52 protein-coding genes (1 of these 52 only partly in view) are annotated in these 56,361 nt (G+C 64.0%); 20 read left to right on the top strand and 32 right to left on the bottom strand.

The genetic code is table 11. The features are described from left to right. Positions 1–121: 121 nt before the first annotated feature. On the bottom strand, positions 122–778 hold the full coding sequence (locus tag ACQ4WQ_RS21125; RefSeq protein WP_326456502.1) for a hypothetical protein: 657 nt from the start codon (positions 776–778) through the stop codon (positions 122–124). Between the two features lie 673 nt (positions 779–1,451). Here ACQ4WQ_RS21125 and ACQ4WQ_RS21130 point away from each other — a divergent pair. From ACQ4WQ_RS21130 to ACQ4WQ_RS21185, 12 genes are all read left to right on the top strand, one after another. After that, positions 1,452–3,983, top strand: coding sequence for a M4 family metallopeptidase (locus ACQ4WQ_RS21130; RefSeq protein WP_326456503.1), 2,532 nt, complete (start codon positions 1,452–1,454; stop codon positions 3,981–3,983). Between the two features lie 242 nt (positions 3,984–4,225). Continuing rightward, the gene (locus ACQ4WQ_RS21135) at positions 4,226–5,419 is read left to right on the top strand and encodes a type II secretion system F family protein (protein ID WP_436499762.1); all 1,194 of its coding nucleotides are present in this window, start codon (positions 4,226–4,228) and stop codon (positions 5,417–5,419) included. A 10-nt stretch (positions 5,420–5,429) separates the two neighbouring features. Continuing rightward, entirely contained in the window at positions 5,430–7,136 is a 1,707-nt protein-coding gene (locus ACQ4WQ_RS21140) for a GspE/PulE family protein (protein WP_436499764.1), read from the top strand. After that, positions 7,123–7,911 (top strand): hypothetical protein, encoded by a 789-nt coding sequence (locus ACQ4WQ_RS21145; protein ID WP_436499766.1) that lies wholly within the window; start codon positions 7,123–7,125, stop codon positions 7,909–7,911. Before ACQ4WQ_RS21140 ends, ACQ4WQ_RS21145 begins: the two co-directional genes overlap by 14 nt. Continuing rightward, on the top strand, positions 7,902–8,444 hold the full coding sequence (locus ACQ4WQ_RS21150) for a hypothetical protein (protein ID WP_436499768.1): 543 nt from the start codon (positions 7,902–7,904) through the stop codon (positions 8,442–8,444). The genes ACQ4WQ_RS21145 and ACQ4WQ_RS21150 overlap by 10 nt, the downstream gene beginning before the upstream one ends. Further along, positions 8,432–9,052: a type 4a pilus biogenesis protein PilO gene (locus ACQ4WQ_RS21155; RefSeq protein ID WP_436499770.1), complete on the top strand. Its 621-nt coding sequence runs from the start codon at positions 8,432–8,434 to the stop codon at positions 9,050–9,052. The genes ACQ4WQ_RS21150 and ACQ4WQ_RS21155 overlap by 13 nt, the downstream gene beginning before the upstream one ends. Next, positions 9,049–9,588, top strand: a complete 540-nt coding sequence (locus tag ACQ4WQ_RS21160; protein ID WP_436499772.1) for a hypothetical protein — start codon at positions 9,049–9,051, stop codon at positions 9,586–9,588. Before ACQ4WQ_RS21155 ends, ACQ4WQ_RS21160 begins: the two co-directional genes overlap by 4 nt. After that, positions 9,585–11,474: a secretin GspD/PilQ domain-containing protein gene (locus ACQ4WQ_RS21165; RefSeq protein ID WP_436499774.1), complete on the top strand. Its 1,890-nt coding sequence runs from the start codon at positions 9,585–9,587 to the stop codon at positions 11,472–11,474. The genes ACQ4WQ_RS21160 and ACQ4WQ_RS21165 overlap by 4 nt, the downstream gene beginning before the upstream one ends. Beyond that, positions 11,471–11,941 carry a type II secretion system protein gene (locus ACQ4WQ_RS21170; protein ID WP_326456511.1) on the top strand — a complete coding sequence of 157 codons (471 nt, stop codon included), beginning with the start codon at positions 11,471–11,473 and terminating at the stop codon, positions 11,939–11,941. Before ACQ4WQ_RS21165 ends, ACQ4WQ_RS21170 begins: the two co-directional genes overlap by 4 nt. A 5-nt stretch (positions 11,942–11,946) precedes the next feature. Continuing rightward, positions 11,947–12,330, top strand: coding sequence for a type IV pilin protein (locus ACQ4WQ_RS21175; protein WP_230502007.1), 384 nt, complete (start codon positions 11,947–11,949; stop codon positions 12,328–12,330). After that, positions 12,317–12,853: a type II secretion system protein gene (locus ACQ4WQ_RS21180; RefSeq protein ID WP_436499776.1), complete on the top strand. Its 537-nt coding sequence runs from the start codon at positions 12,317–12,319 to the stop codon at positions 12,851–12,853. Before ACQ4WQ_RS21175 ends, ACQ4WQ_RS21180 begins: the two co-directional genes overlap by 14 nt. 45 nt (positions 12,854–12,898) lie before the next feature. After that, complete coding sequence (locus tag ACQ4WQ_RS21185; RefSeq protein WP_436499778.1) at positions 12,899–14,122, top strand: M24 family metallopeptidase; 1,224 nt, start codon at positions 12,899–12,901, stop codon at positions 14,120–14,122. A gap of 110 nt (positions 14,123–14,232) precedes the next feature. On the opposite strand, the gene ACQ4WQ_RS21190 is transcribed toward ACQ4WQ_RS21185, so the two are convergent. The 21 genes from ACQ4WQ_RS21190 to paaA all read right to left on the bottom strand — a co-directional run bounded on the left by ACQ4WQ_RS21190 (position 14,233) and on the right by paaA (position 36,037). Continuing rightward, on the bottom strand, positions 14,233–15,804 hold the full coding sequence (locus tag ACQ4WQ_RS21190; RefSeq protein ID WP_436499780.1) for a methyl-accepting chemotaxis protein: 1,572 nt from the start codon (positions 15,802–15,804) through the stop codon (positions 14,233–14,235). 59 nt (positions 15,805–15,863) lie between these two features. Continuing rightward, positions 15,864–16,271 (bottom strand): type 2 periplasmic-binding domain-containing protein, encoded by a 408-nt coding sequence (locus ACQ4WQ_RS21195; RefSeq protein WP_436499782.1) that lies wholly within the window; start codon positions 16,269–16,271, stop codon positions 15,864–15,866. Positions 16,272–16,281: 10 nt separating this feature from the next. Continuing rightward, positions 16,282–17,544 carry a hypothetical protein gene (locus ACQ4WQ_RS21200; protein ID WP_436499784.1) on the bottom strand — a complete coding sequence of 421 codons (1,263 nt, stop codon included), beginning with the start codon at positions 17,542–17,544 and terminating at the stop codon, positions 16,282–16,284. Positions 17,545–17,901: 357 nt separating this feature from the next. Beyond that, positions 17,902–19,377: an indoleacetamide hydrolase gene (gene iaaH, locus ACQ4WQ_RS21205; RefSeq protein WP_436499786.1), complete on the bottom strand. Its 1,476-nt coding sequence runs from the start codon at positions 19,375–19,377 to the stop codon at positions 17,902–17,904. A gap of 78 nt (positions 19,378–19,455) precedes the next feature. After that, on the bottom strand, positions 19,456–21,507 hold the full coding sequence (gene paaZ, locus ACQ4WQ_RS21210; RefSeq protein ID WP_436499788.1) for a phenylacetic acid degradation bifunctional protein PaaZ: 2,052 nt from the start codon (positions 21,505–21,507) through the stop codon (positions 19,456–19,458). Between the two features lie 62 nt (positions 21,508–21,569). Beyond that, complete coding sequence (gene paaY, locus ACQ4WQ_RS21215) at positions 21,570–22,184, bottom strand: phenylacetic acid degradation protein PaaY (RefSeq protein WP_046684302.1); 615 nt, start codon at positions 22,182–22,184, stop codon at positions 21,570–21,572. 9 nt (positions 22,185–22,193) lie between these two features. Next, the gene (locus ACQ4WQ_RS21220) at positions 22,194–22,925 is read right to left on the bottom strand and encodes an ABC transporter ATP-binding protein (RefSeq protein WP_092796538.1); all 732 of its coding nucleotides are present in this window, start codon (positions 22,923–22,925) and stop codon (positions 22,194–22,196) included. Then, positions 22,925–23,680 carry an ABC transporter ATP-binding protein gene (locus ACQ4WQ_RS21225; protein ID WP_070311613.1) on the bottom strand — a complete coding sequence of 252 codons (756 nt, stop codon included), beginning with the start codon at positions 23,678–23,680 and terminating at the stop codon, positions 22,925–22,927. Before ACQ4WQ_RS21225 ends, ACQ4WQ_RS21220 begins: the two co-directional genes overlap by 1 nt. 1 nt (position 23,681) lies before the next feature. After that, on the bottom strand, positions 23,682–24,665 hold the full coding sequence (locus ACQ4WQ_RS21230) for a branched-chain amino acid ABC transporter permease (RefSeq protein ID WP_436499790.1): 984 nt from the start codon (positions 24,663–24,665) through the stop codon (positions 23,682–23,684). Next, entirely contained in the window at positions 24,662–25,540 is an 879-nt protein-coding gene (locus tag ACQ4WQ_RS21235) for a branched-chain amino acid ABC transporter permease (protein ID WP_034780386.1), read from the bottom strand. Before ACQ4WQ_RS21235 ends, ACQ4WQ_RS21230 begins: the two co-directional genes overlap by 4 nt. Positions 25,541–25,612: 72 nt before the next feature. Then, positions 25,613–26,764, bottom strand: a complete 1,152-nt coding sequence (locus ACQ4WQ_RS21240; protein WP_070224248.1) for an ABC transporter substrate-binding protein — start codon at positions 26,762–26,764, stop codon at positions 25,613–25,615. Between the two features lie 84 nt (positions 26,765–26,848). Next, positions 26,849–28,054: a 3-oxoadipyl-CoA thiolase gene (gene pcaF / locus ACQ4WQ_RS21245; RefSeq protein WP_436499792.1), complete on the bottom strand. Its 1,206-nt coding sequence runs from the start codon at positions 28,052–28,054 to the stop codon at positions 26,849–26,851. Between the two features lie 22 nt (positions 28,055–28,076). Continuing rightward, positions 28,077–29,405 carry a phenylacetate--CoA ligase PaaK gene (gene paaK / locus ACQ4WQ_RS21250; RefSeq protein WP_436499794.1) on the bottom strand — a complete coding sequence of 443 codons (1,329 nt, stop codon included), beginning with the start codon at positions 29,403–29,405 and terminating at the stop codon, positions 28,077–28,079. Positions 29,406–29,472: 67 nt separating this feature from the next. After that, positions 29,473–29,919 carry a hydroxyphenylacetyl-CoA thioesterase PaaI gene (gene paaI, locus ACQ4WQ_RS21255; protein ID WP_326459268.1) on the bottom strand — a complete coding sequence of 149 codons (447 nt, stop codon included), beginning with the start codon at positions 29,917–29,919 and terminating at the stop codon, positions 29,473–29,475. Further along, positions 29,912–31,477: a 3-hydroxyacyl-CoA dehydrogenase PaaH gene (gene paaH / locus ACQ4WQ_RS21260; protein ID WP_436499796.1), complete on the bottom strand. Its 1,566-nt coding sequence runs from the start codon at positions 31,475–31,477 to the stop codon at positions 29,912–29,914. The genes paaI and paaH overlap by 8 nt, the downstream gene beginning before the upstream one ends. 1 nt (position 31,478) lies before the next feature. Next, complete coding sequence (gene paaG / locus ACQ4WQ_RS21265) at positions 31,479–32,270, bottom strand: 2-(1,2-epoxy-1,2-dihydrophenyl)acetyl-CoA isomerase PaaG (protein ID WP_070224243.1); 792 nt, start codon at positions 32,268–32,270, stop codon at positions 31,479–31,481. 50 nt (positions 32,271–32,320) lie between these two features. Then, positions 32,321–33,400 carry a 1,2-phenylacetyl-CoA epoxidase subunit PaaE gene (gene paaE, locus ACQ4WQ_RS21270; protein ID WP_436499798.1) on the bottom strand — a complete coding sequence of 360 codons (1,080 nt, stop codon included), beginning with the start codon at positions 33,398–33,400 and terminating at the stop codon, positions 32,321–32,323. 40 nt (positions 33,401–33,440) lie between these two features. After that, positions 33,441–33,968, bottom strand: a complete 528-nt coding sequence (paaD, locus tag ACQ4WQ_RS21275) for a 1,2-phenylacetyl-CoA epoxidase subunit PaaD (RefSeq protein ID WP_436499800.1) — start codon at positions 33,966–33,968, stop codon at positions 33,441–33,443. Beyond that, complete coding sequence (gene paaC / locus ACQ4WQ_RS21280; RefSeq protein WP_436500260.1) at positions 33,968–34,720, bottom strand: 1,2-phenylacetyl-CoA epoxidase subunit PaaC; 753 nt, start codon at positions 34,718–34,720, stop codon at positions 33,968–33,970. The genes paaD and paaC overlap by 1 nt, the downstream gene beginning before the upstream one ends. A 14-nt stretch (positions 34,721–34,734) precedes the next feature. Next, the gene (paaB, locus tag ACQ4WQ_RS21285; RefSeq protein ID WP_034746356.1) at positions 34,735–35,019 is read right to left on the bottom strand and encodes a 1,2-phenylacetyl-CoA epoxidase subunit PaaB; all 285 of its coding nucleotides are present in this window, start codon (positions 35,017–35,019) and stop codon (positions 34,735–34,737) included. Positions 35,020–35,047: 28 nt separating this feature from the next. Next, positions 35,048–36,037, bottom strand: a complete 990-nt coding sequence (gene paaA / locus ACQ4WQ_RS21290; RefSeq protein ID WP_070224238.1) for a 1,2-phenylacetyl-CoA epoxidase subunit PaaA — start codon at positions 36,035–36,037, stop codon at positions 35,048–35,050. A 266-nt stretch (positions 36,038–36,303) separates the two neighbouring features. Between paaA and paaX the strand changes: the two genes are divergently transcribed. After that, complete coding sequence (paaX, locus tag ACQ4WQ_RS21295) at positions 36,304–37,233, top strand: phenylacetic acid degradation operon negative regulatory protein PaaX (RefSeq protein WP_436499802.1); 930 nt, start codon at positions 36,304–36,306, stop codon at positions 37,231–37,233. Positions 37,234–37,319: 86 nt separating this feature from the next. Here paaX and ACQ4WQ_RS21300 read toward each other — a convergent pair whose 3' ends face one another. Further along, complete coding sequence (locus ACQ4WQ_RS21300) at positions 37,320–37,574, bottom strand: hypothetical protein (RefSeq protein ID WP_326459260.1); 255 nt, start codon at positions 37,572–37,574, stop codon at positions 37,320–37,322. Positions 37,575–37,715: 141 nt separating this feature from the next. Between ACQ4WQ_RS21300 and ACQ4WQ_RS21305 the strand changes: the two genes are divergently transcribed. Beyond that, on the top strand, positions 37,716–38,840 hold the full coding sequence (locus ACQ4WQ_RS21305) for a M14 family metallopeptidase (protein WP_436499804.1): 1,125 nt from the start codon (positions 37,716–37,718) through the stop codon (positions 38,838–38,840). Between the two features lie 353 nt (positions 38,841–39,193). After that, positions 39,194–40,324, top strand: coding sequence for a cytochrome-c peroxidase (locus ACQ4WQ_RS21310; protein ID WP_436499806.1), 1,131 nt, complete (start codon positions 39,194–39,196; stop codon positions 40,322–40,324). A gap of 37 nt (positions 40,325–40,361) precedes the next feature. On the opposite strand, the gene ACQ4WQ_RS21315 is transcribed toward ACQ4WQ_RS21310, so the two are convergent. The 3 genes from ACQ4WQ_RS21315 to pmbA form a co-directional block, all read right to left on the bottom strand. Further along, the gene (locus ACQ4WQ_RS21315; protein WP_436499808.1) at positions 40,362–41,669 is read right to left on the bottom strand and encodes an aminotransferase class V-fold PLP-dependent enzyme; all 1,308 of its coding nucleotides are present in this window, start codon (positions 41,667–41,669) and stop codon (positions 40,362–40,364) included. A gap of 11 nt (positions 41,670–41,680) precedes the next feature. Further along, positions 41,681–44,092 carry a TonB-dependent receptor plug domain-containing protein gene (locus ACQ4WQ_RS21320; protein WP_436499810.1) on the bottom strand — a complete coding sequence of 804 codons (2,412 nt, stop codon included), beginning with the start codon at positions 44,090–44,092 and terminating at the stop codon, positions 41,681–41,683. 246 nt (positions 44,093–44,338) lie between these two features. Beyond that, positions 44,339–45,691 carry a metalloprotease PmbA gene (gene pmbA, locus ACQ4WQ_RS21325; protein ID WP_326456446.1) on the bottom strand — a complete coding sequence of 451 codons (1,353 nt, stop codon included), beginning with the start codon at positions 45,689–45,691 and terminating at the stop codon, positions 44,339–44,341. Positions 45,692–45,783: 92 nt separating this feature from the next. Here pmbA and yjgA point away from each other — a divergent pair, with 92 nt between their 5' ends. The 3 genes from yjgA to ACQ4WQ_RS21340 all read left to right on the top strand — a co-directional run bounded on the left by yjgA (position 45,784) and on the right by ACQ4WQ_RS21340 (position 47,770). Then, entirely contained in the window at positions 45,784–46,383 is a 600-nt protein-coding gene (gene yjgA / locus ACQ4WQ_RS21330; protein WP_326456447.1) for a ribosome biogenesis factor YjgA, read from the top strand. Positions 46,384–46,472: 89 nt separating this feature from the next. Next, positions 46,473–47,105, top strand: a complete 633-nt coding sequence (gene mog / locus ACQ4WQ_RS21335; RefSeq protein ID WP_326456448.1) for a molybdopterin adenylyltransferase — start codon at positions 46,473–46,475, stop codon at positions 47,103–47,105. Further along, positions 47,102–47,770 (top strand): alpha/beta hydrolase, encoded by a 669-nt coding sequence (locus tag ACQ4WQ_RS21340; protein ID WP_436499813.1) that lies wholly within the window; start codon positions 47,102–47,104, stop codon positions 47,768–47,770. The genes mog and ACQ4WQ_RS21340 overlap by 4 nt, the downstream gene beginning before the upstream one ends. A gap of 56 nt (positions 47,771–47,826) precedes the next feature. On the opposite strand, the gene ACQ4WQ_RS21345 is transcribed toward ACQ4WQ_RS21340, so the two are convergent. The 5 genes from ACQ4WQ_RS21345 to ACQ4WQ_RS21365 all read right to left on the bottom strand — a co-directional run bounded on the left by ACQ4WQ_RS21345 (position 47,827) and on the right by ACQ4WQ_RS21365 (position 53,545). Beyond that, complete coding sequence (locus ACQ4WQ_RS21345) at positions 47,827–49,374, bottom strand: S1C family serine protease (protein ID WP_436499815.1); 1,548 nt, start codon at positions 49,372–49,374, stop codon at positions 47,827–47,829. A gap of 95 nt (positions 49,375–49,469) precedes the next feature. Further along, positions 49,470–50,036 carry a carboxymuconolactone decarboxylase family protein gene (locus tag ACQ4WQ_RS21350; RefSeq protein ID WP_436499817.1) on the bottom strand — a complete coding sequence of 189 codons (567 nt, stop codon included), beginning with the start codon at positions 50,034–50,036 and terminating at the stop codon, positions 49,470–49,472. Beyond that, entirely contained in the window at positions 50,036–50,884 is an 849-nt protein-coding gene (locus ACQ4WQ_RS21355; RefSeq protein ID WP_326456452.1) for a fumarylacetoacetate hydrolase family protein, read from the bottom strand. The genes ACQ4WQ_RS21350 and ACQ4WQ_RS21355 overlap by 1 nt, the downstream gene beginning before the upstream one ends. Then, positions 50,829–52,178 (bottom strand): MFS transporter, encoded by a 1,350-nt coding sequence (locus tag ACQ4WQ_RS21360; protein ID WP_436499819.1) that lies wholly within the window; start codon positions 52,176–52,178, stop codon positions 50,829–50,831. The genes ACQ4WQ_RS21355 and ACQ4WQ_RS21360 overlap by 56 nt, the downstream gene beginning before the upstream one ends. Before the next feature lie 2 nt (positions 52,179–52,180). Beyond that, complete coding sequence (locus ACQ4WQ_RS21365; RefSeq protein WP_436499821.1) at positions 52,181–53,545, bottom strand: KamA family radical SAM protein; 1,365 nt, start codon at positions 53,543–53,545, stop codon at positions 52,181–52,183. A 282-nt stretch (positions 53,546–53,827) separates the two neighbouring features. Here ACQ4WQ_RS21365 and ACQ4WQ_RS21370 point away from each other — a divergent pair, with 282 nt between their 5' ends. Next, positions 53,828–54,286, top strand: a complete 459-nt coding sequence (locus ACQ4WQ_RS21370; RefSeq protein WP_034780434.1) for a cache domain-containing protein — start codon at positions 53,828–53,830, stop codon at positions 54,284–54,286. 68 nt (positions 54,287–54,354) lie between these two features. Further along, complete coding sequence (locus tag ACQ4WQ_RS21375) at positions 54,355–56,052, top strand: methyl-accepting chemotaxis protein (protein WP_436499824.1); 1,698 nt, start codon at positions 54,355–54,357, stop codon at positions 56,050–56,052. A gap of 8 nt (positions 56,053–56,060) precedes the next feature. On the opposite strand, the gene ACQ4WQ_RS21380 is transcribed toward ACQ4WQ_RS21375, so the two are convergent. Further along, positions 56,061–56,361 carry the 3' portion of a DNA-3-methyladenine glycosylase gene (locus tag ACQ4WQ_RS21380; protein WP_436499826.1) on the bottom strand. Its footprint extends 278 nt past the window's final position, so 301 of the gene's 579 nt are visible here — the last part of the coding sequence; the start codon falls outside the window, past its right edge; its stop codon occupies positions 56,061–56,063.

Raw genomic sequence — 56,361 nt, forward strand, 5'->3', positions numbered from 1 at the left:
TGAAGGTGTTCCATTGACCGGTCTGCATGGAAGGCTCCCGTTTGTCTGCGATGCACAGTCAGACAGCAAGGACACAGGAAGATTCCCGGACTTCCCCTACTTAGCGGGGACAGAGCCTTTTTCATTGCGCGACGATTTTCGACAAGACGGAAAACGCGGCGCCCGTCTGCGACGCTTCCAGCAGCAAGGTCAGTTCCGTATACGTGCAAATGATGTTGATCAGGTTGATGCGCTCCCAGGCCAGTCGCTTGAGGATGGCGTGGTATACGCCCGGCGTATAGCAGGTTTCGACTGCCAGGTGCAGGGTCACGGCCGTCACCCTTTCCAGGCGCGCCAGTTCCTGCTCTTCGCCGAACACCTCTTCCACCAGCGCGTGCAGCGAACGGCTGCAGATCACCATCACCTCGTTGACGCCGCGCGTAATGGTGATGAACGTTCCCCGCTGGGGTGCTGCCAGCGCCAGCAACTGGCGCTGGCAGGCATACGTCTGGTCGGAATAGCGGTAGGTAAAAACCATCAATTCGCTGCGCGTGGACAGTTCCCCCGCGCGGTGCGCCAGCACGATCTCGCCGCTTTTCTGCTGCGGCATCCGCTCGGCCAGGCGGCGCAGCGCCATCACCACGGCGGCCTGCCCCACCGGTTTCCATAGGTCGGTCTGCAATTGCGGCTGCAGCTGGCGCGCCAGTTCCGACAGGTTGAGCAAGCCCCGGCCCAATCCCTCGCTGAGAAAGGCCGATTCCATCACGATCTGTTCCACTTTGGTCGCTATCGAAAGCATAGTTCTTCGGGCCGGTGATTCCGGTGCACGCACCAGGAGCCGGCAACCCTTCCTGAAAAAAAGATGCACTGCGCCAGCGGCCGCGCCGGATGGCGCGGTCGGACTCGCTGAAAAGACCCCCCTCGCGGGGGAAGAGCCGGCTAGCGGCGGCTAGGAAGGCGGATGCAGCATGAGTGCCGCTCCAGAGGGGAAATGGCTGAAATTAACAGCAGAAAACAGAACTGACGTCATGTGAAACTCCCGATTTTTTTCCCGATGCGCTGTATCTGGACGCGGTCATTGCCGCGTGCGCTTTTTTTGTCTTCGCGTGCGCCATTGGGGGCAATGCGAAGAGCTAGTGTAGATCGCAACATTTAGAAAAGGCAACAGTGTTTTTCCAACAGAGCGCGCCATTAGGGGAAGTAGTCCAAAACAAAAGTTGCAGCTTGTGGTAGATCAAACTTTCCAGCGATGCGACGCAGATAAATGTTCAATTCTTAACAAAAATTCGCGTAGTGACCCATTTCTTGAATTTTTTGACATGGCGATATCGACAAGTTTAGTGTCGCCCTACCCGGCGTCATGCCACCACAAAACGGCAGGCTATCCGCCCGCCGCCAGGCGCGCCGGGGTGGCCATCAGGCATCGCGGCCAGTTCATTCACCATTTCCTTAACCGATACCATGGAGCAGAAATGAATTTACGTTTGACGATAGTTGCCGCATCCATCGCCGCCCTGCCGCTGATGGCCACCACGGCCGACGCCGCCACGCCGCTGCCACAGACCCTGATGGCAGCCCCGGTCGCCCTGGCGTCTCCACAAGAGACCGCCAGCCTGGTCAACAAGCTGGCCGCGCAGGCACGCAGCCGCGGCCTGAATACCGAGCATGGCTTTGCCGTCGGCGCCCAGCATCCGGGCGTCAGCGGCACCCGCGTGAGCCGCGTACAGCACACCTACAAGGGCTTGCCTGTCTTCGGTTCCGAGACGGTAGTGGTCAGCAACAGCGCCGGCGACATCGTCAGCGAATCCGTGTCGGACCGCGCGTCCGGCCTCGGTAGCGGCGGCGTCAATTCCGTCACCCGCAGCGCCACCACCGATATCGATACCACACCGGCCGTCAGCGCCGCCGCCGCCATCGCCGCCGCCGTGAAAAGCATCGGCGTACCGGCCGTCGACCATGTGCCGCCGCATGCACAACTGCTGATCTACCCCGTCATGAAAACCGTGCGCGTAGCCGGCGCCGAGAACAAATCGGAAGCCGCGCTGAACGCCCTCGACGTGCAAGACGTGGTCGACCACTACGAGCTGGCCTATCTGGTGCAGACGCGCATGATCAGCGGCAGCAAGCCCGTCTACTACGACACCGTCGTCAGCGCCAAGGATGGCCGCATCCTGCGTCAATGGAAAGCCTTGAAAACCGTCGCCGGCATCGGCAACAGCCAGTACAACGGCCAGGTGCCGCTCAATACCACGCTCACCGGCAGCACCTACACCATGAAGGACCCCAGCCGCGGCACGGGCGGCAGCTTCGGCGGCATGGCCATCACGAATGCCAACCACGGCACCACCTCGGGCAGCGTGTACAGCAGCACCAGCAATACCTGGGGCGACGGCCAGCAGTACATCAGCGGCGGCAGCACCACCAACGCCAACGGCCAGACGGCGGCCGTCAACGCGATGTGGGGCCTGATGAACACCTACGACACGCACAAGAATGTGCTGGGCTGGTCCAGCCTGGACGGCAACAACACGGCCACCCACATCGCCGCCCACGTCAACACGGCCTACGACAACGCCTATTACGACAGCAACTGCAAATGCATGTACATCGGCGACGGCGGCAGCTCGTTCAACAACCTCGGTTCCATCGACGTGATCGGCCATGAGATGGGCCACGGCATCACGGACGCCACCTCGGGCCTGATCTACTCGCAGGAGTCGGGCGGCTTGAACGAATCGAGCTCGGACATCGCCGGCGAGATGGTGGAAGCGTATGCGCGCGCCGGCGGCACGGGCACCACGATTCCGAACACGGGCAACGATTGGATGACGGGCAAGGAGATCGCCAAGAATGGCCAGCCGCTGCGCTGGCTGTACAAGCCGAGCAAGGATGGCAGCAGCCCGAATGCGTGGAGCAGCACCATCAAGAACCTCGACGTCCACTACAGCAGCGGTCCGAACAACCGCATGTTCTACTTCCTGTCGCAAGGCTCGAACTCCACGTCCAGCAGCGATTACTACAGCTCCTACCTGAACAAAAGCCCGCTGGCCATGACCGGTATCGGCAGCGACAAGGCTTACCGCATCTGGTTCAAGGCCGCCACCACCAAGTTCACCTCGTCGACCAACTACGCCGACGCGCGCAACAAGGTACTGCAGGCAGCCGAGGAACTGTATGGCGTGGGCAGCGCGGAATCGATCGCCGTCAAGCGCGCGTATGCGGCCATCAACGTGGGCACCGACGTCGATGAATCGACGACGGGCGGCGCGGTGACCATCACCAGCCAGCCGGCCAGCATCACCGTCGCACCGGGCGCCACCGCCTCGTTCGCCGTGGGCGCGGGCGGCGGCACGGCGCCGTACACCTACAAGTGGTACCGCAATGGTGCCGTGATCAGCGGCGCCACATCGCCGGCCTACAGCTTCACGGCCGCGGCGACCGACAGCGGCGCCGTCTTCAAGGCCACGGTGACGGATTCCTCGTCGCCCGCCGTGACGGCCACGTCGAACAACGCCACGCTGACGGTGGGCACCAGCAGCGCCACCGAACGCGTGACGAACGGCGGCTTCGAAGCCGGCGCCACGGGCTGGAGCGGCACCACGGGCGCCATCGGCACGTTTACGGGGCAAACCGCGTACGAAGGCACGCAGTACGCCTGGCTGGGCGGCAATGGCGTCACGGCCAGCGAATCGCTGACGCAAAGCGTGGCCATTCCGGCCGCCGCCACGTCCGCCAGCCTGAGCTTCGCGCTGCATATCGACACGGCTGAAACGGGCAATACCGTGTACGACAAGCTGGTCGTCACCGTGAAGAACAGCGCCGGCACGGTGCTGGGCACCCTGGCCTCGTACTCGAACGTGAACAAGGCGGCCGGCTACCAGATCCGCACCTTCGACCTGATCGCCTACAAGGGCCAGACCGTGCAGATCTCGTTCGCCGCCACCGAGGATGCGTCGCTGCAAACCTCGTTCGTGATCGACAAGGTCAGCCTGGTTACCCAGTAAGCGGCTGAGATGCGGGCAAGCCACCGATTCACGGCTTGCCCGCACAGCACGATTGATTTCCTGGCAATTCCAGTCTACCCTGAGGCAGTGATTGCCTCTTGCCTGCTGCCGGTACCCGCGACGAATTGAACTTTTTTTGGATGGTTCCTGACCGATGCCTACTTCGACCTTGTCCGCACGCGCTTTCCCCCATTCCAGCCTGTCCATTTTTACGCCTGCCACCATGCTCGCCTGAGCCGGCCATGCAGTTCCACCTCCAGGTGCAGGGCCCGGCGGGCAGCCAGGCGCTGGCCATCGACGCCGCCAGCGAGGCCGAGGCGATCCGCGCGGCCGTGCGCGGCGGCTGGCGCGTGCTGGCCGTCGACGACGGCGCCGCGCAGGACGCGGGTGTCGCGCTGCGCCCCGGCAAACAGGGCCTGCCCCTGCTGCAATTCAGCCAGGAGCTGCTGGCCCTGCTCGAAGCGGGCCTGAACCTGGGCGAGGCCATGGCCACCCTGCACAACAAGGAAACGCGCCCGGGCGCGAGGAGCACCCTGGCCGCCATCGTGCTCACCCTGCAGCAGGGACAAAGCTTCTCCGACACCCTGGCCGATTTCCCCGACATCTTCCCCGACATTTACATCGCCACCGTGCACGCGGCCGAACGCTCGGGCAACCTGCCCGAGGCGCTGGCCCGCTTCGTCGCCTACCAGCTGCAGTTCGACGCCATCCGCAAAAAACTCATTTCCGCCGCCATCTACCCGTGCATGCTGCTCGTCGTCGGCGGCCTGGTGACCCTGTTCCTGCTCGGCTACGTGGTGCCCAAATTCAGCGTCGTCTACGAAAGCTCGGGCCGCGAGATTCCCTGGATGTCGCAGATGCTGCTCGGTTTTGGCCAGACCCTGGCCGCGCATCCGCTGCTGTGCGCCGGCGCGCTGGCCGCGGCCGTCGGTGCCGCGGTCTTCGGCATCGCCAACCGCGCCATGCGCATGGCGCTGGTGCTGCGCCTCTTGCGCCTGCCCGTGCTGGCGGAGAAGGCGGCCGAATTCCGCCTGGCCCGCTTCTACCGTGCCCTGAGCCTGCTGCTGCACGCGGGCATCCCGCTGCACAAGGCGCTGGCCATGGTCGGCCCCATGCTGCTGCCGGCGCAGCAGGAGCAGCTGGCGCAGGCGCGCCGCGCGGTGCAGGAAGGCATGCCGTTTTCCACCGCGCTGGAACAGGCCGGCATGGCCACGCCGGTGGCGCAATCGCTGCTGAAGGTGGGCGAGAACACGGGCCGCCTGGGCGACATGCTGGAACGTTCGGCAAAATTCCACGACGAGGAATTCGCCCGCTGGGTGGACTGGGCTTCGCGCCTGCTCGAGCCGCTCTTGATGACCATCATCGGCGTCGTGATCGGCGGCGTGGTGGTGCTGATGTACATGCCGATCTTTGAACTGGCGGGGAGCTTATCTTGAAGGTCATGCCATGAACGCACGCGACGAAGAACGGGCCGTGCTCGATGCGGCCATGCTGCGCCGCGCCCACGCCAGCGCGCTGGAACAGGGCCGTCCGCAAATGGCCGTGCTACAGGAAACGGCGGCCCTGCCGCCCGAGGTCTTTTTGCGCCAGCTGGCCGCCCTGTTCCGCTATCCGGCCTGGACGATGGCCGAACTGCAGGCCGCCCTGCCCGCCTTTGCCCTGCTGCCCTATACCGATTGCGCCCAGCGCGACTGCGTGCTGCTGCAGCCCGATGCGCCGGGTGCGCCGCCCGTGCTCGTCATCGGCAATCCCTTCAGCGAGGACCTGCTGCAATGGGCCGACTTCGCCCTGTCCACGCCCTTCACGGTGGCGCTGGCGCATCCGGACGACCTGGCCGCCTATCTGCTGCAGCAGGAAAGCGTGCAGCAGGCGATGCAGGAGATGCAGCACCAGGATGACGACAGCGATGTACCGGGACTCGACCAGAGCATCGAGGATATCTCGCTCATCCGCATCAGCGAAGACAGCAGCCCCGTGGTCAAACTGGTGAACTCCACCATCTACGATGCCCTGAAATTCCAGGCCAGCGACATCCACCTCGAATGCGACGTGGCCAGCCTGGTCATCAAATACCGCGTCGACGGCGTGCTGGTGCAGGCGGGCCAGGTGCAGGGGCTGCAGATGGCCGAACAGATCATCTCGCGCATCAAGGTCATGGCCGATCTCGACATCGCCGAGCGCCGCATCCCGCAGGATGGCCGCTTCAAGGTGCGCGTGAAGGGGGCGGAAATCGACTTTCGCGTTTCCATCATGCCCAATATCTTTGGCGAGGATGCCGTGCTGCGCCTGCTCGACCGGCGCGCGCTGACGGAGGCGGCGCAGGCGCTGCGCCTGGAAAGCCTGGGCCTGAACGAGGACGCCATCGAACAGATCCGCCGCCTGGCCGCCAAGCCGCACGGCATGCTGCTGGTGACGGGGCCCACCGGTTCCGGCAAGACGACCACCCTGTACGCGGCCATCACGGAAATCAACACGGGCCGCGACAAGATCGTCACCATCGAAGACCCCGTCGAATACCGCTTGCCACGCGTGCTGCAGATTCCCGTCAACGAAAAAAAGGGACTGACGTTCGCGCGCGGCCTGCGCTCCATCCTGCGCCACGATCCCGACAAGATCATGATCGGCGAAATCCGCGACGACGAAACGGCGCAGATCGCCGTGCAGGCCGCGCTCACGGGCCACCTGGTATTTACCACCGTGCACGCGAACAACGTGTTCGACGTGGTCGGCCGCTTCCTGCACATGGGTGTCGATGCCTACAGCTTTGCGGCGGCCCTGAACGGCATCGTGGCACAGCGCCTGCTGCGCCTCAATTGCGCCCATTGCGCCGTCGACGCCAGCGCCGAGGTGCTGGCCGACGCACAGCAGCTGCGCGACAGCGGCCTGGCCCTGCACCAGGTGCAGGACTGGCAATTCATGACCGGCAAGGGCTGCGGCCACTGCCGCGGCACCGGCTACAAGGGCCGCAAGGCCGTCGCCGAGGTCTTGATGCTCAGCGATACGATGCGCGAAATGATCTGCACGCGCGCGCCCCTGAGCCAGATGAAGGAAGAGGCGGCGCGCAACGGTTTCCGCCTGGCGCGCGAAGCGGGCCTGGACCTGGTGCGGCGCGGCGAAACCACTTTAGCGGAGCTCAATCGTGTCACTTATTGAACGCCTTACCCGCGCCACCGTGTGCCTGCACCTGGCCCCGCACGGGCTGCACGGCGTGCTGCGCCGCGCCGGCCGCCCCCTGCCCGACAGCGCCTTCCACCTGCCCATTGCGAATCCCGACGCCAGCTGGGAAGTGGCGCTGGCCGCCCTGCGCGGCTGGCTCGAACACGATGGCGGCAAAAAACTGCCGCTGGCCGTCAGCCTGGCCAGCCGCTGGTGCGCCATGCTGATGGTGCCGTGGAGCGGCGCCCTGCTCGACCGGAACAGCGCACAGCGCTTCCTGCACAGCCAGTTCGGCGCCGTGTATGGCGAAGGCGCGCGGACCTGGCGCCTGGCCGCCGACGATGCACCTTACGGCATGCCGCGCCTGGCCTGCGGCATCGATGCGGCCCTGCTGCAAGGCGTGCAGGACGCGGCGGCCGCGCATGGCCGGCGCTGCCTGTCCATCGAACCGATCGCCGGACCGGCCTGGCGCAGCATCGCCGGGGAAAAACCCGCCGCCTTCGCCCTGGTGGAAGCGGGACGGCTGCTGCTGGCAACGACGAGCGGCGGGCGCATCACGGCCCTGCACAGCCAGTCCTGCGCCGCAGCCTGGGGCGATGAACTGGACCGGGCATGGCGGCGCTGGAACTTGCGCGCGCCGCAGCTCGACGCCATCGAACACGTGGCCCTGATCGACTTGAGCGGCGTGCCGCAGGCGAACGTGCCAGAACGCTTCGTGCCCATCGCCGTGGCCGGCCCCGCCCACCTGATGCGGGAGGCCGCATGGGCCTGAGCCGCCTGGAATTCCTGCCGCCCGGCGCCGCGCAGACGTTCAAGGGCTGGCGCCTGGCCCTGTGCCTGGCGGGCGCCTTGATGCTGCTGCCGGCCGCCGTGTACTGGCTGGTGCAGGCGCAGGAAACGCGGCGCCTGGAGGCGCAACTGGCGCAGCTGCAGCCCGCGCCTCCCGTGCGTGCTCCGCTCTCGGCAACCCAGCAGCGCGAGAGCGACATCGAACTGAAACAGGTGGCCGCCGCCGTGCGCCAGCTCAACCTGCCCGTCACGCGCCTGGTCAGGACGGTGCAGGCGCCGCGCGACGTGCGCATCGCCCTGCTGGGGCTGGACCTGAATGCGCAGCAGGGACAGGATGGAGCCAGCGTCCTGAAGATCGCCGCCGAAGCGGAAACGCCGCAGGACATGCTCAACTACCTGGCCTTCCTGAACCAGCAGCCCATGTTCGGCTCCGTGTATCTGCTCAAGCACGAGATGAACGCCAACGCACCCGAACACCCGTACCGTTTTCAGCTGGAGGCGCAATGGCGGCAATAAAACCCGCGTTCAAAGCCGGCGCACCCGTGGCCCGTCCACGCCTGCAGCTGCGCATGCCGCCGCGCCTGCAGTGGGAAGCGCAACGGCTATGGCGTACCCTGGGCTGGCCTTGCGCCATCGGCGCGGCCTGTCTGGCGCTGGCCGCTTTCGCCCTGCGGCAGGGCGATGCGCTGGCCGCACGCCAGAAGCAACTGGTGGCGCAACTGGCCGCAGCGGCCAGACAGTCGGCGCTGCCGCCAGCGGTCGTCACGCTCGATGCCGATGCGGACAGCCTGGCCGCCTTTCACGCCTACCTGCCCGCGCACGACAGCATTCCCGACCAGTTGAAGGCATTGCTGGAGGTGGCGCAAAAGAGCGGCGTCACCCTGGCCAAGGCCGACTACAAGCCGCAGGAAGACGGCAACACGGCCTTTTTGCGCTACCAGATCACCTTGCCCGTGAAGGCCGAATACGCGCAGCTGCAAACCTTTATCGTCGACGCCCTGCAGGCGCTGCCCACCCTGACGCTCGACTCCGTGCTCTTCAAGCGCGAACAGATCGAAGCGGGCGAGATCGATGCGCGCATCCAGTTCATCCTGCTGGTGAAAAAGGCGGAGGTGCGCCGATGAAAAAAGCCGTACTGGGAAGCGCCGCCGTGGCGACCTTGCTGGCCGCCCTCTTCGCCCCCGAAGACGAAGGCAGCATCGTGGGGCCGGCCACGGCCACCACGCGCCAGGTGGAGCGGGTGGCGGTCGCGCCTCTCGCTGCAGCCACTGCCGCTGCGCCAGCCAATCGCGCGCTGGCCATCGAACCGCGCCGGGCGCTTGAGGACGACGAAGCGGCCACCCTGTTCGCCAAGCAGAGCTGGCAGCCGGAGACGCCGAAAAAGATCATGCTCGACCAGCAGGCGGCCCAGGCCGCGCTGCCCGCCGCCCGCGTCGATGCGAACGCGCCGCCACCGCTGCCCTTTCAATTCCTCGGCCGTTTCGTCGACGAAGGCAAGGCGGCCTACTTCCTGCAGGCGGGCGAACGCAACGTGGTGGCGCGGCCAGGCGACACGCTCGAAGAGCGCTACCGCTTCGACGGCGTGGTGCAGGGCGCCCTGCAATTTACCTATCTGCCGCTCAACCTGAAACAGACACTCGCCGTAGGGGATCTCAATTGAAACGACGCGCCGCACGTAAGTCACGCACTGTCATCGCCCTGCTGCCGATGCTGTCCCTGCTGGCCGCCTGCGCCGGCAACCAGGCCTACAAAGATGGCCAGGCCATGCTGGGCGCCGGCCGCACGGAACAGGGCCTGGCCCTGCTGGAACAGGCGGCGCAAGCCGAACCGACCAACGCCAAGTACCGCATCGCCGTCACGAATGGCAGGATGCGCGCGCTGAACAAGCTGAATGGCGCAGCGGAAGCGCTGCGCCAGCAGGGCAAGCTGCCCGAAGCGCAAGCGCTGTACCAGCAGGCACTGGCGCTGGACGCCAGCAACGACGTGGCGCAGCGGGGCCTGGCTGGCGTGGCGCAGGAGGAACGGCACCGCAAGCTGGTGCAGGAAGCGCAGGCCAGCTACCAGCGCGGCGGCGAAGCGAATATCGCGCAGGCGCAGGAAGCCTTGCGCCAGGTGCTGCAGGAACGCCCCGCGCAGCGCGAGGCGCTGGCCCTGAAAAGCCGCATCGGCGACGCGCAGGCCAGCGCCCGGCCGGCCGGCGGCAAGCTGGCGGCCGCCTACCGCAAACCCGTGACGCTGGAATTTCGCGACGCGCCGCTGCGCTCCGTGTTTGACTTCATCAGCAAGGTGTCGGGCCTGAACTTCGTCTTCGACAAGGAAGTCGACTCGGCCCTGCGCGCCACCATTTCCGTGCGCGACACCAGCATCGAAGAGGCGATCGCCATGCTGCTGGGCGCCAACCAGCTCGAGCAAAGCGTCACCAGCGACAAGTCGATCACGATCTACCCGAACACGCCGCAAAAGGTGAAGGATTACCAGCAGCTCGTGGTGCGCACCTTCTTCCTCGCCAATGCGGACGTCAAGACGGTGGCGTTTTCCATCAAGACCCTGCTCAAGGCCAAGGACGTCGTCACCGACGAGCGCCTGGGCATCATCATGCTGCGCGATACGCCGGAAATGGTGCGCATGGCCGAACGCATCATCAACGTGCAGGACCTGGCCGATCCGGAAGTGATGCTGGAAGTCGAGGTGCTGGAAGTCAAGCGCACGCGCCTGATGGAACTGGGCGTGCGCTGGCCCGACCAGGCCAGCCTGACCCTGGCCGGCGTCGGCAGCGGCTTGGGCGGCCTGAAGGTGGCCGACCTGCACCGCATCAATGGCGAGAATATCAACCTGGGCATCGGCGGCGTCACTCTCAACGCCAACAAGACGGACAGCGACAGCAATATCCTGGCCAACCCGCGCATCCGCGTGCGCAACAAGGAAAAGGCGAAGATCCTCATCGGCGACCGCGTGCCCGTCATTACCGTCACGACGAATAATGGCGTCAGTTCCGACAGCGTCAATTACATCGACGTGGGCCTGAAACTCGACGTGGAGCCGAACGTCTACCTGGACGATGAAGTGGCCATCAAGATCAACCTGGAAGTATCGAACGTCGTCAAGGAAGTGATCAGCAAGACGGGCACGCAGGCTTACCAGATCGGCACGCGCAGCGCCTCGACCGTGCTGCGTTTGAAAGATGGCGAGACGCAGGTGCTGGCGGGCCTGATCAGCGACGAGGACCGGGGCACGGCCAACAAGGTGCCGGGCGTGGGCGAACTGCCCGTGCTGAACCGCCTGTTCGGTAGCCAGAAGGACGACGCCATGCGCAGCGAGATCGTGCTGTCGATCACGCCGCGCCTGCTGCGCAGCATCCGCCGCCCGGACCTGATGACGGCCGAGTTCAATTCCGGCACCGAGGCGTCCGTGGGCGGGCGCGCGAGCGTGGGCGGCACACAGGAAGCCGTCGCCGCGCCAGAGCAAGCCCCGCCGCGCGCCGGCTCGCCCATGACGGGCGGCGACGAAGCGCCCGCCGCCGACAAGACAAGCAAAGGTGGCCAGTGAAGCATAAAGGCTTTACCTTCATCGAACTGATGATCACCCTGGCCATCATGGCGACCCTGGCCACGGTGGCCGTGCCGATGGCGCAGGTGGCCTTGCAACGGGCGAAGGAGCAGGAACTGCGCAGCGCCCTGATCGAGATGCGCGAAGCGATCGACGCCTACAAGCGCGCTTCGGACAATGGCCGCATCAAGCTGTCGCTGGGCGCATCCGGCTATCCGAAAAAACTCGAGGAACTGGTCGAGGGCGTGCCCGACCAGCGCAGTCCATCAAAACAGAACATCTATTTCCTGCGCCGCCTGCCGCGCGACCCGTTCCAGCCCAGGGAAGCCGGCAGCGCGGCTGACAGCTGGAGCAAGCGCGCCTATGCCTCGCCGCCCGACAATCCCAGCGAAGGCGAAGACGTGTTCGACGTCGCCTCGCGCTCGACCAAGGTGGGCCTGAACGGCGTGCCGCTCAATCAATGGTGACCGCCATGCATACCCCGACCATACGCCGCGGCTTTACCCTGGTCGAACTGCTGGTGGTGCTGGCGATCATCTCGCTGCTGCTGACGATCGCCATCCCCCGCTATTTCGGCTCGGTGGAAAAATCGAAGGAAGTGGCCCTGAAGGAAAATCTGCAGGTGCTCAGGAGCGGCCTCGATAAATACTATGCCGACAAGGGAGAATACCCGGCCGCGCTGGCCGACCTGGTGACCCACCATTACTTCCGCAGCGTGCCGCTGGACCCTGTCACGGAGTCGGCCGCCACCTGGCAGCTGATCCCTTCGCCGAATGGCGAGATCGGCGGCGTGGCCGACGTGCGCAGCGGCGCCAAGGGCAAGACGCGCGAGGGTATTCCTTTTGAACAGCTCTAGTTTCCGGCGCGGCGCACGGGGCTTCGCGTATATCTGGACCCTGATGCTGGTGGCCTTCATGGGCGTGGGCCTGGTGCTGGCCAGCGAACTGCTTGCCACGGCCGCGCGGCGCGAGAAGGAACGCGAGCTGCTGTTCATCGGCCATGAATTCCGCAACGCGCTGGGCCGCTACTACGACAGCACGCCGGCCGACGGGCGGCCCCGCTATCCCTTGACCCTGCAGGAACTGCTGCGCGACCCGCGCTTTGCCAACGCCCGGCGCCATTTGCGCCGACTGTATGCGGATCCCGTCACGGGCAAGGTGGAATGGGGCCTGCTGCGGCAAGAGGGACGCATCGTCGGCATCCATTCGCTGTCGCCGCAGCTGCCCATCAAGCAGGACAACTTCCTTGACGAAGACGCCAGCCTGCGCCGCAAGCAGCGCTACGCGGACTGGCAATTCACCTATCCGCACGACCTGGTGCTGGCCACGCCCGACGCGGCCGGCGGCGCGCCCGGCCTCAAGCCGAAAGGCGCGAACTGATATCATGCCCGCATTCCATATTCAGCATCGAGCAAAGGAGCAGGCATGAACATAGGTGGCACTTCCATCGAACAGGCATTGGCATCGCTGTCGGACATGACGGGCGGCATGGTCGCCATCGGCAAGGACGAGCATGCGCAACGCATCGCCAGGGCGCAAGCGTTCATGCGCGAACAGGGCATCGCCGCCATCTACCTGAACGCGGGCGCCAACCTCACCTATTTCACGGGCACCAAATGGTATGCCAGCGAACGCATGGTGGGCGCCATCCTGCCGGCCAGCGGCGACATCGAATACATCGCCCCCGCCTTCGAGGAAAGCACCCTGCAAGGCTTCATGCTCATCGAGGGCCGTGTCAACTGCTGGGAAGAGCATGAAAGCCCGTACCAGCTGTTCGTCGACGTATTGGCGCGCATGGGAATCGCCCAGGACGCGCATCAGCCGCCGCGCGTGGGCATCTGCGAAAGCGCCGCCTTCTTCATCTACGACGGCATCCGGCCACTGGCCGCCGGCTACGCGCTGGAAAACGCGCGCGCCGTCACGGCGTACTGCCGCAGCCGCAAGTCGGCGGCGGAAATCGCCCTGATGCAGCGTGTGATGGACATGACCCTGGCCGTGCATGTGGCCACGGCCAGCATGCTGTATGAAGGCATCACGACGGTGGAAGTGGAGGAATTCATCCAGCGCGCGCACCGCAAGGTAGGCGCGCCCCGCTCGTACTTCTGCATCGTGCTGTTCGGCGAGGCGACCGCCTATCCGCATGGCGTGAATTACGTGCAGACCCTGAAGGCGGGCGACACGGTGCTGATCGACACGGGCTGCCAGGTGATGAACTACATCTCCGACATCACGCGCACCTATGTTTTCGGACAGATCAGCGAGCGCCAGCGCAGCGTATGGAACAGCGAAAAAGCCGCGCAAGCTGCCGCATTCGCGGCCGCCCGGCTGGGCGTACCGTGCGGCGACGTGGACCGCGCCGCTCGCGTCTCGCTGGAAGCGGACGGCTTCGGCCCCGGCTACAAGCTGCCCGGACTGCCGCACCGCACGGGCCACGGCATCGGCCTCGATATCCACGAATGGCCTTACCTGGTAGGCAACGACACGACGCCGCTCGACGTGGGCATGTGCTTCTCGAACGAGCCGATGATCTGCATCCCCGGAGAATTCGGCATCCGCCACGAAGACCATTTTTACATGACGGAAAACGGTCCGCGCTGGTTCACGCAGCCGGCGCACAGCATCGACGATCCGTTCGGCTTGCGCGCGTAAGCTGGTGCTCCTGTGTTGGATTACGCTGCGCTAATCCAACCTACGCATGCGCCAATGCCCGGCAGGTCGGATTGGCGGGGCCGCCGAGGCGCATGGCGCGTCATCCGACGTCACCGCAACGCCAGGTAGGTCGGATTAGCGCGCAGCGCGTAATCCGACACAGTACCCTGCGCCAGCTTGAACACGGCCAGCGCCGTACCCAGTTGCACGGCCTGTTCCTGCAGCGATTCGGCCGCCGCCGACGCTTCTTCCACCAGCGCGGAATTTTGCTGCGTCATCTGATCCATGCTGCCGATGGCCACACCGATGTCGCCGATGCCGGCGCTCTGCGCCTGGCTCGCGGCGCTGATCTCGGCCATGATGTCGGCCACCTTTTTCACGGAATCGACGATCTGGCCCATGGTCAGACCCGCTTCGTCCACCAGCTTCGAGCCGACATTCACCCTGGCCACCGAATCGCCGATCAATTGCTTGATCTCGCGCGCCGCTGCCGCGCTGCGCTGCGCCAGGTTGCGCACTTCGGACGCCACCACGGCAAAGCCCCGCCCCTGTTCACCGGCGCGCGCCGCTTCCACGGCCGCATTCAAGGCGAGGATATTCGTCTGGAAGGCGATGCCGTCAATGACGCCGATGATGTCGACGATGCGTTTCGATGCATCGTTGATCTCGCCCATGGTGGTCACCACCTGGCTGACCACCTGCCCGCCCTTCACGGCAACCGACGATGCCGACACCACCAGCGCATGCGCCTGCCCCGCGTTGGACGCGTTGTCGCGGACGGTGGAAGTCAGGCTGTCCATGCTGCGCGCCGTCTGATCCAGGCTGCCCGCCTGCGATTCCGTGCGCGCAGCCAGGTCCGCATTGCCCTGGGCGATTTCCGCGCTGGCCACCTGGATGGTTTCGGCCGACGCCTTGATATCGGAAACCATGCCGCCGAGCTTGGCGCGCATGTCCTTCAGCGCCGCCAGCAGGCTGTCCTGGTCGCCCGCCTCGGTCACGATGTGCATCGAGAGGTCGCCATCGGCCACGGCGCGCGCGATCTGGCGCGCATATTCGGGTTCGCCGCCCAGCTGCTGCCAGATGGCGCGCACGACGAAATGCGACACGGCCACCAGGCAGACGATGACGGCCAGCGCCACGGCGATGCTGGTGTTGAGCGCATTGCGCACATTGGCCGCGCTGCGCTCGATGCCCTGCTTGAACTGCACTTGCGCCTGTTCGTTGGTCTTTGCCAGGTCGGCATTGAGCACCGCCAGCGCGCCCTGCATGCGCGCCACGGTCGCCTGCGGGTCGCCCTCTTCCATTTCCAGCATGATGCGCGCCGCGCTCAGGGCCGGCGCATAGTAGGCATCGAATTCCTTGGCCAGCCGCGCACCGTGCTCGCGCTGGCCAGGGATCGCCGCAAAGTCGCCCAGCCTGGCGCGCAGCTTGACTGCCTGGCCGCCGACTTGTCCGATGCGTTCCTTGTCGCCTTCGCTGACGGCATCGCGCAGGGCGTCGCCGACGGCGGCCACGTCCAGGGTCAGCGACTTGGCCAGGTCGAGCACGGGATAGTCCGCGCTTTCCGTGGCGTGGATGGAATTGAGCGTGGCCGTGGACAGATAGGCGCTGACGGCCAGCCCCAGCCCGAAAATCACGGCCGAGACGACAGGCAGCGCCCATATCTTGCGTTTGATGCTCATTGCTGTCTCCTGATGGTATGTGTACCGGGCCGCCGCATGGCGCGCGGCCCGGGCCGGCTTTATGGCGCCGTCAGCACCACTTTGACGGTGCCGTCGACGGCACTCTTTTCGATATAGCCGATGGCTTTCGGATCGGCCGCGACGGCCTTCTTCACGTCGGCGCTATTGGCCACTTCCTTCGGCAAGGTCGCCTTGCCCGTAAAGACCAGCTTGGACCACAGGGCCTTCGCTTGCGATGGCTCCTTGTCCGCCACTTTCTTGTAGAACTCGACACGCACGGGGGCGCTTTCCGGCTGGTCGATCGGCGTCATGGCCGTCGATTTACCGAGAAAAAATTGCGCTACCTGTTCGTTCGTCATGGCGCCGGCGGCGCTCTTCGGATTGACCACCACGACCACTTCGGCCATGGCGGGAACAGCGCTCGACAGCGCCAGCAAGGCTGCCACATTCAAGATCAATGGTTTCATGCGGCGCTCCTTAGAAAACGAAATCGATGGAGGCCGCGGCCACCGTGACGGGGCCATGGAAGCCTGGCTTGGCTTGCACGAACAGGCCCGGGCCATTCTTCGGCTTGATGCGGTCGATCTGCAGTTTCAGCGCGGCCGAACGGTGGAAGTCCCAGCGCACGCCGATGCTGTCCGTCGATTGCTCCAGCTGGTTGCGCATGGTGGCCAGGGTGTCGACGCCGGCCGACAGCGCGCGCAGGGTCGGCGTGCAGGCGGCCGGATAACCGGCCGGGCAGGCAGCCGGCACGGTGTTGTTCACGCGGCCATCGGCCTTCAGGCTGGCGTGGCTGTAATAGGGCAGGAAGGCGCCGATGCGGTAGCCGCCCATCACGTACCACGAGGTGCTGTCGCTGACGTAGCTGTCCGTCTTGCGCTGCGCATATTCGGACTGCAGCAGCACGTTGTTCCAGTCCAGGCCCAGGCCCACGGACGTGAACGACGCCTTCTTGTCCTTGACTTCCAGCGCATCGGCCAGCTCGCCCAGCTGGGCGATCCTGTAGCCGCTGCCGGCCGCGCGCAAGCTGCCCATCAAGGTATTCAGGCTGGGCGAATCGTTGATCGTCAGCCTGGTCTCGGCCCGGCCGAAACGCACGGTGACGGGACCATGTTCGGCCACCACGTTGAGGGCGACGATGGACTTGCCTTCCACCTGCACGGTCGAAGCGGGACCCGTGGCCAGAGTGGCCTTGGTGCGGCCCAGCGCCAGTTGCGTGGTGATGCTGGTGTCGCCCGCGCTGAACTGGTAGGTGCCGTCGATGCCGTCGATGCTGTTCAGGGGAACCTGCGAATACATTTCGCCGGGCGGGCGCAGCATGGTATTGGCATAGCCGACGTTGCGGTAATCGGAAATCATGAAGACGGGCAGGCCCATGCGGCCGATGCGCACGCTGAAGCTGTCCGATACCTTGGCCTTGGCAAAGGCCCACGCCAGTTCGGCGCCAACATCATCCTCGCCATCCTTGCGCGCCAGTCCCTGCACGGTGGCCGACAGCCACGGGTTGACGGTGACATTGGCCTGCAGGCCCAGGTTGGAATCGACACCGGTGCGGGCGGTGCGGCCGGCGCCGGCGGCCTGATTCGGGCGCGCGAACTGCGCGCTGTCGGTATCGGCCATGGTCAGGGCGGCACTGCCGTAGCCGCTGATCTTGACCGCGGGGCCGGTGACCTCTTCGGCATAGGCATGGCTGATGGCCAGGGGCATGGCCAGCAGGAAAATCAGGACGTGTTTATTCATAGTAATTAAATACCCGTAGCGGTGAACGTGGATTGGGCTCGAGGTCGTTGGCTCACCGGCCGTAAAAGGCCGGGTCCGTTTTTTCTGCGCCGCCAGCGCGGCGTGGAGCGTGCTTGGCGGTGTGACCAGTGAGTAAAACCATGCTACAGAGAAAAGGTTTTACGTTGGAAAGTTTTCTTGAGGCAATGCGCGATTTCACCGATTTTGAAGGAAAAAGCACGCATTCTAGAGGGGTTTATCTAAATAGCACGCCGCGCAAAACCACACATTCGCTATATTTTTCATGCACTTGTGGATAGTTCAGCGGGCAGGAAGCGCTGGCGCCCGACCTGGCGCGCCAGTACGTTCGCTATCGCGTCAAGTGCACGCCGACGGCGCCGGCAAGGTGCCGAACAGCCCCTCGAGCGACAGGCCGATGGCCAGCAGCCGGCTGTCGCTGCCCAGCGGCCCATCGATCTCCATCCCCACCGGCAGACCGGCTGCCGTCATCCCCGCCGGCAGCGACAAACCGGGAATGCCCGCATTGCTGGCCGGGTCCGTATTGCGGATCAGGGTGGTGAACGCGTCGCCGGCCGCGCCACCGGCCACCGCGATCGTCGACGAGCCATGCACGCCGTCGATGGGCACGGCGCACACGGGCGTGGTGGGGAAAAAGATCGCGTCCAGCCGGTGCCGCGCGAAATAGTCGCGGTACAGCGCCTGCAGGCGGGGCCGCTGCACCTGCAAGGCATCGGGATACGCGGCGCCAAACGCATCGGCGATGATGGCGCCAAACGCGTGCCCTACGTCCGGGCTGGCCACCTGCGCGGCGATATCGTCCAGCGTGATTTGCGCGCCGCTGGCGGCCAGGTAGGCGGGAATCGCCTGGCGCGGCTCATGCAGCGCCAGCGGGAACGACACCTTGCCGTTCACCGCCATCACGTCTTCCATGCCGATATCGACCAGCACCACGCCCGCCTGCGCCAGCGTCTCCCTGGCTTGCGCCATCACGGCCGCCACGTCGGCGTCCAGCGGCTGCCAGAAGGCGGCCGGCACGCCGAAACGCAAACCAGCCAGCGGCTCCGGCGACGGCACGGGAAGACCGGACAGCACGCTGTCGAGCAGGGCCACGTCGGCCACCGTGCGCGCCATCGGGCCCACCGTGTCGCGCGTGTGGCTGATGGGGACCGTGCCGCCGGAATCGTAGCGGCGCTGTATGCCGCCATCGCCCACGGACGGGCGCAAGCCAACGATGCCGCACAGGGCGGCCGGCACCCGCGTGGAGCCGCCCGTATCCGTGCCCAGGCCTGCCGGCGCGATGCGCGCGGCGATCGCCGCCGCCGTGCCGCCGGAAGAACCACCGGGGATGCGCGCGCTGTCATACGGGTTTTTCACGTGGCCGGCAAAACTGGAAAAATTCGTGCTGGTGGCGCCAAACGCCAGTTCATGCATGTTCGCCTTACCCAGGATAATGGCGCCCGCGTCCAGCAGGCGCTGCACGCTGGGCGCGTTCACGGCCGGATGCCAGTCGCGCAAGGCCGGCGTGCCGGCCGTCGTCGGCATGCCGCGCGCGTCGATATTGTCTTTGACAACGATGGGCAAGCCGGCCAGCGGCGGCAAGGCGTGGCCCGCCGCGCGCGCCGCAGCGACCTGCGCGGCGGCGTCCAGCGCGGCAGCCGCATTGACCGTGATCAGGCTGTTCAAGCCGGCTTGCGCGCGGGCCTGCGCCAGCAGCGTATGCATGTAGTCGACGGCGCCCAGGCTGCCATTGGCGATGGCGGCAACGGCATCGCTGGCGCTCAGGGCCAATTGCGCCTGCACGGCGATGGAAGGTTGATCGTCTGCCTTGCTCATGATATCTCTCCAAAAAAAATGCGCCGCCCACGCGTACATCGCAGGCGGCGCCGGTCAAACCTGTCCTGCCAATGTGGCTTACTCGCGCTTGGAGACCAGGGTCAGGATGTCGTAGCTGGCCACCAGTTCCTCGTTCTGGTTCGTCACCTGCACGTCCCACGCGACCACGCCCTGGCCCACGCCAAACACGTCCTTGCGGTTGCGGTCGACCTTGCGCTTGCACGTCAGGCGCGCGCGGATGGTGTCGCCGATGGCCACCGGCGCGACGAAGCGCAGGTTGTCCAGGCCGTAGTTGGCCAGCACGGGACCGACGCCGGGCGAGACGAACAGGCCGGCAGCGGCCGACAGCACGAAGTAGCCGTGGGCGATGCGCTTGCCGAACTGCGATTCCTTGGCCGCGATTTCATCGAAGTGCATGTAGAAGAAATCGCCCGAGATGCCGCCGAAGGCGACGATGTCCGCTTCGCTGACCGTGCGGCGGTGCGTCAGCAGCGAGTCGCCCGTCTTCAAATCCTCGAAATGCTTGCGGAACGGGTGGATCGGGCTTTCGTTGACGTCCGCGCCGCGCACGTATTCGCCGGTGATCGCCGCCAGCATGGTCGGCGAGCCTTGCACGGCCGCCCGTTGCAGATAGTGGCGCACGGCACGCACGCCGCCCAGCTCCTCGCCGCCTCCCGCGCGGCCAGGACCGCCGTGCTTCAGCTGCGGCAGGGGCGAGCCATGGCCCGTCGAATCGACGGAGGCCACGCGCTCGAGCACATGTACGCGGCCATGCGTGGCCGCCACTTGCGGCACCACGCGCGCGGCGATCTTCGGATCGCGCGTCACCAGGGTGCTCACCAGGCTGCCCTTGCCGCGAGCGGCCAGGGCCAGCGCTTCGTCGATATCGTGGTAGCCCATCATGGTGCTGACGGGGCCGAACGCTTCCACGTCATGCACGGCATCGTTGCCGAAAGCATCGCGGCACATCAGCAAGGTCGGCGAGAAGAAGCTGCCGTCTTGCGCGCCATCGCCGAGCGGATTGAAACCGTCGGCCGCGCCGAACACCACTTCGTTACCCTGCGACAGCGTGGCAACACGTTCAGCCACGTCGTTCTGCTGCTCTTTCGACGCCAGCGCGCCCATGCGCACGCCTTCGATGGACGGGTCGCCCACCACCACCTTCGCCAGGCGCTCGCGCAGGCGCGTGCCGACGGCGTCCATCAGGTGCTCGGGTACGATGATGCGGCGGATCGCCGTGCACTTCTGGCCCGACTTGCCCGTCATCTCGCGCACGACTTCCTTGACGAACAGATCGAATTCCACGTCGTCGGGCGTGACGTCCGGTGCCAGGATGGCGCAATTGAGCGAATCCGCTTCGCCGTTGAACGGCACGGATTGGGCGATCAGATTCGGGTTCGTGCGCAGCTTGGCGGCCGTGACGGCCGATCCCGTGAACGTGACGAAATCCTGGCCATTCAGGCGGTCCAGCAAGTCGCCCGTGGAACCGATCACCAGCTGCAGACTGCCGGCCGGCAGCAAGCCCGATTCATGCATCATGCGTACGACGGCCTGCGTCAGATAGCTGGTCGCCGTGGCCGGCTTGGCGATGCAGGGCATGGCCGCCAGGAAGCTGGGGGCGAATTTTTCCAGCAGACCCCAGATGGGGAAATTGAAGGCGTTGATGTGCACGGCCAGGCCGCCGCGCGGCACCAGGATGTGCGTGCCGGCGAAACCGCCTTTTTTTCCGAGCGCGATGGCCGGGCCTTCATGCAGCACGTTCGACGACGGCAGCTCGTTGCTGCCCATGCTGGCGTAGGCGAACAGGGTGCCCGTGCCGCCTTCGATGTCGACCCAGCTGTCGGCGCGCGTGGCGCCCGAAAGGTGCGAGATCGCATACAGTTCTTCCTTGCGCTCGACCAGGTACAGGGCCAGCGCCTTCAGGCGCGCGGCGCGCTGCTGGAAATCCAGCGCCATCAGGCCCGGCACGCCCGTCTTGCGCGCATACGTGACGGCTTCGTCGAAGTCGATCTTTTCCGCATGCGTGTGATAGATGACGCGGTTGTTCAAGGCGCTGTGCAGGGGCACGGCGGCGCTTTCGCCCAGCCAGCGGCCGGCGATCAGGCTTTGCAGGGTGGATATGTGAGCCATGTGGTTTCTCCGTTAGGGGTCAGAACCGTCGGGTTTGACCCCAGCATTTAAAGGGTTAAAGGTTATTGCGCGGCAGCGTTCTTGTGCAAATGCAGCGGCAAGGCCGATTCGAAATTGAGGCGCTGGCGGTTCGCCTCGACTTGCGTCAGGGCTTCCACCTCGCGCATCGTCTGCATCGAGCGCACGGCCAGTTCGTGGTACTGGCCCGTGCCCGAGCTTTTCCATTTGATTTCATCGTCGGTCAGCGCGCGGATGATCTTGGCGGGCGTGCCCACGACCATGCTGCGCGGCGCGACGATCATGCCCGCCTTGACGAAACTCATGGCGGCGACGATGGATTCCTCGCCGATGACGGCGTTGTCCATCACCACGGCGTTCATGCCAACGAGCGCGTTGCGGCCGATGCGGCAGCCGTGCAGCACGGCGCCATGGCCGATATGGCCGTCGACCTCGACCACCGTGTCGCAGCCGGGAAAGCCGTGCATGACGCAGGTATCCTGCAGGTTCGCCCCCTCTTCCAGGATCAAGCGGCCGAAGTCGCCGCGGATCGAGGCCAGCGGACCGATATAGCAGCGCGGACCGACGATCACGTCGCCGATCAGCACGGCCGACGGGTGCACATAGGCGCTGGGGTGGACGACGGGGGTGACGCCGTTGATTTCGTAGACTTTGACCATACAGACTCCTTACATGCCCAGATAGGCGCTTTGTACCTGCTCGTTATGCAGCAATTCGGGACCGGGACCGGACAGGGTAATCGCGCCCGTCTCGATCACATAGCCCACGTCGGCGATCGACAGGGCAGCGTGCGCGTTCTGCTCGACGAGGAAGATGGTGATGCCCTGGTCGCGCAGCTCGGCCACGATGCGGAAGATTTCCGCGATCAGGAGCGGCGCCAGGCCCATGCTCGGCTCGTCGAGCAGCAGCAGTTGCGGGCGGCCCATCAGCGCGCGCGCCATGGCCAGCATCTGCTGCTGTCCGCCGGAGAGCGTCCCGGCCAGCAGCAGGCGCTTTTCCTTCAGGATCGGGAACAGGCCGTACATGCGCTCCATGTCGCCGGCCACGTCCTGTGCGGGACGTGTAAACGCGCCCAGGCGCAGATTGTCTTCCACCGTCATGGGGCCGAACACTTGCCGCCCTTCCGGCACCTGGCAGATGCCGCTGCGCACGCGCTTGTCGGCGCTCATGCGGCTGACGTCCTGGCCAGCGAAGGCGATGCTGCCGGCGCTGATCGGCTGCACGCCGGAGATCGCCCGCAGCAAGGTCGTCTTGCCGGCGCCATTCGCGCCCACCAGCGCCACCAGCTGGCCCTGGCGCACTTGCAGGTCGATGCCGTGCAGGGCCTGGATGCGGCCGTAATGGCTGGTCAGGCCGGCGATATCGAGCACCAGCGGTGTCTGAGGTTTTTCCATCTTCATCATGCCGCCACTCCCAGGTATGCCGCCACCACGTCGGGGTTCGCGCGCACCTCGGCGGCGGTCCCTTCGGCCAGCTTCTTGCCATAGTCGAGCACCAGGATATGGTCCGACAAATTCATCACCAGTTTCATGTCATGCTCGACCAGCACCACCGTCACGCCCGATTGCGCCACCTTGCGGATCAGGGCTTCGATCTCGCCCGTCTCCGTGTGGTTCAGGCCCGCCGCCGGTTCATCGAGCAGCAGCACTTTCGGCTTGGCCGCCAGCGCGCGGGCGATCTCCAGGCGCTTTAACGCGCCATACGACATCTGCCCCGCCTCGTCATCGATATGCCGGCCCACGCCGACAAACTCCATCAGCCCCGCCGCCTCGTCGCGGCAGGCCGCGTCCGCGCGGCGCACGGACGGCAAACGCAGCATGGAGGCGAACAGGTTCTGGTTCAGGCGCAGGTGTGCACCCACCATCACATTGTCGATGGCAGTCATGTTCATGCACACCTGCAGGTTCTGGAAGGTGCGGCTCATGCCGCGCCGCGCCAGCGCATCGGGCGACATGGCGGCCACGTTCTCGCCATTGAGCAGGATCTCGCCTTTGGTCGGCGTGTAGACACCGGTGATCAGGTTGAATAGCGTCGTCTTGCCGGCGCCGTTCGGCCCGATCACGGAGTGGATATTGCCTTCCTTGACGGTAAAGCTCACATCCTGCACGGCATGCACACCGCCGAAGCTCTTGCTCAGGTTGTTAATCGTCAGCATCTCACACCTCCCGTGCGGATTGAGGCGGTGCTTTCGGCGTAGCCGAACGCTTGCGCGAACGGCTGGCCAGGCTCGGTACCAGGCCCTTGGGCATGAAGATCATGGTCGCCATCAGGATCACGCCGAAGACCACCGTTTCCCAGCCTTCAAAACTGGACAGCAGTTGCGGCAAGACCGTCAGCAGCGCGGCGCCGATGATGGAACCGAAGATCGACGCCATGCCGCCCACCACCACCATCGTCACCAGCTCGATCGAGTGGAAGAAGCCGGCCAGGTTGGGCGTGATGAAACCGATGTAATGGGCGCTGATGCTGCCCGCGATGCTGGCAATCACCGCCGACAGCACGAACACGCGCACCTTGAAGCGCGTCGTGTCGACGCCGACCACGCGGGCCGCCACTTCCGAACCGTGGATGGCCTGCAGCGCGCGGCCGACGGGCGAATCGATGAGGTTCAGGGCCAGCCACGTGACCAGCAACAGCAGCACGGCGCACACCAGGTACCACGATTTTTCGCCGGCGATTTCCAGGCCGGCGACACTGAAGGCGGAGACGCCAATGCCGTCCGGACCGCCCGTCCATTGCGTCTCGTTGTTGATGACGATGGAAATGATGATGCCCAGTCCCAGCGTCGCCATGGCCAGCGTATGGCCCTTGAGTTTCAGTACAGGACGGGCCAGCAGCAGCGCCAGCAGGCCCGTAGCGAAGGCGCCGGCGGCCAAGGCGGCCAGCGGCGGCCAGCCATAGTGCGTGGTCAGCACGGCCGACGCATACGCGCCCAGGCCATAGAAGCCCGCGTGACCGAGGCTGATCTGGCCCGTATAGCCCATCAAGAGGTTCAGGCCGATGACGACAATGGCGTTGAGGGCGATGCGGATCGCCACGTCATAATAGAATGCATTGCTGAGGAACAGGGGCAGGATGGCCAGCACCAGGGCCAGCACCAGCAAGCCGCCATGGCGCGAGCGGGTAAGGAAATTCTTCATACACGCTCCGAATTTTTAGCGCCAAACAAGCCTTGCGGCAGGAAGAACAGGATCAATAGAATCAGCACGAACGGGACCGCGTCCTTGTAGGCCGACGAGATGTAGCCGGCCGTCATGGCTTCGGCGATGCCGAGGATCAGGCCGCCGGCAATGGCGCCCGCGCCGCCACCGAGGCCGCCGAGGACGGCGGCGACAAAGCCTTTCAGGCCCAGCATGATGCCCGCGTCATACGAGGTGTAGGTGATCGGTGCGACCAGGATGCCGCCCGCCGCGCCCAGCAGGGCCGACAGGCCGAACGAGAACAGCAGCACCTTGCGCGTGTTGATGCCCACCAGTTGCGCGGCCAGCTTGTTGTGCGAGGTGGCCAGCATGGCCTTGCCCATCAGCGTGCGGCCGAAGAACCAGCCCAGCACCAGCACGATGACGACGGTCACGCCCAGCACCCACAGGCTTTGCGGCAGCAGGCTGGCGCCCAGAAATTCGATCGGCGCGTCGCCGGAAAAGGCCGGCAGCGAGTGCGTATCCTTGCCCAGCCAGATTTGCACAAGGCCGCGCAGCACCAGCGAGGCGCCGATGGTAATGATCAAGAGGGTGATGACCTGCGCGTTTTGCGCCGGCTCGATCACGGTTTTTTCCATCAACAGGCCAACGATACCGGTGGCGATGACGGCCAGGATGATGGCCAGCGGCAGCGGCACGCCGGCGGCCGACATCACGGCGGCCAGCATCCCGCCCAGCATGATGAATTCGCCCTGGGCGAAATTGATCACGCCGCTGGTGTTGTAGATGATGGTAAAGCCCAGCGCCGCCAGCGCGTAGGCGGAACCGACCGTCATCCCGGAATACAGAAATTGTAGAAATTGAGCGACTTCCATGGTGTCTCCATTATGTTCGGCTATGCGCGGGCCGCCTTCGAGGGCGGCCTCGCGCAGGTACTCTGGCTTACATCACTTCGACAATTGCCATTCGCCGTTCTTCACTTCCACCATGCGGAAAGCCGACAGGTCCAGGCCCATGTGGTCCTTGGCCGACATGTTGAACACGCCGGTCGTGCCCACAAAACCCTTGGTCTGTTCCAGTGCCGTGCGCACTTTTTCGCGGTCCGTGCCGCCGGCGCGCTTGATGGCGTCGACCGACAGGTTCAGGGCGTCGAGCGCATAGCCGCCAAAGGTCGACGGATCGATCTTGTAACGCTCTTTATACGTCTTGTCGTAGCCGACGACGACGGCCTTTTGCGCGTCGCTGTCGGGCAGCATGGCGCCGATCAAGAGGGCCGGCGTTGGCAGGCGCACGCCTTCGGCAGCCTTGCCCGACAGCTTCAGGTATTCGTCCGACGCCACGCCATGCGACTGGTACAGCGGCAGCGCGGCCATGCCCAGCTGGCCGTAGTTCTTGGTCACGACCGCCGGGCCCTGGCCCAGGCCGAAGACGAAGACGGCCTGCACGCCAGCCGTATTCTTGATGCGCGTGAGCTGCGCCGTGATGTCCGTGTCTTTCGGGCCGTAGGTTTCATCGGCCACCAGGGTGATGCCATATTTGGAAGCGACGATCTGCGACTCCTTGCGGCCCGAGGCGCCGAAGCCGCTCGTTTCCGACAGCAGGCCCACCTTGCTGATGCCGCGCTTCTTCATGTCCTCGAACACCTTCTCGGCCGCCATGCGGTCCGTATGCGGCGTCTTGAACACCCATTTCTTGACCGGATCGATGATGACCACGGCACCCGCCAGCGAGATGAACGGCATGCTGGCGCGGTCCACCAGCGGCGCCATCGCCATCGTCGCGCCGGTGGTGGTGCCGCCGATCAGCACGTCGACCTTGTCCGACTCGATCAGGCGCTTGGTAAAACCGTTGGCCTTGGCCGCATCGCTGCCGTCGTCGTAGTGCACCAGTTCCAGCTTGCGTCCCAGGACGCCGCCGGCCGCATTGATCTTCTCGATGTACAGCTGCAAGGTTTTCAGTTCCGGGTCGCCCAGGAAGGCGGCAGGTCCCGTGACGGACAGCACGGAACCGATCTTGATGTTGTCGGCCGCGTACGCACCCGCGGCAGTCATGGCCAGCACGCCGGCGATCAGGGTTTTCTTGAAGATATTGGCAATCATTATGGTCTCCACCAGGTTGGCACTACGGTCAATTATGGTTGGCGCTTTTTTGCAAGCCTGCGCCTTTTTTGTTGTTTTACTTTTTTATACGCGTTCAATGACGACAGCAATACCCTGCCCCACGCCGATGCACATGGTGCACAGCGCATAGCGCCCGCCCGTGCGTTCCAGCTGGTTCAGCGCCGCCATGACCAGGCGCGCGCCCGATGCGCCCAGCGGGTGGCCGATGGCAATCGCCCCGCCATTCGGGTTCACGTGGGCCGCATCGTCGGCCAGGCCCAGGTCGCGCGTGACGGCCAGCGCCTGCGCGGCAAACGCTTCATTGAGTTCGATCACGTCCATCTGCTCGATGGTGAGGCCGGTCTGCGCCAGCACCTTGCGCGACGCCGGCGACGGACCGAAGCCCATGATGCGCGGCGCCAGACCGGCCGTGGCCATGCCCAGCACTTTTGCGCGCGGCGTCAATTTGTATTTATCCACGGCGGCGGCGGACGCCAGCAAGATCGCGCAGGCGCCGTCGTTCAAGCCCGAGGCATTGCCGGCCGTGACCGTGCCATCCGCTTTCACCACGCCTTTCAGTTTCGCCAGCATTTCCAGCGAGGTGTCCGGACGCGGATGTTCATCCATCGTCACCATCTTCGGCTCGCCCTTTTTTTGCGGCACGGCGACGGGCACGATTTCGCGATCGAACACGCCGGCCGCGTTGGCGGCGGCCCAGCGCTGCTGGCTGCGCAAGGCCAGCGCGTCCTGGTCGGCGCGGCTGATGCCAAATTCCACGGCCACGTTTTCCGCCGTTTCAGGCATGGTGTCGATGCCGTACTGCGCCTTCATTTTGCCGTTGACGAAGCGCCAGCCCAGGGTCGTGTCTTCGATTTTCGCCGCGCGCGAGAACGCGCTGTCGGCCTTGCCCATCACGAAAGGCGCACGCGTCATGCTTTCCACGCCGCCGGCGATGATCAGCTCCGCCTCGCCCGCCTTGATCGAGCGGGCAGCCATGCCCACGGCGTCCAGGCTGGAGCCGCACAGGCGGTTGACGGTATTGGCCGGCACTGCCGCCGGCAAGCCCGCCAGCAGCGCGGCCATGCGGCCCACGTTGCGGTTGTCTTCGCCCGCCTGGTTGGCGCAGCCGTAGAACACGTCGTCGATGGCGGACCAGTCGACGGACGGGTTGCGGGCGATCAGCGCGGCGATCGGCAGCGCGCCCAGGTCGTCGGCGCGCACGCTGGACAAGGCACCGCCGTAGCGGCCGAAAGGTGTGCGCACGGCGTCACAGATAAAGGCTTCGTTCATGTTTGCTTCCTTGTTCGGGCTATCAGGAGAAAATCTTCGGGCGCTGGTCGACCACGCGGCGGGCCTTGCCCGTCAGGGTGCGTTCGATGCCGGCGGCGGCCACCAGGCGCACGCGCGTGCTCACGCCCACGTGCGTCTTGATGCGGTGTTCCAGCTCGCGCGCCAGGGCGTCCGTTTCGCTCGCCGAGATGGTGGATGTCAGGTCGATGCGCAGCTCGGCGATCACTTCGAGCTTGTCGAGGTGGCCGTCGCGCGTGACGACCAGCTGGTATTGCGGCGCCAGCTTCGGCATTTTGAGGATCAGCTCTTCGATCTGCGTGGGGAAGACGTTCACGCCGCGGATGATCAGCATGTCGTCGGAGCGGCCCGTGATCTTGCCGATGCGGCGCATGGCCCGCGAGGTCGGCGGCAGCAAGCGGGTCAGGTCGCGCGTGCGGTAGCGGATGATGGGCAGCGCCTCTTTCGACAAGGAGGTAAACACCAGTTCGCCCTCTTCGCCGTCCGGCAGCACTTCGCCCGTTTCCGGATCGATGATCTCCGGGTAAAAATGGTCTTCCCAGATGACGGGACCGTCCTTGCTCTCGATGCATTCGGACGCCACGCCAGGCCCCATCACTTCGGACAGGCCGTAGATGTCGACGGCGTCGATGCCGGCGCGCGCTTCGATTTCCGAACGCATGGCGTCCGTCCACGGTTCGGCGCCGAAGATGCCGACCTTCAGCGACGATTCGGCCGGGTCCAGGCCCTGGCGCGTGAATTCCTCGATGATGTTGAGCATGTACGATGGCGTGACCATGATGATGGACGGCTTGAAATCCTGAATCAGCTGCACCTGCTTTTCCGTCTGCCCGCCGGACATCGGAATGACCGTGCAGCCGAGGCGCTCGGCGCCGTAGTGCGCACCCAGGCCGCCCGTGAACAGGCCGTAGCCATACGAGATATGCACCATGTCGCCCGCGCGACCGCCGCCCGCGCGGATCGAGCGCGCCACCACGTTGGCCCAGGTATCGATGTCGTTCTGCGTGTAGCCGACCACCGTGGCCTTGCCCGTGGTGCCGCTCGATGCGTGGATGCGCACCACCTGCTCGCGCGGCACGGCGAACAGGCCGAACGGGTAATTGTCGCGCAAGACTTTTTTATCGGTGAACGGAAATTTCGACAAATCGGACAAGGATTTGAGATCGTCCGGATGCACGCCCGCTTCGTCAAAAGCGGCACGGTAATGGGGCACGTTGTCATACGCGTGCTTGAGCGTCCATTTCATGCGTTCGAGCTGCAGCGCCTGCAGTTCATCCTTGCTGGCGCGCTCGATCGGCTCGAGGTCATTGGGGGCGGGAATTCGTTGGACCATCTCTGTCTCCTAATCGGTTCTATCACTATGTAATTCGTTCCGGCAGTTCAAGCCTGCTCTTGTACCTTCAACCGCTAATGACTTCGCCCGCCACGCGGATCGACTTGCCGCGGAAGAGCGCGATGGCGCGGCCTTCCTGGTTGCTGACCTTGACGTCGTAGACGCCGCTCTTGCCCGCCAGCGCCTGTTCGACGGCATGCGCCGTCAGCACGTCGCCTTCGCGGCCAGGCGCCAGGTAATCGATGGTGCAGCCGGCGCCCACGGTGTTCATGTTGTAGCTGTTGCAGGCAAAGGCGAAGGCGCTGTCGGCCAGGGCAAAAATGAAACCGCCATGGCAGGTCTGGTGGCCGTTGAGCATGTCGGCGCGCACCGTCATCGTCATGCGCGCATGGCCGGGACCCACGTCGGCCAGGGCGATGCCCATGGCGGCGGTGGCGTTATCGCGCGACAGCATGGAGGCGGCGGCCGCTTCGGCCAAAGCCTGGGCGGCGTGAATATGGTCTTCCTTATGCATGAAACGGTGCTCCATTGGCGAGTTTGCGGCGCAACAGCGGCGAGACCCGGTAGCGGTCTTCGCCATAGCCTTGCGCCAGGTGGTGCAGCACGGTCACAATCTGTTGAACGCCTACCGCATCGGCCCAGGCCAGCGGTCCGCGCGGATAATTGACGCCCTTCTGCATGGCGATATCGACGGCATCCGCAGTGCACACGCCCTGGTTGACGGCGTCGGCCGCTTCGTTGGCCAGCATGGCGACCGTGCGCATGACGGCCAGGCCAGGCACGTCGTCCAGGCGCGTGACGATAAAACCGGCCGCCTGGAACAGGCCGACGACGGCCGCATAGGCGTCGTCGCTGCACTGGTCGGCACGGGCCACGGCGATGCGTTTTGCACTGGCGAAATCGAGCGCCAGGTCGAACAGCACCGTGTCCGGATGCTGGTTGTCGTGCGCGCGCTGGGTGGCGCTGCGCCCATCGGTCAGATAAATCGCGGCGCCATGGCAATGCAGGGCCGGTGCCTCGTCATGCGCCTGGCCTTCCTGCGTCACGCGGCGGCTGACGGTGACGCCAGCCTGCTCCAGCCGCTGCACCAGGCTGCGGATGATGCCGCTGTGGCCACGGCCATCGCCGCCGATGGCGGCCGACAGGGCGACGAATTCCGGGGTCGCTTGCACGCCTTCCGCCTGCGCCACAGGGGCAGCTGCGCCTTCGCCGTACAGGTAGAAGCCGCGGCCCGATTTGCGGCCAAGGAAACCGGCGTTGACCATTTCCTGCTGCAGCACGGACGGCGTGAAGCGCGGGTCGTTGAAATAGGCGCCGAACACGGATTGCGTGACGGAGAAATTCACGTCGTGGCCGATCAGGTCCATCAATTCGAAGGGCCCCATGCGGAAACCGCCCGCTTCGCGCAGCACGGCATCGATGGTGGCGGGGTCGCCCGCCTGCTCGTTCAACAGGCGCCAGCCTTCCGCATAAAACGGACGGGCGACGCGGTTGACGATGAAGCCCGGTGTCGATTTCGCATGCACGGGGTTCTTGCCCCAGACGATCGAGGTGTCGTAGACGGTGGCGGCGACCTGCTCGCTGGTGGCCAGCCCGCTGATCACTTCCACCAGCGCCATCAGGGGCACGGGATTAAAGAAGTGCATGCCGACCAGGCGTTCCGGCCGGCGCAGCTTGGCGGCGATCGCCGTGACGGAGATCGACGAGGTATTCGTCGCCAGGATGCAGTCGTCGGCCACCAGCGCTTCCAGTTCGGCGAACAGGCCGCGCTTGACGTCGAGGTTTTCCACGATGGCTTCCACCACCAGGGCGCAATCGCTCACATCGGCCAGGCTGCCGGCCGCCTGCAGACGCGCCGTGGCGGCCGTGGCTTCGTCCAACGTCATGCGGCCCTTCTCGGCCAGCTTCGCATACATCTTGCCGATATCAAGCAAAGCCTTGCTCACCGCCTCCGCGCGCGTGTCGTACAGTTTGACCGTGTAGCCGGCCGCTGCCGCTACCTGCGCGATGCCGGCGCCCATGGCGCCGCTGCCGATGACGGCGACGATACTGTTGTTGTCCAAAGCTGCCATATCAATGTCCCTTGAATTGCGGTGTGCGCTTTTCCATGAAGGCGGCCACGCCTTCGCGGTAATCGTCGCTGTTACCGAGATCGCTCATCATGCGCGCTTCCAGCGCCAGCTGCTGCGGCAGGGTATTGGCGCCACTGAGAGCCAGCGCCTGCTTGGTGTACGCCAGGCCCTTGGTCGGCGCCGTGGAAAAGTGCACGGCCAGCTTGCGCGTTTCTTCCGCCAGTTGGGCATCGTCCACGCATTTCCAGATCAGGCCCCAGTCCTCGGCCTTTTCCGCCGTCAGTTTTTCTCCGAGCATGGCCAGACCCATGGCGCGCGCCGAACCGATCAGCCGTGGCAGGAAGAAGGTGCCGCCCGTGTCCGGGATCAGGCCCAGCTTGCAGAACACTTCGACGAAACTGGCCGACTTGCCGGCGATGACGATGTCGCAGGCCAGCGCCAGGTTGGCGCCCGCGCCGGCGGCCACGCCGTTGACGGCGCAGATCACGGGCATGGCCAGGGCTTTCAAGGCCAGCACCAGTGGCGCATAGTTTTTTTCCACCGATTCGCCCAGGTCCACGCCCTTCGAACCTGGTTCCACGGCGCGGTCGGACAAATCCTGGCCCGCGCAAAAGCCGCGGCCCGCGCCCGTCAGCACGAAGACGCGCACGGTGCTGTCGGCGTTCACTTGCGCAATCGCGTCGCGCACTTCCTCATGCATGGCTTGCGTAAAGCTATTGAGCTTGTCGGGACGGTTCAGGGTGAGCGTCGCGATACCCTGCTCGATGGTAAAGAGGATGTTTTGGTAGGTCATGGCGTCTCGCTTTGTAATAGGTACGGCAGGGCAGCAGCCCTGCGCCGGCTTTATTCTGCCTGATCGAAGTCGACGACGACCTTGTCGGTCAGCGGAAAACTCTGGCAGCTGAGGACGAAACCGCGCGCCACTTCGTAGTCTTCCAGCGCGTAGTTGACGTCCATCTCGACCTTGCCGTCGAGGATCTTGCAGCGGCAGGTCGAGCATACGCCGCCCTTGCACGAGTAGCGCATGTCCAGCCCCGCTCGCAAGCCCGCGTCGAGGATGGATTCCTTGTCCTTGTCCATCATGAAGGTGGTGTGGTTGCCATCCATGATGACGGTCACTTCCGTTTCCTGCACCGCATCCGCAGCCAGCTGGGCGCGCGGCTTGTGGGCGTTTTTCGGGATGCTGGCGGCGAACAGTTCGATCTTGATATTCTGTTTGGGCATGCCGGCCGCCTGCAGGGCAGCGGAGACACCGAGCATCATGTCCTCCGGGCCGCAGATGAAGGCGTTGTCGTAGTCTTCGACTTTGATCCAGTGCTGCAGGAACTGTTCGCATTTTTCCTGCGTGATGCGGCCGTTGAACAATTCGATGTCCTGCTGCTCGCGGCTCATCACGTAGACGAGATTCAGGCGCTCCAGGTACACATCCTTCAAATCCGTCAATTCTTCCTTGAAGATGACGGACGACGAGGCGCGGTTGCCGTAGAACAGGGTAAAACGGCTCAGGGGTTCCGTCAGCAGGGTCGTCTTGATGATGGAGAGAATGGGCGTGATGCCGCTGCCGGCCGCAAAGGCCAGGTAATGCTTGCGGTTGACGCAGTCGAGCGGCACGTTGAAGTGGCCCATGGGCGGCATCACCTCGATGGTGGCGCCGGCTTTCAGGGTGTCGTTGGCCCAGGTGGAAAAGGCGCCGCCCGGCGTGCGCTTGATGGCCACGCGCAGGCTGCCGTCCTGCACCGCCGAACAGATCGAGTACGAACGGCGCACGTCTTCCGCGTTGATGTTGGCACGCAGGGTCAGGTGCTGGCCCTGCTGGAAGCGGAACTGCTGCTGCAGTTCTGCTGGCACGTCGAACGTGACGGCGATGGTATCGCGCGTTTCGTTGCGCACGTTCGCTACGCGCAGCGGATAAAATTTACTCATGCTTCATCTCCAGTTTCTTCGGAACGTGTGCCTGATTTTTTTAGTGGCACTTGAAGTAGTCAAACGGTTCGCGGCAATCCAGGCATTTGTACAGGGCCTTGCACGGCGTGGAGCCGAACTGGCTGGTCAGCTGCGTATGCGTGGAACCGCAGTTCGGGCAAATGACGTCCAGCTTCGGCATCGGTTGCCGTTTCACGCCACCACGCAAGCCGCTGATGTCGATCACCTGCTGCTGCGGCGGCGCGATGCCGTAGCCTTTCAGCTTGGCCTTGCCGGCCTCGCTCATCCAGTCCGTGGTCCAGGCGGGCGCCAGCTGGTTTACCAGGGTCACCTTGGCCACGCCATGGCTGCGCAGGGCATCGGTGACGGCGTCGGCGATCACCTGCATGGCCGGGCAGCCCGAATACGTGGGCGTGATCGTCACGATGCACGCATCGCCATCCGTGACTTCCACGGCGCGCACGATGCCCAGGTCCACCACCGAAATGACGGGGATTTCCGGGTCCGGTACGTCGCCCAGCCAGGCCCAGACCTGGGCCGCGTCCAGCGCTGCCGCAGCCGTGTTCATTACCACTCCGCCCCGGGGTAGGCGCGCTGCAGGAACTGCATCTCGGCCAGAATAAAACCCAGGTGTTCCGTGTGCGTGCCCTGCTTGCCGCCCTTTTGCATCCACGCGTCGGGCGCCGGCATGATCAAGGTGGCTTCGGCGAAGATCTCGGCCACGTGCTCGAGGAACGCCCGGCGCAGCACGTCCGATGGCGGCGCGATGCCGGTGGCGACCATGGCCTGGTCGACGGCGTCGTACTTGAACATCTCGCCCGTGTACATCCACAGCTTGTCGGCTGCGGCCTGCGTTTTCGCATGGCTGTCCGCCGTGCCGTCGCCGAGGCGCACGATCAGGTCGCCGCTGCGGCGCAGGTGATACGTGACTTCCTTGATCGACTTGTGCGCCACTTCGACGATGCGCGCATCCGTCGATTTCGTCAGTTCCAGCAGCTGGAAGTAATGCCAGCTGTCGAAGAAGAACTGGCGCATCATGGTGTCGGCGTAATTGCCGTTCGGCTGTTCGACCAGCAGGCAATTCTTGAAATCGTGGGCGTCGCGCAAGAAGGCGATGTCGTCCTCGTCGCGGCCCGCGTTTTCCAGTTCCGCCGCATAGCTGAACCACAAACGCGTCTGGCCCAGCAGGTCGAGCGCCACGTTGGTCAGCGCCATGTCTTCTTCCAGCGCCGGTCCCTTGCCGCACAGCTGCGACAGCTGCTGGCTGAGGATCAGGGCATTGTCGCCCAGGCGCAGGAGGTAATTGACCTTGTCATCCATTGCAGGCGCTCCCATCACAGGTTCTTGACTTCTTCCGGCATCGGGAAGAAGGTGGGATGGCGGTACACCTTGCTGTTCGACGGCTCGAACAGGGCGCCCTTGTCGCCAGGGCTGCTGGCGACGATATCGGCCGCGCGCACCACCCAGATGCTCACGCCTTCATTGCGGCGCGTATAGACGTCGCGCGCATGGTTGACCGCCATGGTGGCGTCGGAAGCGTGCAGGCTGCCCACATGCTTGTGCGCCAGGCCGTGCTGGCTGCGGATGAAAACTTCCCACAAAGGCCATTCTTTGCTCATGTTGCTATCCCCTATCTGTCTTATGTAATTACGCTGCTGCTTTGTTAGCGGCTTGCTTGTCGGCATAGGCGACCAAGGCATCGCGGAACCATGCACCGTCTTCATACGCTTTCACGCGCGTTTGCAAACGCTCGCGGTTGCACGGGCCATTGCCCTTCAGGACATTGTTGAACTCGGACCAGTCGATCTCGCCGAATTCATAATGGCCCGTCTCCGCGTTGAACTTCAGGTCGGGATCGGGCACGGTCAGGCCCAGGTATTCGATTTGCGGCACGGTCTGGTCGACCATGCGCTGGCGCAATTCATCGTTCGAGAACAGCTTGATGCGCCATTGCGCCGATTGGGCGCTGTTGACGGAGGCGGCATCGGACGGGCCGAACATCATCAGCGATGGCCACCACCAGCGGTTCAAGGCATCTTGCGCCATGGCTTTCTGTTCGGGCGTCCCCTTGCACAGCGACATCATGATGTCGTAGCCCTGGCGCGCATGGAACGATTCTTCCTTGCAGACGCGGATCATGGCGCGCGCATACGGACCGTAGGAGCAGCGGCAGAGGGGAATCTGGTTGATGATGGCGGAGCCGTCGACCAGCCAGCCGATGGCGCCCATGTCGGCCCACGACAGGGTGGGATAGTTGAAGATGCTGGAATATTTGGCTTTGCCCGAATGCAAGGCAGCGAGCAAATCGTCGCGCGAGACGCCCAGGGTTTCCGCGGCGCTATACAGGTACAGGCCATGACCCGCTTCGTCCTGGATCTTCGCCAGCAGGATCGATTTGCGTTTCAGGGTCGGTGCGCGCGTGACCCAGTTACCTTCGGGCAATTGGCCGACGATTTCCGAGTGGGCGTGCTGCGAAATCTGGCGGATCAGGGTCTTGCGGTAGGCGTCCGGCATCCAGTCCTTGGCCTCGATCTTGATGCCTTCGTCGATGCGCGCCTGGAAAGCGCGCTCTTCCTGGCCCATGTCGTCGATGGAGCGGACGTTCTTGAGGCCGGTTTCAACCATTTGTGCGTACATGATGTGTCTCCCATGTCTTTGATTTGCGCAGCAACGCGGTGCGATGAACAGATAATACGATACAAAAAACGATTTGCATACACTTGATGTGAATCATTTTAAAAAATCGTATCTTGTGCCGCTTTTTTGTGCGTATGATATTGCTTATGAGAAAACACTATGGAGCGCTACCCGTGCTTCCGGCAAATTATTGCCGCGCTACCCGCGCAGCCAAGTAAACTGCTGCTTTTATTGAACCGACCGCAACACGGCCAGACCGGAACCACATGAAGAACACCCGCTGCACGGCATGGATAGCCGATTTCCTGGAAAGCGACCCACCGCGCTCGAAGTCCCTGGTGATGACCATCTTTGGCGACGCCATCGTGCCGCGCGGCGGCGCCATCTGGCTGGGCAGCCTGATCGAACTGCTGGCGCCATTCGGCGTCAATGACCGGCTATTGCGCACCAGCGTGTTCCGCCTGGCGCAGGAAGGCTGGCTCAGCTCGCAACGCGACGGCCGCCGCAGCGCCTATACGATACGCCCGGAAGCGCTGGCCCGCTTCGAACGCGCCTACCGCCGCATCTACGCGCCGCTGGTCGTGCATTGGGATGGCAGCTGGACCCTGGTGATCGGGCCGGCCGGCAGCATCGGCGCCGCCGAACGGGGCGCGCTGCGCAAGGAATTATTGTGGGCGGGCTACGGCTTGATTTCCCCTGGCATCTTTGGCCACCCGGCCAGCAATACGGAGGCGCTGGAAGATATCCTCGTGCGCAACGAAGTGCAGGGCAAGCTGTATGTTTGCCACACAACAGAGTTGCCAGGCGTCAGCACGCGCCCCCTGCGCGACATGGTGGGCGAATGCTGGGACTTGTCGGAAGTGATGGCTGGCTACGAAAAATTCATCGCCAGCTTCCAGCCCCTGCTGACCCTGCTGCAAGAAGCGCCCGCCTTCGATCCCGAGCAAGCGTTCGTCATCCGCTCGCTGCTGACGCACGCCTACCGCCGCGTGCAGTTGCACGACCCGCAACTGCCCGTCGAACTGCTGCCCGAACCGTGGCCTGGCACGCAAGCCTATGCGCTGGCGCGCGACCTGTACCGCATCACGTATGCGGCGGCCGAGGAACATATCCTGGCCACCCTGCGGCGCGAGGACGAGCACGCGCCCGACGTGGAGCCGTGGTTCTACGAGCGTTTTGGCGGACTTAATAGCTGAACCCAACGGCGTAGTACCGGGGTCGGCCCCTTGAGGGTCCGACCCCAGCCTTTGCGTTTAGGGTAAGAGACTAAACCCACCTCAAGCTACTGTTTCACCACCACTTGCTTGGCCCCCGCCAGCAAATCCTGCCCCAGCTTTTCCAGTGCATTGGCCTGCACCAGCATGGTGTCGAGGATGGCGACGTTGAAGGTGAATTCGGCCGGCGTCGTGTAGCCAGGAAAACGTATGATGCGCAGCAATTCCTGCAAGGTCGTGCCCTTGCCCAGGTGCGCCAGCGCGTCGCTGAGGGCGCTGATTTTCTTTTCCAGTTCGCGTATGTGGTTGCTATGGTCGTCCATGATGCTCTCCCCGTGTCGGAGCTTCCACGTTAGCAAAGCGCGCCCAGCATCGTTTGCGCCAGCACAAAGGCGTGGCTAAAACGGGTATCATCGCGCCATTGCACACGATGCAAAACCCATACGTTTTTATCAGGAACACTCATGACCATTAAAATCAGCCAGCAATTCGACGCCGGCGCGATCGAGGTGCTGCGCGCCGACGATGCCCAATCCATCGAGCTGAACATCCGCAAGGATTCCCACGCCGACATCACGCAGTGGTTTTACTTCCGCCTGCAAGGCGCGCAGGGCGAGGCGTGCACGATGCGCTTCATGAACGCAGGCAAGTCCGCCTACCCGGACGGCTGGAAAGATTATCAGGCCGTGGCCAGCTACGACCGCGAAACGTGGTTCCGCGTGCCCACCAGCTTTGACGGCACGGTAATGACCATCGAACACACGCCGGAAGAAGAAAGCGTCTACTACGCCTATTTCGAGCCGTATCCATGGGACCGCCACCTGGCCCTGATCGACAGCGCGCAAGCGTCGCCGCTCGTGCGCTTGATCGACCTGGGCAGCACCGTGGAAGGCCGCGACATGAATTTGCTGGTCGTCGGCGACGCCGATGCCGAGAAAAAAGTCTGGGTCATCGCGCGCCAGCATCCGGGCGAGACGATGGCGGAATGGTTTGTCGAAGGCATGCTCGAAGCCTTGCTGGACCAGGCCAACCCGTTTGCCCGCCAGTGCCTGCAAGACGCCGTCTTCTACGTGGTGCCGAACATGAACCCGGACGGTTCCGTGCATGGCAACCTGCGCACCAACGCGGCCGGCGCCAACCTGAACCGCGAATGGATGACGCCGACCATGGAGCGCAGCCCGGAAGTGTTCCTGGTGAAACAGAAAATGCATGAAATCGGTTGCGACCTGTTCCTCGACGTGCATGGCGACGAAGGCTTGCCGTACGTCTTCGTGGCCGGCAGCGATGCGCTGGAAAACTTTACGCCAGCACAGAAGGCCGCGCAAGACCGCTTCATCGCCGACTTCAAGGTGGCCAGCCCCGACTTCCAGAATGAGCACGGCTATGAAGACGGCCCGTTCACGCCGGAAGTGCTGACCATGGGTTCGCCCCACATCACGCACGCCTTCGGCTGCCTGTCGCTGACCCTGGAACTGCCGTTCAAGGACAACGCCAACGATCCCGATCCGCAAACGGGCTGGAGCGGCGCCCGCAGCGCTGCCCTGGGCGCGGCCGTGCTGCAACCTATCCTGTCCACCTTGCGCGCCTGAGCGCCAGGGCCGAGGCGGCCCGCTTGATCCCATGCCCCGCTCGCCGGGGCATTTTTATGCCCGCCCGGCAAGCCGATTCTCTGCAATACGCATCCATGGCTTCGCCCCTGGCATCATGGCTGCGTACCTGCCGAACCAGCTTTCTACAGGGAACACGAGCGCATCGGCATGCGCGCCGCCATGGCGCAGCGCAGCATCGCTAATCGTTGCCACGCCGGCCATTGCTGCCTATACTGGGCGCAGCATTGCCTGTCCCTTCCCTTGCCGATAAGCACCCACCTATGACCATCAAATACCAGCCACGCGCTGAGGCGCGATTTTCACCGACCCGATTTGCACACGTGTGCATATTCTTGTTTCTTGGCTTGCACGGCATGCCAGGCACGGCGGCCGAACTCAGCCCTGCCGCACAGCTGGGGCGGCGCATCTTCCACGATGCCAGCCTGTCCGCCTCGGGCAAGCAGTCGTGCGCCAGCTGCCATGACCCGGCCCACGCTTACGCGCCCGGCAACAAACTGGCCGTGCAACTGGGAGGCACCGATGGCCGGGCACACGGCTACCGCGCCACGCCATCGCTGCGCTACCTGGAACACAATCCGCCCTTCCGCTTTGATAAGGAAGGCGCGCCCAACGGCGGCATCAACTGGGACGGCCGCGCCGCCAGCCTGGCGGAACAAGCGGAACGGCCTTTCCTGGCAGCGCACGAAATGGCCAATGCCAGCACGGATGAAGTGGTGGAACGGCTGCGCAATGGCAGTTACGCGGAAGCATTCCAGCAGGTCTTCGGCGCTGCCATCTTTGCGCAACCGGAACAGGCATTTCGCCGCATCACCTATGCCTTGCAGCAATTCCAGCAGGAAGAGCCGGATTTTCACCGCTACGATTCCAAATATGACCTCTACCTGGCCAACAAGGTTCCGCTGGAGCTGGCAGAATTGCGGGGCCTGGCCCTGTTCAACGATGAACGCAAGGGCAATTGCGCCGCTTGCCACCCCAGCGTGCGGGGAGAACATGGCGCGCCGCCCTTGTTTACGGACTTCAGTTTCGACAATCTGGGCGTGCCGCGCAATCCGCGCATTCCCGCCACGGCCGACCCCGCCTATTTCGATCTGGGCTTATGCGGCCCCGACCGCACGGACCTGGCAAAAAAAGCAGCGTTATGCGGCGCCTTCAAGGTACCCAGCCTGCGCAATGTGGCCACGCGCCAGGTATTTTTCCATAACGGCGTGTTCGACAACCTGACGGATGCCCTGCGCTTCTATGTGCGGCGCGATACGCATCCGCAAGAATGGTATCCGCGCGACAAGCGGGGAAAAGTGCAGAAATTCAATGACCTTCCCGCCAGGTACCGCGCCAACGTCAACGTCAGCGAAGCGCCGTTCGACCGCAAGCGGGGCATGGCGCCCGCGCTGACGGCGGGCGAAATCGAAGATATGGTGAAATTTTTGGCCACCTTGACGGATGGCTATCAAGTCCAGCAGTAACGGGTGGGGCGTTCAAGCGCCGGAACGCCCCTGGCAACTACCCGCGCGCCACCTTGCGCAGGGCAGCAACCAGCCGGTCCAGATGCGACTCCGGCGTAAAGATGCCCGGCGTGACGCGCACGCATGCGCCGCTGGCCAGACCGTCGCGCGGCACGGCAAAGATGCCGTGTTCCTGCACCAGCTTTTTCGACAGGGCATAACTGTCTGCCACGCTGGTCTTGCCTTTCAGCCGGAATGAAGCGATGGCGCTCGTCAGGCGTGGATCGCCGGACGCCAGCACCTCGATGCCATCGATGCCGCGCGCCGCCTCCACCCAGCGGTTGCGCAGCAGCCGCAGCCGCGCCTGCTTGTTGGCCACGCCGATGTGCGCATGCAAGTCCAGCGCCGCCGGCAGGCTCAGGTAGGCGGCGAAATTCACCGTGCCCGTGTGCACGCGGGTACGGATATCGTCGCCCGCCTTTTCTCCCAGGTAGGGGTCGATATCGGCTACTCTGCCCCGCTTGATGTAGGCGGCGCCCACGCCCACGGGTGCGCCTATCCATTTGTGCAGGTTGATGCCGGCAAAGTCCGCCTGCAGGTCGGGGATCGTCATGTCCAGCTGGCCAAAGCCGTGCGCCGTGTCGACGATCACATCGATGCCCCGCGCGCGCGCCAGGCGGCTGATCTCGGCCACGGGCAAGACCATGCCGTTGCGGTGGTTGACGTGCGTGAGCAGCATCAATGTCAGCTTCGGATGACGGTCCATGGCGGCAACATAGGCAGCAACAACATTGTCATACGTAAATGGTTCCGGGATCGCAATGGACACCACCTGGACGCCGCGCCGCTGCTGCAGCCAGCGCGTGACGGTGATCATATTGTCGTAATCGATGTCCGCGTACAGCACCGTATCGCCCGGCTGCAGGCGGTTGTAGCCGGCGATCAAGACTTGCAGCGCTTCCGTGGCGCCCCGCGTCAGCACGATTTCATCGACACCCACGCCCAGCGCCCTGGCCGCCGCCGCGCGGGCCGCCTCGAAGTCGGCGGGAAAGCGCATGCGCGCATACCAGGCGTTGTCGCGGTTGACCATCGTCAATTGCTGCTCGTAATGACGCAATACAGGCCTGGCCATCGAACCCCAGTAGGCGTTGTCGAGTTGCACGATGGCATCGGTGGTGTCGTACTGCGCGGCCACGGCCTGCCAGTAAGCCTGGTTGCTGGCCAGCGTCTCCGGCGTGGTGCCAGCGGGCACTGCCGGCAAAGGTGGTGGCAAGGCGGCGGACGCCGCCGATCCTGCGCCCGCCGTCAAGGGCAGCGCCGCCGCCAGCGAACCCGCGCGCAACAAGGCGCGGCGTTGTGGATTCATCGTCATCCCCCTTAAAATTTCACTTTGTACTCGACGTACAGGTTGCGCCCGTCCGTGTCGTACGGTGCGTTGCGCGAATAGATCAGACCGCGGCTGGCCTGGAAGGTTGCCTCATCGGGATATTTGTCCAGCACGTTGTCGATACCCACGCGCACGGACTGCTTGTCGCCGATCTTGTAGCTGGCCGCCAGGTCGAGAAATTGCATGGCGCCAAAGCGCTGGAAGATATCGCCCGTGGCGTTGCCGGAATTGTCCGTCCACGCGCCGTAATAGCGCACGCGGGCCAGGGTATTCCAGTTGCCCAGGTCATAGTTGCCGCTGATGGTGGCTTTCTGGCGCGGCAGGCGCTCTTCGAACACCTGGCGCTGGGCTGCATTGGTCACCAGGCTGGACTTGCCGCCGTCGACCTTGGTGGTGTTGTAGTTGTAGGCCAGGGTCAGATTCAGCTTGCCGTCGCCGATACGGCTCAGGTGGCTGCCCACGATATCGATGCCGCGCGTGGTGGTGTCGAAGTCGTTCGTGAAATAACTGACGGAGGTGTAGCGCAGCGGGTTGGCCACGCCAGCGGGCACGGCAAACGCCGCGGAAGTGCTGAAGCGGTCGCTGACCTTGATGTCATACACGTCGACGGAACCGGAAAAGCCGGCCGGCGTCTTCCAGGTAAAACCCAGCGACAGGTTCTTCGATTTTTCCGGCTTCAGCGCCTGCGCACCGAGCAGGATGGCCAGCGGATCGCTATTGGCCAGGCGGCCGCTGGTAAACAACAGCAGGGTCTTGGTGTCGAGGCCCTGGTTGGTGCTGTTGGTGTTCGACTGGCCCGGTGTTGGTGCGCGGAAACCCGTCGAGTAGGAACCGCGCAGGGCCAGATCTTCGCTCAAGGCGTAGCGGGCCGACAGCTTGCCGTTGACGGTGCTGCCGAATTCCGAGAAATGTTCATAGCGTGCCGCACCGCCCAGGCTCAGGGCCTTGCTGACGGGCACTTCCACGTCCAGGTAGGCCGCATAGCTGTCCTGCCCCCAGCTGCCTGCCTGGCGGTCGCTGAAACCGGGTGCGCCGTTGGCGTTCGCGTCCAGGCCGATGGCCGCCCCCGGCCCCACCGTCCAGGACGCTACATCGCCCGCCTTCACGCCATACGTTTCATTGCGCGCTTCCGCGCCAAACGCGATATTGACGGGTTGCGGCAACGATGCCACGGGCAATTCATAGTTGAAGTTAGCGTTGAGAATCTTTTCCGCCTGCGACAGCTGGCCCAGGTAGAACGACGTCGGGCTGGCCGGCCCCATCGAGGCGTTGATGGAATTGGCCAGCTTGTAATCGATGCGGTTGCGGCCATAGGAAGCGCTCACATCCCAGCCGAAGCGGTCGTTGAAGCGACCGCGCACACCGGCCACCAACTGCACATCATCCTGGTCGTTCGAATAGCTGGGGCTGAAACCGAGCGGATACAGGCTGCGCAAGTCCCAGCCGGGGAACAGGCTGCTGGTCTTATACGCGCCCGTGCTGGTGTCGGGATTGCGCCAGTTGAAATCCGAGGTGCCGTCGCTGCGGCTGAACAGGCCGAAACCGTACAGTTCCGCCGTGTCGGACAGGGCCATGCTGGCATTGAAGCCGAGGCGCTTGCTATCGAGCTCAGGCTGGCCCCAGCGCTGCACGGGATTCGGCACCTTCAGTTCCGGATGGGCATTCTGGAAGGCGATGGCGTCGGCCCGCTGGCGCGTGCGCGAAGTGGGGTCGGACTGGGCCAGCGCGCCGAAAATCGTCGCCTTGCCCGTCTCGCCAAACGTAAAGCCCGTCTTCAGGTTGAGCTCATTGCCCTTGCCGTCGCCTTCCGAGTATTGCGAATGGTGCACGGAGATTTCCGTGCCGACCGTGTCGTCGAGAATGATGTTGATCACGCCCGCGATCGCGTCGGAGCCGTACTGGGCCGAGGCGCCGTCGCGCAGCACTTCGATGCGCTTGATGGCGGACACGGGAATCTGCGCCAGGTCGGGCGCCTGCGCGCCGCGCGCACCGAGCAGGGCGCTGCGGTGGAAACGCTTGCCATTGACGAGCACCAACGTCTGGTCCGGCGACAGGCCGCGCAAGGTGGCGGGACGCACGAAGACTTGTCCATCGGCCATCGGCAGGCGCTGCACCACATACGAGGGCACCAATTGCGCCAGCACGTCGTTCAAGTCCGACGATTCGACGGCGCCGATATCGTCGCGGTTGAACACATCGACGGGCGCCATGGTATCGAACTGCGTGCGGTTGCTGCCGCGCGTGCCGGTGACGATTACGGCTTGCGTTGCATCAAGGGTATCGCTGGCGGCAACGGGCGCGGCGGGCGCATCGCCATGGGCATGCGCCTGGCTGGCGAAGACGGCGCTCATGGCGCACAACAGGGCCACCGCGCGGGCGATGCGGGTACGGGAACAGGTCATGGAGAGAGTTCACTATGCAGGTTGGATCAACAACGACGCGTCACGGCAAGATTCGCATCTTGCATGAAATATCACGAAGTTCGGCTTACTTACATTAAAAGCATCTAAATTGAGCAGATAACGTCAGATGGCGTCATCATACGAAGCGAATATTTCCGCCGTATGACGACCAGGCCGCTGCGGGAAAAACCACAGGGACAAGAAAAAAGGCGCCAGCGGCGCCTTTTGAAACAAGGATGCAGGCGCTCAGCCGCCAGCCACCACCATGCTCTCGATGAGAATGGAACCCGTCTCTTTGGTGCCGCGACGCAAGACGTCGGCGCCCACGGCGACGATGTTGCGCAGCATGTCCTTCATGTTGCCGGCAATCGTGATTTCTTCCACCGGATACTGGATCACGCCGTTTTCCACCCAGAAACCGGAGGCGCCGCGCGAATAGTCGCCCGTCACGTAATTGGTTCCTTGTCCCATCAGTTCCGTCACCAGCAAGCCCGTGCCCAGCTTTTTCAGCATGGCGCTGAAATCGTCGCTGGCGGCCGTCAGGTTCGAGGTCAGGTACAGATTGTGCGAGCCGCCCGCATTGCCCGTCGTCTGCATGCCCAGCTTGCGGGCCGTATAGGTCGACAGGAAATAGCCTTGCACCACGCCATCCTTGACAACGTCGCGGCTGACAGTCTTGACGCCCTCTTCGTCGAACGGCGCGGAACCGACGCCGCCGATCACGTGCGGGTCTTCGAAGATCTGCACGTGCGACGGCAGCACCTGCGTGCCCAGGGAATCGTTCAGGAACGTGGATTTGCGGTACAGGGCGCCGCCCGAGGTCGCTTGCACATAGGTACCGAGCAAACCGGCCGCCAGCGGCGCCTCGAACAGCACGGGGCAAGTGCGCGTGCCCAGCTTGCGCGCATTCAGGCGCGACAGGGCGCGCTCGGCGGCGTAGCGGCCGATGGCTTCCGGGCTCGACATCTTGGCGGCGTCGCGCACGGACGAATACCAGTCGTCGCGCTGCATCTTCGCGCCCTTGCCGGCGATGGGTGCCACGGACAGCGTATGCCGCGAAAACGGGTAGCCGCCGATGAAGCCGCGCGAATTGGCGGACACAAAATGCGATTGCTGCACGTGCACGCTGGCGCCCTCGCTGTTCGTGATGCGCGGATCGACGGCAAACGCGGCCGCCTCGGCCCGCTGGGCCAGTGCGACGGCTTCCTCGGCGGAAATGAGCCAGGGATAAAACAGCTGCAAATCGCGGGGAGACATTTCCAGCATGTCGGCGTCGGCCAGCCCCGCGCAATCGTCCTCGGCCGTGAAGCGCGCGATATTGTAGGCGGCGTCCACCGTGGCGCGCAGGGCGGCAGGGGAAAAATCGGAGGTGCTGGCATTGCCGCGTTTCTTGCCGACAAACACGGTCACGCCCATGCCCTTGTCCTTGTTTTGCTCGATCGTCTCGATCTTGCCTTTTCGTACAGAAACGGACAGGCCGCCGCCTTCGCTGACTTCGACGGCAGCGTCGGTGCCGCCCGCTTCCCGCGCAAAAGACAACACATCACGGGCTAGTTGCTGCAATTGCTCTTGACTATGGGTAAATACGGAGTCGTTCATGCGCTGTTTTCTTCGGAAAGCCGCTAAAAAGGTTATCATAGCAGTCGTTTACAGTTTACAGGTGCGGCCTACGCGGCCAATCCCGCCTTATCATGCCAAATCCAAACCGGGGAGCTTGCGGCTTCCAATCCACCGAATTCGAACAGGAATATGAACGTCCATCGAAGTCGGAACTCAAGCGCCAGATGACCGTCCTGCAAAAGCTGGGCGAAGAACTCGTCAATGAAGCACGTGACCGCGTCAAGCGCGTCCCGATGCCGGAAGACGTGCGCGACGCCATTCTCGAATGCCAGCAGATCAAGGATCACGAAGGCCGCCGCCGCCAGCTGCAATACGTGGGCAAGAAAATGCGTACCCTGGATGAAGAAGAAGTTGCCGCCATCCAACGCACCATCGATAGCTGGAAAGGCTTGTCGAAAGCCGACACGGCCAATATGCACGCGATGGAACGCCGCCGCGACAAGCTGTTGACGGATGACAAAGCGCTGACCGTCTTGCTGTCGGAAAACCCGGAACTGGACGTACAGCACCTGCGCACCCTGATCCGCAATGCCCGCAAGGAGCAAGCCGAGAACAAGCCGCCGAAAGCCTACCGCGAAATCTTCCAGATCTTGAAAGAGATCGCCAAGAAGAACAACAGCGGCAAGAAAGATGCCGATGAAGATGGCGCAGAAGCGGAAGACGACGAGTAATTCGCCGTCCGAAACGCAAAGATGGACAAAAAACCGGGATAATCCCGGTTTTATTGTTTTTACGCCACTCCAGACTTTATAGGTGACCGATGTCCACCACTCTCGAAGACGAATTGATTATCGGCCTCGTGTCGATCTCCGACCGCGCCAGCGGCGGCGTGTATGAAGACCTGGGCATCCCCGCCCTGGAAAGCTGGCTGTCCGCCGCCATCCGCACGCCGTTCCGCCTGGAAAAGCGCCTGATCCCCGACGAGCGCTCGCAAATTGAAAACACCCTGATCGACATGGTCGACCTGAACCACTGCCATCTGATCCTGACGACGGGCGGCACGGGTCCCGCGCGGCGCGACGTCACGCCGGACGCCACGCTCAGCGTGGGCACCAAGGAAATGCCCGGTTTCGGCGAACAGATGCGCCAGATCAGCCTGCAATTCGTGCCGACGGCGATCCTGTCGCGCCAGGTAGCCGTGATCCGCGAGACGCCCGAGCGCGCTTGCCTGATCATGAACTTGCCGGGCCAGCCGAAAGCCATCAAGGAAACCCTGGAAGGCTTGAAGGATGTTGATGGAAATCAATTGGTGAATGGTATCTTTGCCGCCGTCCCCTATTGCATCGACCTCATCGGTGGCCCCTACATGGAAACCGACCCGGCCATCTGCAAGGCCTTCCGTCCCAAATCGGCGCTGCGTCCGGCGCAACCATTACCAGAGGAAAATACATGAGCACCTTGCTGGAAACCATAGAACTCGACAGTGCACCGAACCCCACCGTCTCCATCATCTGGATGCACGGCCTGGGCGCCGACGGCAACGACTTCGTGCCCCTGGTGAAAGAACTCGACCTGCGCGGCTGCCCCGCCATCCGCTTCATCTTCCCCAGCGCCGGCACCATGCCCGTCACCATCAACAACGGCTATGTGATGCGCGCCTGGTACGACATCCTCGTGAACGACCTCGTGCGCCGCGAAGACGAAGGCGGCCTGCGCGCCTCGCAGGCACAGATCGAAGCGCTGATCGCGCGCGAAAAAGCGCGCGGCATCCCCGCCAGCCGCATCATCCTGGCCGGCTTCTCGCAAGGCTGCGCCATGACCTTGCAAACGGGCTTGCGCCACACGGAACCGCTGGCTGGCCTGATGTGCCTGTCCGGCTACCTGCCCCTGGCCGACAAGACGGCTCTTGAACGCACGCCGGCGAGCCTGCAGACGCCGATCTTCATGGCGCATGGCACGGCCGACCCCGTGGTACCGATCGGCCGCGCACAGCAGTCGCGCGACTTGCTCACCGGCATGGGTTACAAAGTGGAATGGCACGAATACATGATGCAGCACTCGCTGTGCCAGGAAGAGATCGACGCCATCGGCGCGTGGCTGAAAAAAGTATTGGCTTAAAATAAAACAGGCGCGGTGTGCGCCGCGCCTGTTGTCAAACGGAACGCCGGGAACGATCAGTTCGCCGGCGTTTTTTCATGCCATATTTTCAGCATGTCGGCCGACGCTTCCGAGCGGATGCCATTGTCCGTCAGCACCGATTCCGTCGCGGCCAGCATCTCCTTGCGGGGCACAACGACCATTTCCGCATCGCGCTGCTGGAAGCGGAATGTCAGCAATTCATCGGTCTGGTCACGCAGCAAGGCCACCAGGTGCGCCAGGCTGCGCACGCGCACGCCATTGACGGAATCGACGACCGAAAAGAAACGCGTACTGTAGCCATTCATCAGCTTGTGCGGGAAGAACGGCGCGGCAATCACCACCAGCTCTTCGCGCTCGCTGTCGGGCGCATCGCCGCGCCGCGTCGCCAGCGGATTGCCGGCAAACGCCATGCCGCCCAGCATTGCCGGGTTGCTATTTGGCGCGGCCATGAATTCCGTGCTGGCGCGCGAAAACACCATCGGGCCGAAGATGAAATAGGACGGATAATTGCCCTGCAGGCCGCTGATGAGCATCGGGTGCGCCGCCGAGACGGGCACCTTGATTTTCAGGGACGCGCCCTGGCGCACCACCGTCAACGGCAATTCGCCGTCTTTCGCCAGTTGCTGCACCCGGTACTGGAAGCGCACGCGGCTGTTGGCATTCAGCTTGACCATGCCCTGGTTGTCGATGGGAAAATCGCCGATATGCGTGATGACATCCCACTCCTTGAGCGGATAGGCGGCATCCTTGCTGGCCGGCGTCATCACGACGGCGCCCTCGACTCCCTTGGCCAGTTTCAAATACGTGCGCAGCGCGGGATTTTCCAGCGTTTGCGTCACGTCGCGCATGGCCGGCTTGCCCTTGGGCGCGCCGCTTTCCTGGTCGCGCAGGAACAGCTCGATTTCCTCGTTGGGGATGATGTAGCCGATGTTTTGCGCATTGAGCATGCCGGCAAAGGCCAGGCCGATCATCTTCTCGCCGGCAATCACGGGGCCGCCGCTATTGCCCGGGTTGATGGCCGCATCGATCTGGATGCGCAGGCCGGAGACGGGAAAGTTGTAGCGCACGAATTCGATGCGCGAGACGATGCCCTTGGTGATCGACAGCGAGGTGCCGCCCGTCGGATAGCCATACGCCAGCACGGCATCGCGCACGTCCGGCAAGACGTTGGCGCGCGGCACCGCCTTGTGGCTGGCGAAAAAACTGTCGTCGTCGATCTTCAGCAAGGCCAGGTCCATGCCGCGCGAGATGGCCAGCACGGTCGCCGGTATCTTGTCGCCCGCGCCATTGGCCTGGATCTGCACCTGGCTGGCATAGCCGACCACGTGCGCATTGGTGAGGATGCGGCGCCCTTCGATGACGACGCCCGAGCCCGTCACCTCTTGCGGCGCGGCCTTGCTCCAGGGTTTATACGGGTCCGGCCCGCGCAAGGTGGAAAACACCTTGACGACGGAATTCTCCAGTGCCGAAGCGCTGGCGGTGGTCTCGGCGGCAAGCGCCCGCAGCGTCATCAAGGGGGAAAAAGAAAGGGCCAACGCCAGGAAGGCGCGGCCCATCAGGGTGATGCACGGACGAGTTTTCATTGAGCTAGTGGGCAATGGAAGGGAAGTAAAATTATATATTGAATAATTGCAACTTCATTACATTTTGTCCATCTTTGCCCGAAGAACTCTTCTAATCAGGCGGGCATGGGCGGCACGCCCAAGGCCGGCACCGCCGTCTGCGCGCCATTCATCACCATGGCCAGGAAGGTGTAATAGCCATTGATGCCCATCAAGTCAACCACGCCCTGTTCGCCGAACAGGGCCAGCGCCCGCGCATACGTCGCGTCGCTGACGCGCTTGTTCTGCTGCAGCTCGATACAGAAGTCATGCACGGCTTGCTCATCGTCTTTCAAGGCAAGGGGCAGGCGCCGCGCGGCGATGGCGTCCACGGCCGCTTGCGCGATACCGTTCTGTACCGCCAGCGGCGCGTGGATGGCCCACTCCACCTGCTGATCCCACTGGCGCGCCGTCACCAGGATGGCCAGCTCCGACAGGCGCGTGCCGATGGCGCTGCGGTAGCGCAAGTATTCGCCCATGCGCTGCGCCGTTTCCATCAGCTCGGGACTGCGGATCAGCGGCACGAAGGGACCGTACAGGGCACCGCGCGGGCCGTCGATGATGGCTTGCGCGGCGGCGCGCTGCTGCGGATCCAGCCGGTCCAGCGGCAGCGGCGGCAAACGGTCGATATCGCTACCGGCCATCAGGCAGTCCAGGCGACGACGTCCTGCTGCTGTTCGCCGAGGCCGGCGATGCCCAGGCGCAGGCTGTCGCCTTTTTTGAGGAAGCGCTGCGGCTTGCGGCCCTGGCCCACGCCCGGCGGCGTGCCCGTGGCGATCACGTCGCCCGGTTCCAGGGTCATGAATTGCGACAGGTAGCTGACGATCTGCGCCACCGTGAAAATCATGGTTTGCGTATTGCCAGTCTGCATGCGCTTGCCGTTGACTTCCAGGTACAGGTCCAGGTCCTGCTCGTCGATGACTTCATCGCGCGTCACCAGCCACGGGCCGACAGGGCCGAAGGTGTCGCAGCCCTTGCCTTTGTCCCACTGGCCGCCCCGCTCCAGCTGGAACGAGCGCTCGGAAATATCGTTGACGACGCAATAGCCGGCCACGTATTTCAGCGCATCCGCTTCGCTCACGTACTGTGCGCGCGTGCCGATGATCACGCCCAGCTCCACTTCCCAGTCCGTCTTTTTCGAGCCTTTCGGCAGCACGACATTGTCGTCCGGACCGTTCAGGCAAGTAATGGCTTTCATGAACACGATCGGTTCGGCCGGGATCGGCATGCCCGATTCGGCCGCGTGGTCCGCGTAGTTCAGACCGATGCCGATGAACTTGCCGACCTTGGCCACCGGCACGCCGAAGCGCGGATTGCCGCGCACCAGGGGCAAGGTCTTTTCGTCGAGCTTGGCCAGCTTGCGCAGGGCCTTGTCGGACAGTTGCGCGCCGTCAATATCGGCAATCACGCCGGACAGGTCGCGCAGTTTGCCTTCTTCATCGATCAGGCCCGGTTTTTCCTTGCCTGGACGTCCATAACGAACGAGTTTCATAGTCTTCCTTGGAGTTGATCATTGCCGCTGTGCAGGCTGCCATTTTACCGGATGGCCCGGCACGCCTGTAGCGGTTGATGAAAAACATCGCAAGTCCCGGCAGTTGCAAGGCCGCCAGCACGCCAAACGCCGCCTGGTACGCCTGCGGCGGGTACTGCTGCTGGCTGTTCAGGGGCCAGCAGCCGAGGATCAGACCAAAGCCCGCCTGCACCAGGAAGGCGCCCGTAAAAATGAGCAAATTCAAACAGGTGGCCGCCCTGCCCGTCAGGCTGGCGGGCATGCTTTGCGCGACGATCGCGTACTCGAGGCCCGTCACCGTGCCCAGCAAGGTAAACAGCACGGACAGCAAAGGCAGGCTGGGCACCACATTGCACGCCATCGCTACTTGCACGGCGACAAACAGGACGATGCCGGCGCCCGCCACTTGCATGGGTGCAATGCCACGCCGCCCAGCCCATTCCGTCAGCATGCCCATGCCGATGGCGCCGAAGATGACGGCCGCCATGCCCAGGTACAACAAATACGCCACGTTGTCATCGGACAAGCCGCCCACGTCGGCCAGCCAGCGCCCCACCCACAAGCCTTGCACGCCAAAGAACACCGTGTGCGGCAGCAGGATCAGCGCGATGGTGCGGCGAAAGCCGGGATCGCGGTACACGCTCCAGACGCTGACCTTGCTCACCTTGTGCATGCCTGCGGCAGGCGCGGGCATGGCCGGCGACAGCAGGCGGATCAGCAAGCCGATGGCCAGCGCCGCCAGCGCCAGGCCCAGGAACACGCCGCGCCAGTCCGTGTAGTGCAGGGCCAGCTTGACGGGCATGGTGGCCGTGGCCGCGCCCAGGCCGCCCACGGCGATCAGGTAGCCGTGCACGGAGGGCAGGCGCGACGGCGCGATGGCGCACGAGATCGCTTTCACGGCGGCCATGAAACAGCCGCCCAGCCCGGCGCCCATGATGGCGCGCGCCCACATCAGCTCGGTAAAGCTGTGGCCCCGGCTGAACAGCCACACGCCCAGGGCCGCCAGCGCCAGCAACCACAGTTGCACCGTGCGGGGGCCGTAACGGTCCAGCGCCATGCCGACTGGCAATTGCACCAGCGCAAAGGCGAGAAAAAAGGCGCTGGTCAGCAGGCCCAGCTGGGCTGGCGTCAGGGCGATGGCGCCCAGCAATTCGGCCGTCAGCACGGCATTGACGCCGCGCAGCAGGCACGACAGGTAATGCCCGAGCGCGAACGGCAGGAACACCAGGCAAAACACGGCCACGCCGGAGCGGGCGGGCGCACCGGCGGCATGCATGCTCAGGCAGCCTGCGCCAGGCGGATGATTTTGTGCGGCAGCTGCGGCACAGGCTCATCCGTCTCGAAGAAGAATTTATCATGGCCGAACGCGGGCTTCAAATCGTCCATCCACGTCGCTTCCGCATCGAACTTCGCATAAAACGGCCGGCGCACCCAGTCCGGGTTGCGCGCCTGCAAAAATTGCAGGGCAAACAGTTTTTCGCCATTGATGGTGACGATGCCGTCGATGACGACCTTGCCGGGGAAGGCGCTCATGGACGGTCCCCGCACCGTGCGCGACAGGCCCGACACCATCTGATAGGCGGCCTGGAAAATCTCGTGCGCCTTCGCCAGGGGCAACTCGAAATAGCCGCGCGGGCCCGTGTCCCGTTCGACAAACATGTAGTACGGAATCGCCCCCAGGCGCGTGCCCGTCTGCCACAGCTCGGCCCAGCTTGCCGGGTCTTCGTTGATATGGCGGATCAGCGGACCCTGCATGCGCAAGGTGGCGCCCGTGGAAACGATGCGTTTCACGGCTTGCTGCGCGATATCCTGGCGCAACTCGACGGCATGGCTGTAATGCCCCATCACGGCCAGGTTCTTGCCCGCCTTGACGATGCGCTCGAACAGGCGCATCAAGTCATCCGCATCGCGGTCCGAGACAAAGCGCTGCGGCCAATACGCCACCGCCTTGGTGCCGATGCGAATGTTCTGGATGTGTTCCAGGCCTGGCGCCAGCAGCGGCTCCAGGTAGGAGGCCAATTGCCGCGTGTTCATGATCATCGGATCGCCGCCCGTGATCAGCACGTCCGTCACTTCCGGATGCAGTGTCAGGTAGGCGGCCAGCTCGTTCGATTCGCGCGCATCGAACTTCATGTCGTCCATGCCGACGAACTGGGGCCAGCGGAAACAGAAAGTGCAATACGCGTGGCACGTCTGGCCGGCGCTGGGGAAAAACAGCACCGTCTGCGCATATTTATGCTGCAGGCCGCGCACGGGCGCATCGTTGACCCGCGGCACGTTATGCGTCATCTGCCCCGCCGGATGGGGATTCATTCCCAGGCGCAAGCCATGCACATAGGCATCGATGGCGGCCTTGTCCTGCTTGACCAGCACCAAGTCGCGCAGATGCGCGTACTGCTCGGGCGGCAGCATGTCGCGGTGGGGAAAGACGAGGCGGTAGATGGGGTCGTCAGGGATGTTGTTCCAGTCGATCAGCTGATCGAGCACATATTCATTGGTGCGAAACGGCAAGACGTGCGAGACCACTTGCACGGCTTCGCGCTGCTCTTCGGGCAGCCATTCCCACTGCCGCGCTTGCTGAATGGTTTGCCGTGTATACGGCTTGAACTTGGGTGAAAACGGCTCGGTAATGAGTGCGGACACGATCGGCTCCTTGCCTGTAAATAGCGATAACTTTCATGAAATCGGCCCATATCGGCCAATTCCAGCCTCTTTCTCCCCCATGCCAGATCACCTCGGCATGCTGTGAAAGTCATCATAGTTCTTGCCGTTCGGAATCAAATTGCCACACATCAACAAGTCTCCCGATACGTTGCACGCTGCCTACAAGCAACACCTTAGTTTGTTCCATCGCAACTTGAGGGCGACTTCGGCGACGTAAATTACGACTTGGCAACACATCCCTCGATATCACAAGGAGCTTTCATGAAACGCTTATTCACGGGTAGCCTGCTGTGCCTTGCATTTGCCGGCGGCAGCGTCAGTGCCGCGGTCGAACCAACGGAGAAAGACGCCATCGCCATGGCCGAACGGGGCGCCGCCTTCATGAAGGCGCATGGCAAGGAAGAAATGATGAAGAAAATCACGGCGAAAGACCCGGACTTCGTGCAGGGCTCGCTGTATGTGGACATGCGCGACATCAAGACGGGCATCGTGCTGGCCCACCCCATCAATCCTTCCATCGTGGGCAAGGATTTGACGGATGTGCCGGATGCGAATGGCAAGAAATATCGGCGTGAAATCATTGAACTAGCGCAAAAGCAGGGCAAGGGCTGGGTCGATTACCAGTACAAGAATCCCACCAGCGGCAAGATCGAACCGAAGACCACGTACATTCTGCGCGTCAACGATGTGGTGCTGGAAGCGGGTATCTACAAAAAATAAGGCAAGGGCGGCGCGCAGGAACGCCGCGCGCCGCCTGCGGTTTGAACAGCCATAGCCAGGAGTCAAGCATGCTCAATCAATTACGCATCGGACCAAAATTATTGCTGGCGCCCACCCTGGTCTTGCTGCTGCTGATACTCAGCTCGACCGGCGCCTGGTATGGCATGGTGCGGCAAAATGCCTCGCTGGAAAACATGGTGCTGGTGCGCATCGCGCATTTGAAGGCAGCCGCCGACGTACTGGGCGAGGCCAGGCATGTGCATGGCAATATGTACCAGTTGCTGTCGTGGACCAATGGCAGCTTTGCCAAGGTCCGCCTCGATGCGCTGGAAAAACAGATCAAGGCGCGCCATGCGGCCATCGGCACCCAGCTGACCACGCTGCGCTCCACGGCCACGGGGGCCGAGCGCGCCCTGGTCGATGCGGCCATCACGGCCCTGGCCGGCTATCGCAAGGCCGTGCTGGAAACCATGGAAATGGCGCAGATGGACCAGTCGATCGCCACCAATTCCATGCTCAAGGCGGAAACGCAATTCGTCCAGTTCAATACCCAACTGGCGCAACTGTCTGCCCTGGAAACAAAGCTCAGCAGCCAGGCCCATGCGACGGCCAGCGCCGAGTTCCGCAGCCTGGGCTGGAGCCTGCTGCTGACGGTCCTGCTGTCGATCCTCGTTTCCATCGTCGTGACCATGCTGGTGCGCCGCGCCATGCTGGCGGAAATCCGCGGCATTGCCGACGCCGTGCAAGACCTGGCGGCCGGCAAGCTGATGGCCGGCGCACCGAAGCAAGGCAATGACGAAATCGCCGCCACGTCGCGCGTGCTGGACCAGACCATCGCCCACCTGAACCAGACCTTGCGCACCATCATGGGCGCCGTGCAATCGATCGACACGGCCTCGCGCGAAATTGCCACCGGGAATCTGGACCTGTCGGCGCGCACGGAAATGCAAGCCAGTTCGCTGGAAGAAACATCGAGCGCCATGGAAACCTTGACGGAAGCTGTCAACAACAATGCGGACAACGCCCAGCTGGCCTGCGAGCTGGCGGGACAAGCCTCCACCCTGGCCGTGCAAGGGGGACAATCGATGCAGCAAGCGGTGGCGACGATGGCGACGATACGGGCCAATTCGCGCCAGATCGTGGATATTATCGGCGTGATCGACGGCATTTCCTTCCAGACCAATATCCTCGCGCTGAACGCGGCGGTGGAGGCGGCGCGCGCGGGCGAACAGGGCCGCGGCTTTGCCGTGGTGGCGTCGGAAGTACGCACCCTGGCGCAGCGCTCGGCGCAGGCGGCCAGGGAAATCAAGACCCTGATCGCCACCTCCGTCACCACCATCGATGGCGGCAGCGTGGCCGTGCAGCAAGCGGGCGACAGCATGGGTGCCATCGTGGCCTCGGTGCAGCAAGTTAACGAGATCATCCAGCGCGTGAAAGAGGCCAGCGCCGAGCAAGCGTCGGGCATCACGGAAGTGAACCAGGCCGTCGCGCAGATGGATGACGTCACCCAGCAAAACGCGGCCCTGGTGGAGCAGGCGGCGGCAGCGGCGGCCAGCCTGCAGGATCAGGCCGTCAAACTGTCGGCGGCGGTCAGCGTCTTTACCCTGGATCAAGCCGCGCCGGCGACACCGGCAGGCCTGGACGACGACGCCTTTCAAGACCCCGCCAGGATGCCCGCCCAGGACCGGCGCGCACTGCACAGTCCGCTGCGCGGCATGCCCGGCATGCGTGGCGCGAAGGATACGCCCCAGCGCCGGCGCGGCTAGATGCACGATTAAATGACCGGCGCGCGCATGGGCTTGCTCAGGTAACGCGAGCCTGCCAGCACGAAGCGCCACGGCGTGTCCATTGCCCTGGAAATGCCGATGCGCGGCCCCGCCTGTACGACAACCTCTTCCTCGCGCGCCAGCAGCATGAACGGCGGCGCGTCCAGCGCCAGCCGGTTCTGCCTATGCGTGACACCGAGCGCCTGGCACACCTTGCCCGGCCCCGAACACAGCAGCCGCGCATCCTCGACGCCGCGCCGCTCGCGCATGGTATCGATGCCCGCCAGCGGTTCGATAGCACGGATCAGC

This window comes from Janthinobacterium goodfellowi (assembly GCF_051380695.1).
Taxonomy (GTDB): domain Bacteria; phylum Pseudomonadota; class Gammaproteobacteria; order Burkholderiales; family Burkholderiaceae_D; genus Janthinobacterium.

Excerpts from the sequence above, each read along its gene's own strand:
- ACQ4WQ_RS21125 (WP_326456502.1), bottom strand. The coding sequence starts at position 778 with ATGCTTTCGATAGCGACCAAAGTGGAACAGATCGTGATGGAATCGGCC.
- ACQ4WQ_RS21130 (WP_326456503.1), top strand. The coding sequence starts at position 1,452 with ATGAATTTACGTTTGACGATAGTTGCCGCATCCATCGCCGCCCTGCCG.
- ACQ4WQ_RS21135 (WP_436499762.1), top strand. The coding sequence starts at position 4,226 with ATGCAGTTCCACCTCCAGGTGCAGGGCCCGGCGGGCAGCCAGGCGCTG.
- ACQ4WQ_RS21140 (WP_436499764.1), top strand. The coding sequence starts at position 5,430 with ATGAACGCACGCGACGAAGAACGGGCCGTGCTCGATGCGGCCATGCTG.
- ACQ4WQ_RS21150 (WP_436499768.1), top strand. The coding sequence starts at position 7,902 with ATGGGCCTGAGCCGCCTGGAATTCCTGCCGCCCGGCGCCGCGCAGACG.
- ACQ4WQ_RS21155 (WP_436499770.1), top strand. The coding sequence starts at position 8,432 with ATGGCGGCAATAAAACCCGCGTTCAAAGCCGGCGCACCCGTGGCCCGT.
- ACQ4WQ_RS21160 (WP_436499772.1), top strand. The coding sequence starts at position 9,049 with ATGAAAAAAGCCGTACTGGGAAGCGCCGCCGTGGCGACCTTGCTGGCC.
- ACQ4WQ_RS21175 (WP_230502007.1), top strand. The coding sequence starts at position 11,947 with ATGCATACCCCGACCATACGCCGCGGCTTTACCCTGGTCGAACTGCTG.
- ACQ4WQ_RS21185 (WP_436499778.1), top strand. The coding sequence starts at position 12,899 with ATGAACATAGGTGGCACTTCCATCGAACAGGCATTGGCATCGCTGTCG.
- ACQ4WQ_RS21190 (WP_436499780.1), bottom strand. The coding sequence starts at position 15,804 with ATGAGCATCAAACGCAAGATATGGGCGCTGCCTGTCGTCTCGGCCGTG.
- ACQ4WQ_RS21195 (WP_436499782.1), bottom strand. The coding sequence starts at position 16,271 with ATGAAACCATTGATCTTGAATGTGGCAGCCTTGCTGGCGCTGTCGAGC.
- ACQ4WQ_RS21200 (WP_436499784.1), bottom strand. The coding sequence starts at position 17,544 with ATGAATAAACACGTCCTGATTTTCCTGCTGGCCATGCCCCTGGCCATC.
- iaaH (WP_436499786.1), bottom strand. The coding sequence starts at position 19,377 with ATGAGCAAGGCAGACGATCAACCTTCCATCGCCGTGCAGGCGCAATTG.
- paaZ (WP_436499788.1), bottom strand. The coding sequence starts at position 21,507 with ATGGCTCACATATCCACCCTGCAAAGCCTGATCGCCGGCCGCTGGCTG.
- paaY (WP_046684302.1), bottom strand. The coding sequence starts at position 22,184 with ATGGTCAAAGTCTACGAAATCAACGGCGTCACCCCCGTCGTCCACCCC.
- ACQ4WQ_RS21220 (WP_092796538.1), bottom strand. The coding sequence starts at position 22,925 with ATGAAGATGGAAAAACCTCAGACACCGCTGGTGCTCGATATCGCCGGC.
- ACQ4WQ_RS21225 (WP_070311613.1), bottom strand. The coding sequence starts at position 23,680 with ATGCTGACGATTAACAACCTGAGCAAGAGCTTCGGCGGTGTGCATGCC.
- ACQ4WQ_RS21230 (WP_436499790.1), bottom strand. The coding sequence starts at position 24,665 with ATGAAGAATTTCCTTACCCGCTCGCGCCATGGCGGCTTGCTGGTGCTG.
- ACQ4WQ_RS21235 (WP_034780386.1), bottom strand. The coding sequence starts at position 25,540 with ATGGAAGTCGCTCAATTTCTACAATTTCTGTATTCCGGGATGACGGTC.
- ACQ4WQ_RS21240 (WP_070224248.1), bottom strand. The coding sequence starts at position 26,764 with ATGATTGCCAATATCTTCAAGAAAACCCTGATCGCCGGCGTGCTGGCC.
- pcaF (WP_436499792.1), bottom strand. The coding sequence starts at position 28,054 with ATGAACGAAGCCTTTATCTGTGACGCCGTGCGCACACCTTTCGGCCGC.
- paaK (WP_436499794.1), bottom strand. The coding sequence starts at position 29,405 with ATGGTCCAACGAATTCCCGCCCCCAATGACCTCGAGCCGATCGAGCGC.
- paaI (WP_326459268.1), bottom strand. The coding sequence starts at position 29,919 with ATGCATAAGGAAGACCATATTCACGCCGCCCAGGCTTTGGCCGAAGCG.
- paaH (WP_436499796.1), bottom strand. The coding sequence starts at position 31,477 with ATGGCAGCTTTGGACAACAACAGTATCGTCGCCGTCATCGGCAGCGGC.
- paaG (WP_070224243.1), bottom strand. The coding sequence starts at position 32,270 with ATGACCTACCAAAACATCCTCTTTACCATCGAGCAGGGTATCGCGACG.
- paaE (WP_436499798.1), bottom strand. The coding sequence starts at position 33,400 with ATGAGTAAATTTTATCCGCTGCGCGTAGCGAACGTGCGCAACGAAACG.
- paaD (WP_436499800.1), bottom strand. The coding sequence starts at position 33,968 with ATGAACACGGCTGCGGCAGCGCTGGACGCGGCCCAGGTCTGGGCCTGG.
- paaC (WP_436500260.1), bottom strand. The coding sequence starts at position 34,720 with ATGGATGACAAGGTCAATTACCTCCTGCGCCTGGGCGACAATGCCCTG.
- paaB (WP_034746356.1), bottom strand. The coding sequence starts at position 35,019 with ATGAGCAAAGAATGGCCTTTGTGGGAAGTTTTCATCCGCAGCCAGCAC.
- paaA (WP_070224238.1), bottom strand. The coding sequence starts at position 36,037 with ATGTACGCACAAATGGTTGAAACCGGCCTCAAGAACGTCCGCTCCATC.
- paaX (WP_436499802.1), top strand. The coding sequence starts at position 36,304 with ATGAAGAACACCCGCTGCACGGCATGGATAGCCGATTTCCTGGAAAGC.
- ACQ4WQ_RS21300 (WP_326459260.1), bottom strand. The coding sequence starts at position 37,574 with ATGGACGACCATAGCAACCACATACGCGAACTGGAAAAGAAAATCAGC.
- ACQ4WQ_RS21305 (WP_436499804.1), top strand. The coding sequence starts at position 37,716 with ATGACCATTAAAATCAGCCAGCAATTCGACGCCGGCGCGATCGAGGTG.
- ACQ4WQ_RS21315 (WP_436499808.1), bottom strand. The coding sequence starts at position 41,669 with ATGAATCCACAACGCCGCGCCTTGTTGCGCGCGGGTTCGCTGGCGGCG.
- ACQ4WQ_RS21320 (WP_436499810.1), bottom strand. The coding sequence starts at position 44,092 with ATGACCTGTTCCCGTACCCGCATCGCCCGCGCGGTGGCCCTGTTGTGC.
- pmbA (WP_326456446.1), bottom strand. The coding sequence starts at position 45,691 with ATGAACGACTCCGTATTTACCCATAGTCAAGAGCAATTGCAGCAACTA.
- yjgA (WP_326456447.1), top strand. The coding sequence starts at position 45,784 with ATGCCAAATCCAAACCGGGGAGCTTGCGGCTTCCAATCCACCGAATTC.
- mog (WP_326456448.1), top strand. The coding sequence starts at position 46,473 with ATGTCCACCACTCTCGAAGACGAATTGATTATCGGCCTCGTGTCGATC.
- ACQ4WQ_RS21340 (WP_436499813.1), top strand. The coding sequence starts at position 47,102 with ATGAGCACCTTGCTGGAAACCATAGAACTCGACAGTGCACCGAACCCC.
- ACQ4WQ_RS21345 (WP_436499815.1), bottom strand. The coding sequence starts at position 49,374 with ATGAAAACTCGTCCGTGCATCACCCTGATGGGCCGCGCCTTCCTGGCG.
- ACQ4WQ_RS21350 (WP_436499817.1), bottom strand. The coding sequence starts at position 50,036 with ATGGCCGGTAGCGATATCGACCGTTTGCCGCCGCTGCCGCTGGACCGG.
- ACQ4WQ_RS21355 (WP_326456452.1), bottom strand. The coding sequence starts at position 50,884 with ATGAAACTCGTTCGTTATGGACGTCCAGGCAAGGAAAAACCGGGCCTG.
- ACQ4WQ_RS21360 (WP_436499819.1), bottom strand. The coding sequence starts at position 52,178 with ATGCATGCCGCCGGTGCGCCCGCCCGCTCCGGCGTGGCCGTGTTTTGC.
- ACQ4WQ_RS21370 (WP_034780434.1), top strand. The coding sequence starts at position 53,828 with ATGAAACGCTTATTCACGGGTAGCCTGCTGTGCCTTGCATTTGCCGGC.
- ACQ4WQ_RS21375 (WP_436499824.1), top strand. The coding sequence starts at position 54,355 with ATGCTCAATCAATTACGCATCGGACCAAAATTATTGCTGGCGCCCACC.